Below are 52,624 nucleotides of genomic sequence, written 5' to 3' on the forward strand. Positions count from 1 at the left end.
TTTTCCTCTGGTGCTTTCTCTTTCAGTCCATGAGTTTCAGCAAAAGACTTAATGCCATCCGCCCCCATGTTGATACCCGCCTCTAGGCTATTTACTAGCTTGGTAGGGTCAACAAAGGCTTGCAGTTGGTCACCACTGAACTCACCAATGACCTCCAACATCTCTTTGAGAATCGCCACGCCATCAACAGCTTCACCATTACGCGAAACAATGTGACCTGACGCGGTGTAATCCACGCCAAAAATATCCGCCAGCGTGGTCTCTGCACCCACGCCAGCGAACTGACCTAATAGCTTATTCTTAAGCTGACGAGGCAAATCTTCTGGCGTGTAGGTGAAGGTTGTTTTGGCCTGACCCGTGGCAGAGAACTGCTGTGTCATGAGGCCAAATAGTGAACCTAGGTTGGTATCCAAAATAGACTGGATGTTGTCACCAAACATGAAGTTCCAGTTACCTGTCGTCACTTGGATATCCGCACCTTGACCACCCACGGCAAAGTTAAACGCAAGCTTCTCATTGGCTTGACGCAGCTTATCTGCACGGCTGAGCTTGCTGGTGTCATTGTTACCGTTGCCGCTTAGCCATTGGTTGTACTGCTTGTTCAGAGCTGCTTCTGCATCGTGCTTCAGGCCACGGCTACTACGCTCATTCTGCGAGTCCAGTTCAACCAAGCTGGTGTAATCAACACTGCTGCTCTGATCCAAACCAGACATATCTTTGACGAACTTCTTCGCACCAGACAATGTCCATTGCTGTTCTTGAGCCGCGAGCCAATCTTTGCCCTCACCCGAAGTGGCAATGCTTTGTAGCACACCCGAAATACGAGCGGCACCGTCAAACGGGTTGACCAATGGCGGAGTCGGAATTGACTTATCCATCATCACAATCAGATCATTGCTTCGACCTTTGTTGAAGCTAACGTTGCGATTACCGATGAACATTTGCGCACCTTCTAGTGCCTGATAACCACCAATATCGAAGCTGTGCTTGCTCTCACCATTACCGATGTGAATCATGACGTTATTGTCACCAAAGGCCAACGACTTAAAGCCACCCGTGCCGACTTTGATACCCACATTCGATGTGCCCCAGTTCACTGCTGTAAACTCACCGTCACCCACGTTGACTTGAATATTACCTGAGTAGCTGAGCTTGTTGTTTGCAGAAGAAGATGAGGTCTCTGTCTCCGCTTTGCGTTTTTCTGGCGCATCAAACACATCGTTGTTGTCACCAATCGCACCACGAGCTGGCTCGTCAACGTCGCTGATACCAATGCGAGATAAATCGATGTCGCCTTCCGCAATACCATTGCGAATACGCTCATCCTTGGCAACAACGTCACCTTGCTCGTTCCAGCTTAGCGACACTTTGTTGCTTTCGGCCTTTTGAACCCAATTGCCATTCGCATCCTTGGTATGCTTACGCCCCGTTTCGTCTACAGCCAGTTCAGAACTGCGTACAGAGACATCAAGACGAAGACCATTCGCATCCATCGCATTGATAAACTGATGACCAAAGCCTTTTTGCTTGTCGTCACTCACCAAAGAGCAGCCAACAATACTGATATGATCAGGCTTGCTGCTGACATTTTCCGCTTGATTAAACGACTGCTGGAACTTGGCCAGTTTCACTGCCAACTCATCGGCACTGTAGCCACTTAAACGCGTGTTGTTACTTTCTGAGTCATCACGACCATGACCCACTAACTGCCAGCGTAGCTTTCCATCCAGTTTAGACGGATCGCCATACACCACGCGATAATTCCCGTCAGAATCGAGCTGCACCACCACACTGCTTTCTGGGTGCTTACCCGCAAGGTTCGCAGCCGCTTTTGCAGCAACAGCATCGTTCTCCATTTGCACGATGATTTGACCATCAAAACGGGTTTCGCCACCGTCTGCTGTCGGAGTCACGACAACACGTTCCCAATCATTCACATTTTGATTGTGAAGCGCGGTATTTGCGCCACTCAAACTGTCCTTGAACGTGATCTTCGGTTTGTTAGCAACATCATCGTAGACAACACGTAGACTCACATCGTCTTGTTCAACTGTGAACTGGTTCGAGTCACTGACTTTAAGCGCAGGAAGATCGAGGCGGTGCGTGATACCAGGAACGAACCCTTCAATCCCTTTGTGAGACTGCAAATGCGCTTTACCGTAAATAGCAACGAACTTTTCGCCATCAGGCAGATTTTGCAATACTTCCACCGCAATGTTGTTCGCAGCACCAGCACGGTACATCAAACCATGTTCTGTTCCCTGAACGTTTGGACGTGCGGAGCTGTTGGCATCCAGCGCGACAATGCGCATACCGTTAGCACGTGCGTTTTCAAACAGAGCGACATCGAGATGCTTTGTTTTCAGCATTGCGCTTAGTTCACTCGACATCACACCCGTAGCTAGGTAGCGATCAATCAGCGGTTGCGCAAGGTCTGAGCGTAAATGCTCAAGGCCAATAACAGTGACTCCCTGCTTTTTCAGTGCATCCATCTGTTCATTAACAAAGCGCAGGCCGTTAACGTCGCTGCCATGCACTTCACCAATCAAGAGGCCTTTACGATCATCCAGAAGAACCGAAAGCTGCTCGTCAACACCCGTTGCGCTAGCAAGCTTATTCGTCAGTTCATCGTAGCCTTTACCAGAGTAACGACGATCCCAAGCGTCAACGTCCGTCTCATGGCTACTGCGGTAGATACCTTCAATTTGATCCATTCGGTCGGAATCAAGTTGAGATAGGTAGCTTTGATCTGCAAATTTCTTCAGCAGTATCATTTCAGCTGAATCACCAGAAATCGGATCCGCTTTCTTCGCCGCTTCTTTCAGGAAGTAGAATGCCATTTGCACCGATTCCACACCCGTCAAATCCTGAAGTTCTTGATAGCTATAGCCAAGATGAACTGTTTTAGTGGATTCATCCAACGTCGCTTTACTCAACAACCCGTTCGACTGAGACGTTTCTAGCCACTGTTTGAAATCAGCGTAATGCTCACTTAGATCTACGTGGTACTTCGCATCAAAACCAAGATCACTTGGCGTTTCGCCTTTGTAACCATGCTTCGGTGCCAAGTATGGGTCTTCATTGGCCCAACGAACCATCATATCCGTCAAACCTACGTGTTTACCGTTGGCTTCTTCAATCGCGACCATAAAGATACGAGCGGCAAGCTCCGGTCTTGTTTGTGCGATTGCATCAATACCCGCTTGGGCAATTTGCATCTTACCGATAAACAACGCACTGGTGACCTGCTCTTTCAACTGCGTTAGCGCTTGATTCCGCCCCGAAGTTGGATGTTCAGCGATGTAGGCATTAATCTTCTTATTAAGCTCAAAGCTCGCTGCGATTTGATCGCGGCCTTTAGCCTGATGCACAAGGTCGAGTTGATCGAGAATACCTTGGTAGGATGCGCCAATCGGTTTAGCAAAAACTTTTGCTCTTTCTTTCAGCTCTTGCACCGTAAAGATTTGCGCTAAATCAACCACGACCTTGGTTTTATCACCCAATGCTTCGAGATCGCTCGCGACTCCACCCGTAGGCTTTTTAATCGGTGTCGCGTCAAACACTGGCAGCTCAAGAATTCCCTGCATGGTGGTCTTATCACCAAAGGTTGGCTTGTAGCTTGCTAATGTGTTGCCATCCATTACCACCACACGGTTGAAGATCGGCTCCCCTGCGGCGTTTTTACCCAATTCGTAGCGTTGAGCCATGTCCAGATCGGACTTGCCGAAGAAACGCGTTAGGTAGGCGCTAAACTTCTCTGCTGATGAGAACTCTACGATGCCAGCATTTGGATCATAGAAGCCGTAAACCCGCTCGTCACCAGAGCCTTTCGCCCAAGCCGCCATTGCGTGTTTCGGTGCATCAAGTTCCAACAACACAGGTTTACCGTTAGCTGATGCATCCGTGATTTTCTCAACCACACCGTTTACGGTCAGCGCTTGCTTGTCTTCCAGCTTTTCCTGCCACACTTTCATCGACGTATCATGCATTGGGTTCTTCGCATGAATGGCCGCCAAGCTGCTGAGCAACTTGCTTGCATTGGCTTTTTCACTGTCTGAGTAAAGCGTTGGATTGCTCAGCACCGCTGCCGCTGAGTACATCTTCTCCAGCAGTTGTCTTGCCACACCAACTTGACCATCGTTTTCCAGCTGTTTCGCAACCAAAACGAGTTTAGAAAGTGGATCACAACGTCCACCAAAACCGTCATTCGCTAGATTCAACAGCATTAACTGTGGCGCGAGTTGTTCAGTTGCTTTCGCATCCACAACACCAGCCGAGGCAATCTCACGGAACAATCGGTTGTACTTCTCAGACTTGTTCTGGAACGTCACTTTCAGTGCACGACTTTCAATTTCCCAAGCAAGCGCACCTTTTTGCTCTGCACTCCAGTTGCCTTTAACAAACAAATCCACCAGTTGCTTGATGCTCATATCTGAGCGGAAGCCGTCAACGATTTCCTTCGCATGGTCGTTTTTGTAACCATTTAGGAAATCTTTAGTAGTGCGAATGTCTTTCGATTTACCCGGTACGCTCGTATCTGGTTTCAGCGCGTCGCCATAGCGTTTAAAGTCTTTCTCTAGCCCTTTCAGCACTTCGCCCGCTTCTACCGCTGCTTGCTCTGCATTGAACAGACCGGAGACAATTTGATCCGCGTACTGACCCATCAAGCGGTTGCTCGCTTCGTGGCCATAGAAGGTTTGTTCACCCGTGACGTTGTAGCCAGCAATCGCGAGTTTAGCTCGTAGCTTCTCGCCTTCTTCGCCTAAGCCTTCGTTGTCCGTTAGCAGCAGAATCGGCGTCTCTTTTGGCAAGCCTTTTAGGTTCTTCTCCACTGAGAACTGGCCGTTAACCGCTTTCGCGATAGCCCCCACAATGCCCGCTGGATTCGCCACTTCATGAGCGGTGATCGCTTTGGTCATACTTGGCATAGGACGATCAAGCAATAAGCCAGAAACCGTTTGACCATTTTGCACAGCATAACGTGCTAAATCTGCAGCAATCGGACCACCCATTGAGTAGCCATGAATGATGATGTTGCTCGGGTCAATGCCCTTGTCATTCACTAAGTACTTGAACATGGTGCGCGCGTCTTGGTACAAGCCTTTTTCACTTGGTCCGCCGTCACTTTCACCATAGCCACGCAGGTTGACTGCGAGCATGTCGATACCTTGTTTCTGATAGTGGCTGCGAATCGCACTCGCTTGTTCTTCAGAAGAAGAACCAGAACCGTGCAGGAACAATACGACTTTGCCGCTGGTCGCGCTTGTTTCACCTTCACTTGAGGCAGTTCCCTGATGGTAATATCCCGTTAAACGGCCTGCTTCTCCTTGCAGGGTGATTTTCTGCGATTCGCCTTTTTCCACCGCATGATCAAGTAGGGTTTGTGTGATTTCGCCAATCTTACGGCGAGCTTCTTTATCGCCATACAACTCGTTATTGAGGAAGCGAGTCAATGGGCTCAGAGATTCTTTATCGCGCGGTGGCGTACCATCATTTTCGATGGCGACGGTTTCTTTCTGCTTCTCGTTGCCTGATAGAGCATCAAGGACATCGCTTACTTGATGACTTTGCTTCTTAGCCACGATTTCTAACTGGGCCTCTTGTAACGCTTGACCAAAGTTGAAAAGCTCGGTCGGCGTCCAAACACCAAACTTAGGCAGCCATGTGTGACCAATGAGTTTATCTGCCCCACCCGCTTTCAACACTTTAGCGACCGTGCTAGAGCAGTTTTTGGTGAGCAGTTGATAACGCGCATCCGGGTCGTTACTTAGACGATGCCATTCTGCCTGCATTGCCGCAGTATCAAGCCCTTCTAAGTTAATGCGGAATACACGGCCTTGATCCGCTTCGCTTGCTTTGAACGCTTTAATCTCCTCTAGCGCTCTTTCAGCAAACTGACGAACCACATTAGCGATGCGTTTTTCCACTAGGGCAGGATCACCACTTGCTTGAGCTTGTTTCTGTAGCTCTTCAGCAAAACGGTTTGCTACATCCATCATGTCGTAACTGGTGTCATTCCACTGTTCAACGAATGGTTGGAATACATGTGCTGGAATGCCTGTCGTTTCAAGTATATCCGGGTTGCCCAGTAGCACACTCGCATAACCTTCAGAAGCGTCTTTGTACGAGGCATCAATACCTTTAGCGGCATTGAGTTTTTCGATAAAACGTTTCAGCTTAGTTTCGCCATCATTCAAACCAAAACGGTCGTTTTCTTCCGATGCCATATCATGCTCAAGTGTGTCATTTTGATGAGCTGGTTGGCTAAAGTCGCTCCAACGCAATTTAAGATCAGGCTGATCTTCTGTTGCAACGTTGAAGATATTACGGATATTGGATGACTTGCTACCTAGTGGCCACCAACTCACATAATTCTGCTTGTTGAAATCAGCCGCGGCTTGACCTTCAAGCTGCGTGCGACCTTGGCCAATTTGCAATGCGGCGTGACCTAGTGTGCTGTGATCACTCGGCTTCCAGATGTACATGGTCGCGCTCACTGGCGACATGTGCTGTTCAATCGCTTGGTGTACTTTGTTTAACCCAGCAATATCAATACCTTTACCATCTTTTGCAAGATCGTTTGCAGAAAGCCCTGCGAAGATCGTATCGGCAACAGCTTGACCATATTCATGACTTACGGCTGCTTTTACTTTTTCAAGTACAGCATCGCTACCGCCTAGCTGATCAATATTGGCAAGATTGCCTTTGCCCTTAGTGACGAAATCGCCATTTCCATCCAGATACAGATGTTTACTCTCCTTCAAGTTGGCGTTATCAAGCTGGTCATACAGACGGCTAAAGTTATCGTGAGCTTTGATGCTTTGCTCAGAGGCTACAAGAACCGAGACTTCCTCTAAACGTACATTCACTTGGTTTAACAGTGAACTCATAGCCTCAACGCGGCCAGAATCGGGGTGGCCGAGTAGGTAGCCTTCAACCTGTTTGCGCAGGTTCACCAGTTTTTCTACGGACTCCAAATTATAATCTGCATAATCAATCGCACCGTGCCCTAGATCCTTTGCGGCTTTGAATAGAAGAGGGATAGTATGATAATCAGCCAGTGCATCAATCACTTGTTGGTAGCTTTCACCACGAATTTTACCGCTCACATGAGCAGCATCAAGTAGCTCAGTCACAGACATCAGTTCTACGTTGGTGTTGTACGTCCAAGCACCGTCTTCTTTTTGTGCCAAAATTCGCGTGCGGCCATCGTGATGCGAGAGCACCTTGTTATCGACTAAGAATAGCTCATCTGGCATCTGCTCGAAGTTGTCGAAGTTTGCCAAGATAAAGCGCTCAATGGATTTTTGTTGAGCTGCATCTTCAGGATTATCAAGAAGAATAGTCTTTCTCTTTCCATCGGTTCCCGGCCACGATCGAACTTCAAAACCTTTATCGCCTTCTTGCACCAAGAGATTGCGCTCAGTACGAAGTGAATAGAATGGTAGAGATTCACGCAACATGCTATCGATCGCGCTTAGCTTCACATCCAGTTCAACCAGCGTATCGGCCTTGTAACCATCTGGATTGTCGGCCAAAAGATCAGCTTGTTTTTCGTGACTCAACGCATCAAAGCGTACTTTAACGGCAACACCAGCATCAGTTAGCCTGCGCCCAATATCTTCGACAGGAATATCTTTGTATGCTGAGACTGGCTTATCCAGCAGTCGGATTTCACCCACTAATCCTTCGCGTTGCAATTGACGCAGCGCAGGAAGTTCAACATTCCAGAAATAGTTGCCAAGACGCATGCCACCTTGGGCAATAACATAAACATCATTTTGTGCGCCCGTTGCATAGACTGAACTCCAAAAACCCGTATTACTGAACGTTGCTGCATCAATTGACGATTTCAATTGATTTTGCTCAGCGTTATCTGGGTCGAGGAACATGCCCCCCCAACGCATCAATTGCTTGTTTAGGTCGATTGCAAACGCATTGCCCTTAACATCAATGTCGTAAACTACCTTTTTGCCATCAGCCTGCGCATTGTCGAGTACGTTTCGGTATTCCTTAAAGTTTCTACCAGACCAGAACGAAACAATGCTTTTCTCACCGTGTGGCGCTTCAAAACTATAACCATAGCTCTCAAGCTTGGTGAGAAATTCGACGCGCTTGTCCCAGTCATAATCGAGCGTCGCTTCAACAAACAAAGTGGCTAATGCTTGCGCTTGATCTTTCGGTACTTGGTTGTCGGTGTGTTCGATGTAGCCACCAACAAATTGAATCATGCGCTCCTTGGCTTCATCAGAGACATCGGCATCGACGCGATCAAAACCTGGGACTGGTACATACTTGTCTGTCGCCGCGTCATTATCGGTGTCTAGCCAGCGATAAAGATTCGCCACTTTTTCTGCGCGAGCAGCCACAAGCGATTCTGCAGAGTCATGCGAAGCTTCGCCTAAGCTTTCAAGGTTCACCCCCGAAATGTGAATCTCTTTTCGGCTCACATCCTGAGAGGCCGTTGTTGGCACAACAATGCTGTCGGCGTTTGTCTCAGTGAACATCGAAGTGACAGAACTACCCGTATTTTTCGCTCGAATTCCTGCGTTAATTTGCAGGCGGTTGACTGCATTGGTCGCACCTTCTAAGGCTTCTAGCTCTTGCTCGCTCAAGCCCTCGCTAAAGCGGCCATCAGCGTTTGTTTGACTGTCAGCGTTGATATGGCGGCCCGCAACACCAGCGGCTTCGACGCTATGTGCTTGACCCGCAAGGCCGCTGCCCGCAACACCTTGACGATCAGGGCGATCGCTTTCATTTTGCTTAGCCCCTTTCGCATCATTCTGCACTTGGTTGGCTTTATGTTCCGCGTTCATCGCATCGCGATCACCACGCGATTGCGCGTCGTTTGCTGCGCTGTGTGCGTCAGATTCGGCTTGTTTCGCATCGTTGCTTTTCGTTAAAGCATCAGCTTTACGTTTTTCAGCATCAATTTTAGCATCAGCAATGTCTTGCTCTGCACCCGCCAGGTTTTGCTCACCTTTTGCGACGCCTGCTTCCGATTGTGCAACCGAATCTTTGACTTTGTTTTGATTGTCCGCGTGCGTCTGTTTCGCGGCAGCAATCTGCTCACCAGAAACCTGTTTTGCGTTGTCCAATTGGGTTTGAACACCATCAAGCAAGCCACCGGCAAAATCGTTGCGCCATTGGTCGCCCGACTCACCCGTATGCGTGGCTTTGTCATCGAGCACATCGAGACCTTGTGCCAGTTCGGTCAACTCAGCCGTCACGGCTTCCGACTCTTCTTTCACTGCATCGCGTTGAGCTTGACCATTATTTTCCAAGGCTTGTTGGTCGGTAGATTCCAGCTGGCTTTGCGAACCTGCGACAGCATCGAGCTGTTTCTGCTTTTCTTGTTCTAGACGCTGGCGATCCGCTTCTGCGCGCTCTTTATCTGATAGGGCATTCTGCGACGCTTGATTTTGCGTTGCATGCTCACTCACCGCATTAGTTTGCTGTGGCGTTTCTGATTTCGCCACTACGTTATCTAAGATATAGCCCAACCCATCATCGTGGCCTGTGCCTTTGAATTCGATACGGTTACTGCCAGCATGAGCGGTCAGTTTTAAGGTTTTTTGCTGCCAAGCAGATTCGTCACCAGACGATGAGAAAACCACTTCGCCGTTCCAGAGAACGTCAATGCCTTCGTTATTAGAAATGCCTGCACGTTTTGCAAAATCAAAGCTCACAGCAATGACCTCGCCTTCCGTCAGGTTCTGAATATCTTGGTAGATAGTCGTGCTTTGATCTGTTGCCAATTCAGACACATTGTTACCGTGCCCATCCCGCTCCAAACCATATGAACTTGCAGAAACATAAGCTTCGACACCATGCGTAGAACTCCAACCGAAATCACTCTGCTCAAAATCGCCATTAACAATGAGATTTGGCCCTTGAACTTGGTCCGAAGAGTCGTCAACGCTGAGCGCATTTTGCATTTGATTGAGATCAGGTGCGTCTACCTTGGTCACACTACCTGTTAGGCTGTCTCCCAAATCAGAGCCCACTTCTTCAATCGCCTCCATTTGGAAGCCATCCAGCTTGGTGATTTCAGGTGTCGCAATCGCACCACGGCCTTTATGCGTGCCGGATGATGATGCTTCATCGCCTTGCACTAAGTAGTTGATTGCTTGGCTACCACCTACACCAAGTACGGTTTGCTTGATGTTATCAAACAGGGCGGAGAGCTTGTTGCTGCTGGTGTTGCTCGACGCGACCGCCAAACTGTAGAAATCACCATTACCGATTTTGATCGCCACGTTGTTTTGAGCGTAAGAAGCATTAACCCCTAAACCATCACCAACATGAATATTAGCGTTGGCTTTACCTTTCATGACCGCGACGTTCAAACCATCGCCGATTTTGGTATTGACGTTGTATTGGCCCCAAGCAACATTGACCGAAATACCATCACCAACCACGGTGTTAATATTGGCATCCCCATAAGCGGCGGTGACGTTTAGGCCATCTCCCACTCGAGTCGTTACGTTCGCTTTACCTTTCGCGGCGGTCACCTGCATACCATCACCGACTTTGGTGACGATGTTGCCCTTACTCCAAAGTGCGTTAAAGCTATCGCCATCACCCACTTGAGTCACAATGTTGGCTTCACCTTTGGCTAGCACAACATTTTGGCCATTACCCACTTTGGTGATAACGTTGGCTTTGCCCCAAGCGCCGGTATAATCATCACCATCACCCACATGGGTAATGATATTGGCTTGACCTTGCACGACAGAGACTTCTTGACCATCGCCCACTTTGCTGATGACGTTGGCTTCGCCTTTGGCAAAATTATAGCGATCACCGTCGCCCACTTGGGTAAACACGTTTGCTTGACCCCAAGCCACGTTAACACCCAAACCATCACCGACTTTGGTAATGATGTTTGCCTTGCCCTTGGCAATACCAATGGTCGTGCCATCTCCGACATGGGTCATCACGTTGCCGATATCGGAAATCAACAACCCTACCGTGGTGCCTTCGCCCACTTTTGTGAGGATATTGCCTTTACCCGCCAATACAGCGGCGGTGGTTGCATCACCGACATGAGTCACGATGTTGGCTTTCGCCGCGGCCACAACACCCATGAAATCATCACCCACTTTGGTGACGATATTGGCTTCGCCCAGTGCTAACACGCCCGTTAGACCATCGCCGACATGCGTCATGATGTTCGCTTTACCGAACATCGCCGCCAGCGTTGTGCCGTTGCCGACTTTGGTCATCACGTTCACTTCGCCCGCAAATATTCCTAAGCTAGTTCCATCGCCGACATGGGTCATGATGTTCGCTTTGCCGACCATCAGCGCCGCCGTGAGATCATTGCCCACTTTGGTCATGATATTGGCTTGGCCGATCATCGCCGCAAACGTGCTGCCGCTACCTACATGGGTAAAGATATTAGCGTTACCCACCATAGCCGCAAGTGTGGTTCCATTACCGACTTTAGTTGCTATGTTGCCTTTGGCTAACATAAGCGCCACCGACATGCCATCACCGATATGGGTGAAGACGTTAGCTTCGGCCACCATCAACGCGAGAGCATCACCGTTGCCCACTTTGGTAAAGACGTTACCAAGGCCGCCCATCAGTGCCCAAGCATTCCCTTCGCCCACATGGGTAAAGATATTGCCTGCACCAATCATGACTGCAATGGATGTTCCATCGCCCACTTTAGTGAAGATGTTGCCTGCGGCGCCCATTACACCAAGGGTTTGGCCATCACCAACATGCGTTAGCACGTTGCCAACACCAAGCATAATGCCTGTCGTGTCGCCATTCCCGACTTTCGTTAGGATGTTCGCGCCGCCTACCATGACACCAGTTGTGGTGCCATCACCGACATGGGTGAGTACGTTAGCGCCTCCGCCCATCACCGCAAGGGTGTTGCCTTTGCCTTTTTTGGTGAAAATGTTTGCGCCGCCGAGTGCCACCGCCGTGGTATTCGATAATTGATCATCACTGCTGATATGAGTAATCACGTTCACACCACCCAGCATGCCCGCCGTGACTTCACCATCACCCATTTTGGTCAGTACGTTTGCGCCACCAGCCAGTACCGAAGCCACATCGCCTTGACCGACTTGCGTCATGACATTGAAACCGCCAGCCGCTAGCCATAGTGCATCACCACTACCGATTTGCGTGTGCGTGTTATAGCCGCCCAGTAGAGTAACTCGACTATTGCCTTGGCCTTTCTGTACCGAGATGTTGCCGTAAGCCAATAAGCGAGCCAGATAGTCACCATTACCGACACGAACTAGCACGTTCAACGCACCACCCGCGTAAACATCCATCTTGCCTTGCTGACTTTGGTGCACTAATACGTTTGCCAAACCTGCGCCGCGGAAGGTGAGATCCCCTTCTTCGCCATTTTTGACAATCACGTTAGCCGCGCCAGCACCGTTAAATTCAGTGTTACCAAACTGAGAGCTATGCAGGATCACGTTGGCAAGACCGCCACCGTTAAAGTAAACATGACCACGTGTTACGTTGGATTTAATAACGTTACCGCCACCGACACCATTGAAATGAATATCGCCAGAGCTTTCACCGCTATCGCTTACGGGTTTGAATAAGGTTTGATCCGTGTATTCGTCGATATCAGCCACTGTTTCGCTGGTACTTCTTACCGCGTTAACGCTGTAATGCAAGTCGCTGAGCGAGTAACCCCCTTTGCCCATTGCGTGATATCCATACGCAGACGAAATATCTTGGTTAGCTAAATTGGCCGTGTGATCACCTTCTTTATACCAAGAGCGAGCTTGATATTTCAGCGCGCCAGTTTCGGCATCGTTAGCCAGTTCAACCACAACGATTTTCGTGTAAGGTCCCAGCACCTTAGCGTAAACATAAGTGTTGGGTTTGCGGTTTGATTTCACCGCTTTGACATCAACCTTAGTGCCATCAGCAAAAATGGCGTGACCACCCATTTTTGCATCCGACAATGACACATCTTTCGCATCAATCACCGCACCATTGGCGTAAGTCACCCACTCATATTCAGTCAAGCTTTTCTCAACCGCATGAACAGTGACAGATTGTTGATGTTCAACTTTGAGATCAGATAACGTGTAAGCACCATTGATATTAACGGCTGTGAAACCACCGTTGTTGGAAATATCTTGATTCGCTAAGTTGTTTAAATGGTTACCCTCTTTATACCAAGCCGAAGAGTAATATCTCAGTTCTCCGGTTTGAGGATCATTACGCAACTGTACTTTGTTAATTTTGGTATACGAGGAGTCTGCGAAAGCAAAAAGATAAGTATTAGGCTCGTTAGCTGATTTTACTGCCGTGACTTGATGATTTTGTCCTATCCATGAACCACTCATCACCGCCTTAGTTAATACAACTTTATCAGCCTTGGCATTGGCCATTCCTTCTTTCGCAAAGTCATCCCAAGAACCTTTACGAGTAATGGTGTTATAAGCACCGCCGCCCGAGAAGTGAATATCACCATGTGCCACATCAGAGTAAAGGCTGTTGTAACCACCCACACCTTCGAAGCGAATATTACCGCGTGTTTCGGTATACACATCGTCCGCATTGTGCGTACGCTCAATTCGGTTGGATGCCCCGGCACCCTCTAGGGTAATATCCCCAACCTTGCCTTTGCGAACCAAATGGTTATCCGCACCAGCTCCACTAAAGTGCAGGTTACCGCTTTCAACACGTGAGCTAATACTGTTAGCAACCCCCGCGCCGACAAAACGCACATCACCTTGAGATCCTTGATACTGGTTAAACCAAGTACGATCGATTTTATTGCCCGCACCTGCACCTTCGAAACTCAAGTTTCCATGATTGGTTTCATGCCAGATAGCGTTGTAGCCACCAGCACCTTGGAAAGAAACATGGCCTGATGACCCTTGACGCTTAATGTGGTTGTAAGCCGCAGCACCTGCGTAGCTGATGTTGCCATGCTGGCCGTCATGACCAATGTCTACACCACCAGCAGCACCTGAAAATGAGAGATTACCGTCTCCGTTTTTCTTGATATCAGCATAACCCGCAGCGCCTCGAACGCTCAGGTTCCCCGTTGTATCTTCAACTTTTAGATAGCCGGCCCCCGCCGATACCGTATCGTTACCTGAACCGGTATATACCGTGGCTCCGATCGACCCCAGATGAATATGATCATCTCCGCCATAAGCATGAATTTCGCCGCCAAAACCGATGGCAACAATGTCGTTATTTCCATCGTCGGCGGAATAATTTCCGGTGAAGAAGTATTCGACACTTCTCCAAAATGGTTTTCCCATAGACTGTGGCTCTTATTATTATTTAAATAGAAAACCACTGTACCTTACGGATACAGCGGTCGTTTTGCGTGTCGATTTTGCCGCGGACAGTACACACTTTTTGCCCTTTCCACGGCAAAAAAACACGCTGTCGTAAGTCATTGACGATTTGACGTCCGTGACCAAAAGGAGCAAGCATTTCAGGAATGTAGATATGATCACCAGAGCGCCAGTCAGCGGCTTCGATTTCTCGTTCACCGGACAATAGCAACTCTCTCACTTGCTCAGACAAAAACGCCCAATTACAAAATGCAATTGGACGTCCTTGTTCATCTTCGTAATAGCAAAACTGATTTAACTCAAATGATGGCATAATCCGTTGCTGCCATTCACTGATAAGATACCGCTGATGCAGAGGAGAATATTGGCTGAGCAGAAGAATCCCACCCATCATTTTCTGCATCATTGCACGATCCAGTTTTGCCGCGTGATGTTGAATCAACATACGCTAAGCCACCTTTTATTTTTTCGTGCGTGTCACGCGTTTTTTAGCAGGCTCAATACCACTCTCGCTCTCTTGAGGTACTTCACTCGGTGATGGTAGAAAACCTGCGGCAATTAATTTTTCTAACTCTTCGTTCATACGAGGATCTTCAAGCATATTCTTAACCATCGAAACCATATACATAAAACCAGAAGCAGGCATATGAATCACTTCTTTTAGCTCTAAGTCCGTATCACTTTCCGCCATAATACCGTTTGCCATGTTGGATTGATTCTGTCCAACAAAATAGAGAGAGAAAACACCTTTGTTATAATTAACACTCGATACTGTTTGGACAAATTTCTCAGACATAAATAAATCACCTCATAATTTAAAAAGAAAATAAAAAAAGATTAAAGCCACTTATAAAAAAGTAGCGATAACCCAAAAATGATTTTTAATGTTATACAGCATTTCAATGGCATGCAACCATACAATAACGCTAAGTCATGAATAAATTAACAAAACCAAAATATTACCGAATACAAGCAACTGATAATTAAAACCTTTAAAAACCGCAATTAACTAATCAGACCAGATAATATTTGAGCATCTATTGATATTAATGATATGATCCGCCCCCTTTCTTTTTCTGGCCCTTGAAGAATCAAATATATGACTGATTTAAATGAAAAAAAAGCCATGCTACATTGCTTATCAGTCTACTTACCGCTGATCGGAATTCGTGAGATAAAATTAGACATCTCTAATGAAACGCCATCCAATGCAATTGATTCAATAATAAAAGATTTAAAAGGAAGAAATTATTTAGTCACTGCTAATAAAGTGAAGTCTTTTACTGGAATTACTAAAATAAAGAAACCGATTATTTTATTTAACAAAAATAATCACCCATTTATTTTGGCTAAAGTTGAACAGGATAAATGTTTAATTCACCCATGTGATTCAGATGCCCCAAAAGTAGTAGATGCAAGCTATTTAAAACAGAATTGGAATGGAAAAACGCTAGATATCAAAAAAAAGCAATCCTCTTTTGATATTCGTTGGTTCTTACCTGAATTATCGCAACATAAACATTTAATCGCTGAGATTGTTTTATTCTCTTTCGTACTGCAAGTTATTGCACTTATTACACCGCTATTTTTCCAAGTCGTGATGGACAAAGTATTAGTGCATCAAGCCCACTCGACACTCGATGTTTTAGTGTTCGTCTTAGTTATTTCTGGAATAGCTGAGGTATTGCTACGCGGTTTACGCGAATATCAATATGCTCATACCGCTAACCGCATTGATATTAAGCTTGGCATTAAATTGGTTCACCATCTGTTTGGTTTGCCGCTGCTGTTTTTCAAATCAAGGCAAGTTGGGGCGATTGTGACTCGAGTAAGAGAGCTCGATACCATACGCGAGTTCATCACAGGTTCGATGTTTACCCTTACGATTGATCTCGTTTTTCTCGTGATCTTTTTCTATGTGATGAGCTTACTTTCTGGCGGGCTAACCTTATTGGTATTGGCCACACTGCCGTGTTATCTCTTTTTGGCTTGGTGGCTAACCCCAAGGCTGCAACAAGCGATTGAACAACAATTTACCCATATGGCGCACAACACTTCGTTTCTAACTGAAACCGTCGCGGGGAGTGATACCATTAAAAGCTTAGCGACTGAACCTCGCTTTATTCGACGTTGGGATACTCAAACCGAACAGATGATATCGAGCAACTATGTGGTTCAGCAGTGGAATAACCGCTCTAGCCACGCAGTGCAGTTCATCCAAAAAATAGCGAGCGTCTTTCTACTATGGATTGGTGCATCCGAAGTGCTCGCGTTACAAATGACCATAGGTCAACTGATCGCTTTTAACATGCTCGCCAGTCATGTTGCACAAACTCTTGCCCGGCTCGTCGAGCTGTGGGGGCAATTTATACAAGCGCAAATTGCAGTCGATAAACTTTCCGACCTACTCAATTTGCCCACCGAGCAGCAGCAAGCCAGCCATCCTCTACAGCTGCAAGGTGCGATCACTCTCAATCAGGTGAGTTTCCGTTATCAACCCGATTTACCGCTGACCATCAATCAGCTTTCACTCAATATCCAAGCGGGTGAGAAAATTGGTGTGGTCGGTGGCTCGGGGTCGGGAAAAAGCACCTTGGCTCGGCTTTTACTCAAGCTGTACAGCCCTGAATCAGGCCAAATCATGTTCGATAACACCCCACTCAAACAGATCGGTGTTCATGAATTGCGTCGCCAGTTGGGGGTGGTATCACAAGAGAACTTTCTCTTTAGTAAAAGTGTTAGTGACAACATTGCCCATTCAAAGCCACAAGCCTGTTTGGATGAGATTGTGCAAGCAGCAAAATTAGCGGGCGCTCATGATTTTATTTTAAAGCTGCCACTGGGTTACGACACGATTTTAGCTGAAGGGGGGCAGTCACTTTCAGGCGGACAACGACAACGTTTAGCCATTGCCCGCACACTGCTTGCAGACCCTAAGATTTTGATTCTTGATGAAGCCACCAGCGCTTTAGATGACGAATCACAAGCCATCATTCAAACCAATATGGAGCAAATTGCCGCCGGGCGTACCGTTATTACCATTGCACACCGCCTCTCTACGGTAAGAGAGTGTGACCGGATTATCGTGCTGGAAAAAGGCGAGATTACAGAGCAAGGCACGCATCTACAACTTCTCGCAGAGCAAGGCAAATATTTCCAGTTGTGGCAACTGCAACGAGCATTAAAACAAGAGGATGAGCGAGTATGATCTCTCAGTTAAAGAAGCTTCGCTCTAAGCGCCCGAAAACGAACGGCTATTTTGAGTTTTTACCCGGCCATCTTGCTCTACAGCAGAGCCCACCCTCTCCGTTTGCTCGCATCACCGCCATCACGCTAAGTGTAGGGTTACTGCTCACCTTACTTTGGACCTATTGGGGGAAATTGGATATCCAAGCGACCGCAAACGGGCGGCTGTTAGTCCCTGGGCGCTCGCAAGTGATTCAGTCTTACGAACAAAGCCGAGTAGCACAAATCCATATAGCAGACGGCGAACGTGTCGAAAAAGGGATGCCCTTACTGACTCTGGACACGTTAGGCGTTAGCCAAGATATTGAACGTTTGCGTCATCAAATACGCTATCAAACCCATGAATTTCTCAAGTATCAAGCGTTGCGTGGTAAGGCTGATCTAGCTCAACATCCCCTGTATTTGGCATTGGCACCTTCGGCGCAGCAAGAGGTCATTGACAGCTTTGATACTGAAAAGAACGAATTCACATCGGTGTTGGAAAACTTGCGTGCTGAAATGCAGGTCAATCTTGCTTCCCAGTCCTCACTTGAGGTCGATATCAGAGGCTTAAAGCAGTTAGTGAGTAATATTACTCAGCGCCTTGATGCTCAAAAAAAGCTCAAACAACAGCGTTTGATCGGTCAAGTGCAGTATCTGGAGCAGGAAAAAGAGTTATTAGAATCCGAACGAGCGTTAGCCCAGCAAACATCACAACAGCACGTGCTGCAAAAGCAATATCTCAACCTAGAAGAGCGTTTAAAAGCGCTGCGTGCGCAAAAAGCCAGAGAGTGGCAAGACAAAAGTCAGCAAGCACACCTACAACTCTCAGCGCTGCAACATGAACTGGACAAAGTACGCGAACATGAAGGATTACAAGTGGTTCGCTCTCCTGTCACTGGCACTGTACAGCAATTGAGTGTTCACACCCTTGGGGCAGTCTTACAACCAGCACAAAATTTGATGATTATTGTGCCTGACGATTCGGTACAAGTCGCCGAAGTTAAAATTCTCAATAAAGACATTGGCTTTATTTATGCTGGCCAACCCGTGACGTTGAAAATTGATGCCTTTCCCTATACGCGTTACGGCACCTTATCGGCAACATTGGTCCACGTTTCTAGAGACTCGACAATGGATGAGCAACTTGGGTTGGTTTTTCCCGCTCAAGTGCAATTGTTAAACCACACAATTGAGGTCGATGGTGCCTCTGTTGCCTTATTGCCCGGTATGTCTGTCGTGGCTGAGATTAAAACCGACCAACGTCGGATCATCGATTATCTACTCAGCCCAATCCGAGAATATCAAGCTGAAGCATTGCGAGAAAAATAGAGTGGATACCTTAACCAACACCGTCTCAACGGTTCATGATCAAGAAAGCCATGGCGCATTAGCGGCCCTCTCGTTTGCCAGCCTTTCATTTGATAAGAAAGTCACGCCATCACAACTGATTCATACACTAGGCGTTGCCGAAAATGAGCTCAGTGCTCTCGACATTCAGCGAGCCGCTCAATCTATTGGTATGAAAAGCCGAATGATCACCGTCAGAGGAAGCGAGCCGATCCCGCTACCTGCATTGGTCAAAATCCGTCAGCAATGGCATGTCATTCATGCGCTAAACGAGTATGGTTGGACCTTGTACGATCCCATTAAACAGCGCTATTTCGAGTTTCCGTTGGCGCAAGGATCGTCAAGTTCCTGTTATGAGGTCTTATTACTGATTGAGCAGAGTATAGAGCCAAGCGATGTCGCTTTTGGCCTCCGCTGGTTTATGCCTTCGGTACTTCGTCAGTCAAAACAGCTACGTGATGTGTTTCTGTATTCGATTGTGCTGCAACTGTTTGCCCTGTTTGGTCCCAAACTTTTTGAAACCGTTATTGATAAGGTTCTTGTGGGGCGAAGTTTGTCGAGTTTGCACGTTTTAGCGCTGGCTATGCTTGCGCTAGCCATTGCTGAACCTCTTTACAGTTATTTGCGCAATACGGTTTTTGGTCATCTTTCTAGTCAAGTCAATGCAGAGCTATCGGGGCGATTGTATCGGCATTTGATTAATCTTCCATTAAGTTATTTCAAGCAGCGTCAAACGGGGCAAATCATCGCCCGCGTACGGGAAATGGGGCAAATACGTCAGTTTTTGACGGGCTCAACCTTAATGCTGCTCTTGGATCTCATTTTTATCACCCTCTTTATTGGTGTGATGTTTCATTATGCGCCAGCGCTCACCGGGCTGATTATCGGTTCATTAGTGATTTATTTTCTGCTGTGGTTAGGTATTGGACCTTGGGTTCGTCACAAGGTAACGACAGAGTATGACGCAGAAGCAGAGACAACCACCTTCCTGACTGAATCTATAACGGGTATAGAAACAATCAAGACAACCGCAACGGAAGCTCGATTTTTAGAACGGTGGCAGCAAATACTCAGTCGACAAATTGAATGCGCGTTTTCAGCCCAAAAAGCCAGTTTAATTGCTGGGCAATTGATTGCCTTAGTGCAGAAAATAGCCGCTGCCATTTTACTTTGGTGGGGAGTCAATTTAGTGCTCAATGGGCAGCTCACCCCCGGTGAATTGGTCGCCTTCAATATGCTAGCAGGGCATGTTACTCAACCCGTTTTGCGACTTGCGCAAGTGTGGCAAGATTTCCAGCACACCTTAGTAGCCTTGCGTCGCGTAGGCGACATTCTTAACGAACCGGCTGAAAATAGTAAAGATGGCCTTGCTTCCATCCCTTCTGTTCAAGGAGGCATTGAGTTTAAAAATGTTCGCTTCCGTTATCATATCGATGCACCGGAAGTCTTAGCGAATCTCTCGTTGACCATCGCTCCGGGGCAATTTATTGGTATTACTGGGCCTTCCGGATCTGGCAAAAGTACATTAACGAAACTGCTACAGCGTCTTTATGTACCTTTGCATGGGCAAGTCTTGGTCGATGGTATGGATCTCGCCATTGCAGATCCGGTCTCGTTAAGGCGCAGCATGAGTGTGGTGCTGCAAGAAAGCATGCTATTTGCAGGCAGCGTTGCCGACAATATTCGTCTTTGTAAACCCGATGCAAGCGATGCAGAGCTGATAAACGTTGCAAAGCTTGCTGGTGCGCTAAGCTTTATTGAAGCGCTGCCACAAGGGTTTGAACAACAAGTAGGAGAAAGAGGTGCCAACTTATCTGGCGGGCAACGTCAACGCATTGCACTGGCTCGCGCATTGTTAGTTAACCCAAAAATCTTACTGCTTGATGAAGCGACTTCAGCGCTCGATTATCAGTCAGAGGCGGCCATCATGAGCAATATGGAAACCATTTGCCATGATCGAACGGTGATCAGTATTGCACATCGGTTATCGACGATTCGTCATGCCGATAACATTATCGTCATCGAAGATGGGCAAGTGGCCGAGCAAGGTACTCACGAAGCGTTGCTCGCACGTGCAGGACTTTACGCACGCTTATGGAAACAGCAAGTCAGTGGTTAACTTTCTCTCCTTCAAATGGGTTAGGTATAAAAAATCTCCCCAGAAATTACTGGGTCTTAAACTTACTCACTAAATTATTCAGATCATCAGCTGAACTCGCGAGATTTTGTGAGTTCAGTAGAGCTCGGCTCGATACAACCACACGCCATAGATATTTTGCACTCTCGCGATATGCTTGCCTTGCTCAAGAAGTATCAATGACTTGCTTAAATAACTCACCGATCGGTTCATTTACCAGCACAATAGAAAGATTGATAACCATTTGTTCTAAATCATGCTGATTTTGTCTTTGGATTAACCTACGTTAAAAGATATGGTTGCGTTTCATCGCTTTTATTCCCCTTTTACCTAGCATTATCGACTACATCGCTCATCGGCGATCAACGTAATCATGGGTACACAACTTTTAAGGTGTCGCATCATGTCAGTTGCAGCCATTGCCGCACTCGCAGTATTTATTGGCATTCTGTTTTTTCTCTTCGGACAGCAGAAAAAGTCTCACACTCTTTCACGCTTAGTGCTACTTGGGTTAATCCTAGGCAGCGCATTTGGCCTTGCTCTACAAGTAGTTTTTGGTGAAGGACATGTGGCTATCAAGGAAACATTAGGCTGGGTCAACGTCGTCGGTAACGGCTATGTTGGTTTGCTAAAAATGGTGATTATGCCTTTGGTGCTGGTGTCGATGATCGCTGCGGTTGTGAAGCTCGATAAAGGTGGCTCGCTCGGTAAAATCTCTGGCCTGACCATTTCTATCTTACTGCTGACGACCGCTGTCTCGGCATTGATCGGTATTTTTGTCACCCAAGCTTTTGGTTTAACAGCAGACGGCCTCGTTGAAGGCAGCCGTGAAACGGCGCGTATTGCTGTACTAGAAAGCCGCGCCGCTACTGTGAGTGATTTAACTATTCCTCAAATGCTATTAAGCTTTATTCCGACCAATCCTTTTGCCGACTTAACCGGTGCTCGCTCAACCTCGATCATCGCTGTGGTTATTTTTGGCGTACTAACGGGTATTGCGGCGCGTAAAGTAATGTCAGAGAAAGCCGAGCTAGAAACGCCAATCCGCACCTTTGTCGAAGCGATACAGTCGATTGTTATGCGCCTCGTGAAAATGGTGATGGCACTAACCCCTTACGGTATTGCGGCGTTGATGGCGAAAGTTGTCGCTACATCAAGCGCGGGCGATATTCTGAGTTTGCTCGGTTTTATTGTCGCCTCTTATGTCGCCATTGCATTGATGTTTGTGGTGCACGGTATATTGGTTTCTTTTGTAGGCGTTAGCCCTAAAGAGTATTTCCAAAAAATTTGGCCAGTGTTGACCTTCGCGTTCACCTCACGTAGCTCAGCGGCAACCATTCCTCTTAATGTAGAAGCGCAAATCACTAAGCTGAACGTACCACCAGCAATTGCCAACCTATCGGCTTCATTCGGTGCCACTATTGGTCAAAACGGCTGTGCTGGTATTTACCCAGCCATGCTCGCTGTGATGGTTGCTCCTACCGTCGGTATTAATCCAATGGACGTGCACTTTATTTTGTCGCTAGTGGCTATTATCGCAATCAGCTCATTTGGTATTGCCGGCGTCGGTGGCGGTGCCACTTTTGCAGCCTTAATCGTGCTACCAGCGATGGGCCTACCAGTGACGATTGCAGCACTGCTTATCTCCATTGAACCCTTGATTGATATGGCCCGCACCGCGTTGAACGTTTCAGGCTCAATGACGGCAGGTACCATTACCAGCCGATTACTGAACGGTAAACAGGTACAAGTTCAAGAACAGCAAGCCTAGAAAGTATCGAACGTTCTCGTTTTTCTCCAAGCCGGTGCCAATGCGCCGGCTTTTTCATTTCAAATCCTCATCAGAACATGCTTCGCACATTGCTATGTCACACGGGCAATGGTCTAATAAACCTTAAATTTCAGCGACTGGATACTATCGAATGCGACAAGAGCACCCGCCTACTTTCTTTTTCCTCGACTATGAGACGTGGGGAGTCAACCCTGCGAAAGATCGTCCGAGCCAATTTGCGGGCGTTCGCACCGATATGGATTTTAATATTATTGGCGAACCACTGGTTATCTATTGTCAACCACCAGCGGACTATTTGCCTTCTCCAGAAGCGGCGCTTATTACGGGTATCACACCACAAAAAGCGGTGGCCCAAGGCTTGCCAGAGCCTGAATTTATCGCCAAAATTCATCAACAACTCGCCACACCCAACACCACCAGTCTTGGTTACAACAGCATTCGTTTTGATGATGAAGTAACGCGTTACACTTGCTATCGTAATTTCATTGATCCGTATGCTTGGAGCTGGCAAAACGGCAATTCACGCTGGGATTTACTTGATGTGATGCGCGCCTGCCATGCGCTACGCCCAGAAGGCATCAACTGGCCCGAAAATGACGAAGGCTTTACCAGTTTTAAGTTGGAGCATCTCTCGGTTGCCAATGGCATCGAACACGCAAATGCCCACGATGCTATGGCCGATGTTATCGCCACCATTGAGCTGGCCAAAAAAGTAAAAGCCGCCCAACCCAAGTTGTTTGATTACTTTTTTAACATGCGCCATAAACGCAAACTCAATGATCTGATTGATATCGTCAACATGACACCTTTAATGCACGTATCGGGTATGTTAGGCCGAGAATGCCAATACACCAGTTGGATCGTGCCGATTGCTTGGCATCCCACCAATCAAAATGCGGTTATTGTGGTGGACCTTGCCAAAAACCCTCAACCCCTGATCGATTTAAGCAGCGAAGAACTGCATCAACGTCTATATACCAAACGCGAAGAGTTGGCAGAAGATGAGTTGCCAGTGCCCATCAAATTAGTGCATCTCAATAAATGCCCTATCCTTGCGCCGGCCAAAACATTAACGGCCGAAAATGCAGACCATATCGGGGTCGATAGAAACCTGTGCCTTGAACACTTAGCGCTCATCAAGCAGTATCCAGAGATTAGAGAAAAGCTGATTGGCCTCTACACAATTGAGCGAGAATATAAGCACAGTGACGATGTCGATACTCAACTCTACGACGGTTTCTTCTCTCCGGCCGACAAAGCGGCGATGGAGATCATTCGCCAAGCTGACCCTGTCAACCTCGCCGCATTAGACATTAGTTTTAGCGATAAGCGCATCGAACCCTTGCTGTTTCGCTACCGCGCTCGCCATTACCCATTGACATTAAGTGACGAAGAGCAAAGACGTTGGGCAACCCACTGTCGTGATTATTTCGAAAGCCACCTTGAAGAGTACATGCTCAATTTAGAGAACTTAGTTCACACCCACAGCAGTGACGAAAAGAAAATGGCTATTTTAAAATCCGTTTACCGTTATGTCGAAGACATCGCGAGTTAATGTACGAGGTTTTCGCGCTGTCAGGTTTCAAACCAACACGCTGCGATTCCATTTCCGAAAATAGTTTAGGCACAACAAGGCACCGACTTTTATTGTGAATACCATTGCAAAATATTTGGTCTCTATGGGGCTGATTTTCCTTTGCCTGATGGCAGGTATCAATCTTCAACATTGGCTTGGCATCACCATTCCGGGCAGTATTATCGGAATGCTAATTCTGTTTAGTTTATTGGCAAGTGGGCTCGTGCCTGTCGAATGGGTAAAACCCAGTGCCAGTCTTTTTATCCGTTATATGGTCATTTTATTTGTCCCTATCAGTGTCGGATTAATCGAGCATTTTGATTTATTGATGAGTAACGCCATCCCGATTCTTGCCAGCGCGGTGGGCGGTACGCTGATCGTATTAGTTTGTCTGGGTTTAGGGCTGGATCGTTTTTTGAAAAAGGGGAATAAGTGATGTGGTTATTGCTCACGATTGCGGTCTTTTTCCTGACACGTTGGATCAGCAAAAAATGCAAAACGGCCATAATGAATCCGTTACTGCTCAGCCTTGTGATCATCATTCCTATCTTGCTATTTTTTAACATCCCTTATGCCAGTTACTATGCTGATAACCAGTGGCTTAGCTTTCTGTTGCAACCGGCCGTGGTGGCGCTGGCTTATCCTCTCTATGAACAACTGCCTCAGATCCGCTCAAATTGGCGCATCATTGCCCTCGCCTGCGGGGTGGGCAGTGCTATGTCAATGCTCACAGCCAGCTTAATTGCTGTTTATCTTCAAACGGATATACATTTAATCGCCAGCCTACTGGGTAAATCAGTTACCACACCGATTGCGATGGAAGTTTCCAGTAACCTCGGTGGGGAGCCAGCCATTGCCGCCGTTTTAGTGGTCATTGTAGGGCTGTTTGGCGCGATTCTCGCCTACCCTATCTATAACCTTCTCAACATCACGCATCCCATTGCTAAAGGCTTAACCATGGGCACCGTATCTCATGCGCTGGGCACAGCAACCTGCGCTGAAAAAGATCCACGTGACGCAGCATTTAGTTCACTTGCATTAGTCGTGTGCGGCGTAATCACATCGATACTTGCTCCAAGTTTTTTTGCTTTTTCAATGTGGTTGTCCACGCTATAGAGTGCCAACAGAAATCAAAGATACGTCTACTCATGGGTTTTGATTGTAGACGTGTCTCACTTTAAGGCTGACTGTAATCGATTTCATGTGTGACCTCACTCTAAATGTGAAAACCAAAATTACGTTACATTAAATTACGTGATTTAAATCTCAGTAAAATTTCATTCTTCGCCTAGAATATTCCTCAATACATAGATAAGGACTCATTATGAAAAGCCGTATTGAACAGGCGCTAGCGGATACGCCAAAACCCGTTGCAGAATTTTTGTCGTCTATTCTGCTATCAGACGATTTTGACGCAACCCTATCACCAGAACAGTTCAACCAACTGCTTTCTCTTTCTGGCTTAGACGATGCGGAATTGCGCGTTGCACTGCTGCCTTTTGCGGCCGCCTATGCTTATGTACCGCTTTCAAACTTTTACGTGGGAGCCATCGTCAGAGGTTTATCGGGCCGTTTGTACTTTGGTGCGAATATGGAGTTTTCCGGTGCACAGTTAGGACAAACCGTACACGCCGAGCAGTGTGCCATCAGCCATGCGTGGATGAAAGGTGAACAAGGCGTTGCTGACATTACCATCAACTTCAGCCCTTGTGGGCACTGCCGTCAGTTTATGAATGAGCTTACGACCGCAGACTCGCTTGCCATTCAGCTACCACAGCGTGATGAGAAGTCACTGCAAGAGTACCTACCAGAATCATTTGGTCCTGCCGATTTAGGTGTTGATTCTGGTCTAATGGCAGACGCTAACCACGGCAAAACAACTACCGAAGATGACCCACTCATTGGCTTAGCTCTTAATGGCCTAAACCGCAGTTACGCACCCTATACCAACAATCTCAGTGGTGTTGCCCTGCAAATTGAGAATGGTAAAACCTACGTCGGTGCGTATGCTGAAAATGCCGCATTCAACCCAAGCTTACCACCACTGCAAGTGGCTCTTGTTCAGTTAATGATGGATGGCCAACGCTTTGATAATATTGTCGCAGCCGCATTAGTTGAGATGTCTGATGGCAGTATTAGCCATTTAGCCGATACTCAAGCCACCTTGGAAGTAATTAGCCCAGACATTCCTCTTTCCTATCTTGTGGTTTAGGCGCTCTAGTGAAAAATCCCCAGCGCATGGGGATTTTTGCCTTTTGATGGCGCAGGTTTTACCGCATATCCTTTCCGCCCAACAAATTATCGAACACCTCTTGTTTACTCATCGGCTTGTAAAAATAGAAGCCTTGGATCTCATCAATATTCCAGACTTTGAGTTTGCGCAGTTGCGAAGCAGTTTCAACCCCTTCAGCCACGGTAGTTAAGCCTAGCTCTTGCGACATATTGATAATACTGCGCACCAAGGTTTTGGCTTTGTCATTGGATTCCAATGTGGAAATATAAGACTGGTCTAACTTCACTATATCTAATGGAAAATCACACAATGTACTAAACGAGGAATACCCCGTACCAAAATCATCAAGCGCCAACTGTATACCGAGTTTTTTTATCGCATCCATGCGTTTGATCGTCTCTTCTTCAGCCCCCAACAACATACTTTCCGTCAATTCGAGCACTAATTGTCCCGGTTCAATTTGATATTTTTCAATCAATACTGATAAGTACCCGACCAATTTTTTACTGTAGAAATGCGGGCTAGAAAGATTGACGTGAATACTTAGCCGTTTACCCAACGAAAATTGCGACTGCGTTTGCAATTCGTTAATAAATTGGCAAGCTTGGCCTAGTATCTGCTCTCCCAATTCAATGATCACTTTACGTTGCTCAACCAAAGGGATAAATACGGCTGGCGAAACCATACCAAGTTGAGGGTGTTCCCAGCGAGCAAGAGCTTCAAAGCCAATGATTTCGGCACTGTCTGCACGAACAATCGGCTGATAGTAAGCAATAATATGGCCATCTTTCACAGCTGAGATGAGATCTCGATTGATCGCTAACGACTTCTGGGCATGAACAAACAATTCTTGTGTCACTGAAACAACCAGGCTGGCTCCAGCTTTCTCTGTTTGTTGAATGGCATAAAAACCACTTTGAACCAAAGTTTCAAAAGAATCGATAGCCAATTGTGAATCAATCACAGCACCTTCCACTCTCAAATCGAGTTCCAAGCCGCCAATGTCAGTCTTCCTCTTGTAACTATCGATAAGCTTAGTGCCTCTGTGAATCAAAAAAGAGGTTCCCCCGTTACCCAACTCACACACCATAAATTCATATTCACTAATTCGTCCCATTATGGACGTGTTGAAACGGTTTCTAAGCGTAGCCGAAAAATGTTTAACGGCCATATCGTAAGCACTATGTCCGTACACTTCTGAAATTTCTTTTAGTCTTTTAACCCGTAGGTAGAGCACGGAAAACCCACCACATTCGGTCGGATTGTCAATCAAAGGCTGGACTTGGCTCATCATCGTTGGACGATTAAGTAAACCTGACACTGGGTCACAATGGGTAAGGTCGTAAATAAGCTGCTCTTGCTGCTTTTGCTCGCTGATATCAGTAATCGATAGCATGATAGAGCGATGCCCACGTTGTTCTATCAATGTAGCTTCGATAAGACACTCTAAACGCTGCTGACCCTTTGTAACAACATGTCCCTCAAATTCACGCATCCCTTGTTCTATATTTTGGTAGAGTAATTCACTGCTGCACACTACATCATTTTGTATAATACAAAACTCATCTAAAACCTTTCCAACCAACTCATCTCTAGAATAAGAAAGCATATCCAACAAGGCTTGATTCACATCGACAATGAAGCGATCAACCACCAGCAACATTCCGAGATTTTGGCTTTGATAGAGTGCATCAAATTTCTGTAACGTCTCTTTAAGCCTATCTTCCGCCAAGGAGGATGAGGCAGCAAGTGAACGGACAAGTTCGGTAATTCGTTCAAACTCATCTTGTTTATCACTCGATTGTGAAGAGAATGCACTCTCTTCAATCAGCTGATTGATCCCACGCTCAAAATTCTCAAACCGTTTGGCTACCTTGCTGCGAAACAGAGCAAAAGTAGCCACGGCGACAAAGCCGGCCGCAATGATGATCGTCAAAATCAAATAATAAAAAGTTTCGTTCCCTTTTTGATAGTAAAGCCGCTGAGCACAGGTTTTTAGATAGCCAATAGGTTGCCCTGTCATATCACTGAGTAAGGTGTAATGCGTGATATTATTTTGATCTCTTTCAATACCTTCTTGATTATGACTAACAGGTAAAATCACAGGAGCATCGGTAACTACAATATCATTTTTAGCGGTTAGTAGGTTCTGATACTGAGAAGGGAAACGGCGGGTTAAGTGCTGTCCCCATAGCATCCACCCCACAACACCAGCCGTACCTTCACTGTTACGCACCGGAGTTAGGCTCACCACCCATACACTATTTTCCACACGGATGAGGCCAGAGCGGCTGGTTTTATCCTCATCAAGTGTATGATGCATCTGAATTAAATGGTCGCTCACACCTTGTGAGCGTATCAACTGTTCCACTAACGAACAGTTTGTGCCAGGCTCAATATCCCGACATAAGTATTCAACCAATTGCGAAGATTCGGTGATGAAAGCCAAGACGTCTAAACCTAAAGTATCGAGGGAATCAGGATACAAGTTGCGCTCAGCAAATTGAGTGTCGCCATTCAACAGCAACTGATAAGTTTCATCCCAATAAGCCCAATCATAAGAACGCTTTTCTTGCTGTACTAAAAGATCTTGAATGACCGACTGAGCTTGATTGCTATCTCGATGAATCTCAATTGATTCAAGTTCATTCAAACTATATAAAAAAAAGTGGCGAGTAATAAATAAGCTGCTAAGAATGATCCCAACCAACCCGACAGAAAACAACAGAGCAGTTTTCGTGTGTAGAGTAATAAAACGCAAACGTAAGAAAGTTTTCATAGCCATAGGTGTCTTTTTCTTAGTCAATCTCACATAAACTTTAGACTGAAATTACTTCATATTCTTAACGCAGTTTCTCGAATGCTGTTTACTGCACATTAATTGCTATTTCAGCCTTAATTTTGTACAGATATGAGTTCGTTTACTGCGTATTACACAAACCACTCTATCGGCAGAACGAACAGGAAATCACTCATCTCTCATCACAAAGGCAAACGTTTGCTTTTATTCTTAATTTTAGTATGATTTTGGCTGTTTTCGCTATTACCTATTGCTTGAATGTAAGGATTCACTATGTTTGGTACTGCTACACGTGAAAATGCCACCCGCGTTTTACTGCTTGGTTCCGGAGAATTGGGCAAAGAGGTGGCAATTGAATGCCAACGCCTTGGTTTAGAAGTGATTGCCTGTGATCGCTACGCCAACGCTCCAGCAATGCAGGTGGCGCATCGTAGCCACGTATTGGATATGCTCGATGGCGATGCGCTACAAGCCATTATCGAACTCGAAAAACCAGACTACGTGGTGCCAGAAATTGAAGCAATTGCCACTCATAAGCTGGTTGAACTGGAAGCGCAAGGCTTAAACGTTGTCCCCACTGCAACGGCCACTCAATTGACGATGAACCGTGAAGGCATTCGCCGTTTAGCCGCAGAAACTCTTGCCTTACCTACCTCTCCTTATCAGTTTGCTGATGACTATAATGATTTTGTACTGGCGATTGAGCATGTCGGTATGCCTTGCGTAGTTAAGCCTGTGATGAGTTCATCAGGTAAAGGCCAAAGTGTGATTAAGACGCAAGAGGATATTAGCCGCGCTTGGGCATACGCTCAAGAAGGTGGCCGCAGTGGAGCTGGGAGAGTGATCGTCGAAGGCTTTATCGATTTCGACTACGAAATTACTCTCTTGACGATTCGAGCAGTGGATGGTGTCCATTTCTGCGCTCCCATTGGCCATCGACAAGAGGAAGGGGATTATCGCGAATCATGGCAACCACAAGTGATGTCGGCTAACGCAATTAAAGCCGCTGAATATGTAGCAGAACAAGTGGTTAATGCACTCGGTGGTTACGGCTTATTTGGGGTTGAACTGTTTGTAAAAGGCGATAATGTTATCTTCAATGAAGTATCCCCTCGCCCACATGATACGGGAATGGTCACCCTTATTTCGCAAGAGCTGTCTGAATTTGCGCTACACGTGCGCGCGTTCACGGGTATGCCAATCAACAGTATTACCCAATATGGGCCATCGGCATCTGCGGTTATTTTAGGTCAAGGCACCTCCACTAACCTTAGATTTGATGGAATAAATGAAGCACTGTCTATCCCACACACTCAACTTCGTCTGTTTGGTAAACCAGACATTGATGGACGCCGTCGGCTTGGGGTTGCTCTGGCGAAAGATAAAGAACTCAAACAGGCTTTGCACAACGCAATTCAATGTGCCAAAAGCGTGCAAGTGATTCTGTAAAAACGCAAAGCGAGCCACTAGGCTCGCTTTCATTTTCTTCACCAACAATACTCGCTGCAGAGCCTTACTCTTTAATCAGTTCACTGACTGTACCAACCACACTGTCCGCGGCTTTTCTCATTTCATCAATCAGCTTTTGCGTCTCTTCTAGTTTGCTGTTACATGCCGTGACTTGGCCTTGAATTGCCCCCATCATAGAGGTAGAACTGTTGGTCAGTTCGCTATTGAGCTTAACAATATTACCAATTTCATCGGTCGCTTTGGTGGTATTGGAGGCTAATGAGCGCACCTCATCAGCAACCACCGCAAAACCCCGGCCATACTCCCCGGCACGTGCAGCCTCGATAGCGGCATTGAGCGCCAGCAAATTAGTCTGTTCTGCTATGCCTGTAATGGTGGTTACAATTTTGGTGATTTGCTGCGACTGGTTGGCCAGTTGCATCATCGATGTATTCGCCTTAGTAATCGCGTTATCAATCTCTTTAGCAATGGAAGCGGCTTCGGCTAGCGTTCCCGTCCCGAGTTGAGCAATATGTACCGTTTCTTGTGAGGTGTGATGCGCCACTTCTGCTGCATCTTTAATCGCCCGAGCTTGTTGTACTCGTTGCGTGACATCGGTTGCAAACTTAGTCACACCAATCACTTTATGCTTTTCGTTAAAGATGGGGTTATAAGTCGCTTCTAACCAAATTTCATCACCATGTTTTGTAAAACGTTTAAATAATCCCGTTTTAAAATGACCACTGGCGAGCGACGCCCAAAAATTTGGGTTCTTTTTATAAAATTCATCATCACAAAATAATCGGTGGTGTTTACCAACGATTTCTTGCAATTTGTACCCAACACAGGACAGAAAGTTTGGATTCGCGTCTACAACCGTCCCATCGGGAGTGAAAGAAATCACAGCCATTGACTTATCGACAGCTTCAAATACGGCCACTTGTCTATCCAATTTCTCTTTTGCAGCAGTTACATCACTGGCAATCTTCACCACCTTAACCACTTTTCCTTGCTCATCTTTTACTGGGATGTACGTAGCTTCAATCCACACTTTATTATGGCTTTTAGTTAAACGGCAAAACGTACCCGCATGAGTTTTACCTTGCGCTAAATTTTGCCAAAGTTGACTATATTGAGGCGCATTAACAAATTCACTTTCACAGAACATTCGATGATGCTGGCCCACCACTTCCGATAATGAATAACCCAACACTTGTAAGAATGAGGAGCTGGCAGTCAGAATATGTCCTTGTGGATCAAACTCAATATAAGCCATCGTGCGTTTTATTGAATCAACCACCAGTTCATCACTGCTCTTTTTAGACTGTTGATTGCTGTTTGGCTTCCGACTAAACAAACCCATAGTTTTTCCTTAGTATTAGAGCGGCTGATATAGACGTAATGGCTTGCTCTCATCAAACGCCTAAAACCTACCTATTTATTGTTGTATAAGATGTATAAATAAACGATTTAAGCATAGTCTGTTACTTCTCAATTAACCACACGACTTCAGCAAAACGGCTCAATCCTCGTTGACTGATCTTAGGGTGATTTTCATCAGCATCGTCACGAAACAGACACGTCACTTTGCAGTCAGTGAATAACGACTCAACTTCATTTTTGGCGACACAGAATGGAGGGCCCATCATTTCACTTTGAACGTAATCCAGCGTCACAAGCAGCACCCTTCCGCCCTCTTTTAAGAGTGAAAGCAAGCGAGTAACGTACTCCTTTCGCATTTCAGGGGGCAGCGCAACTAACGCCGCTCGGTCGTAGATAAGCTCAACCGCTTTTAGCGGCGCACTAAGGACATCTCCGGTATAAATCATCAGTTCATCAAACTGATACAGTTCATGCGCTCCATTTAAACGAGTGACCGTTGGCGTATAAAAATGCTCGGCAAAAAAGGAACGAACGGCAATTTCACTCAGCTCTACACCCTGAACCTGTTCATGCTGGGAAGCGAGCCATATCAAATCTTCACTTTTTCCGCACAATGGTACAAATACACTTTCATTTCGTTGAGGTGAGAGTTGAGGCCAATATTCGATCAACAATGGGTTCACATCTTCTAAGTGAAATCCTATTTGGTTGGATGCCCATTTCTTGTGCCAAAACTCGGGATCTTTCATTATCTTCGTACTCTACGATTAAAATCTACAGCCAGACAAAGTACATGCTACTGACTAATAAGTGAATCCCCAACGGGTTAAACAAACAGCACAAAGACAGATAAAGATGTTCATATTTGGTTCATCCTCATTAGATACACTTGGTAACACATCAAATTGAACAGATAGCCTGGCGAGGCGTCTGAAGATAAGACCTGTGATAAAGCGCAAAATTATAGATTAATTGTTCCACGAGCTATTGAGTTGACTTTGTTTAGCCCAAGATCTCATAGCAAGCGACTCTGGTTATCACGTGTTTAGGTCTATTTTGGTTTCACCTTTTACCTAGACTAAGTTAAGGAGAATGAATGAGCCTATTTTTACGTACTACGGCACTGATGCTTTTAGTACTAAGCAGAGCCCCTGCCTTTGCAGCCGTTCCGTTCAATTCAGAAAGTGATGCCAAAGTTGGTGAATCGAAAAATCAACTCTCATCTAAACTGTTCAAGCATAGTTTAAGCGGTTTATATGGCATCCAGTCCACCAACAACCAGCCTTTGCAACCCTACAACGACTTTGAAATTCTCTACAGTAAAGCTCACCAAGCTCAACGTGAACTTGAAACATTGTGCAGAAGTACTGCTTTACTGACATCAACAGAGGCTCACTTTTCTGGCGTGAAATCACGTGACCGAGCATTAAGTAAAATAGAACATGAATTAGGTGGACGAGCTGATAGGATCACAGATTTAGCCAGAACAACTCTTGTGGCAAATGATGTGCCAAGCTTAGTCGAGGCTTATGAAGTATTAAGCCGAGAAGCCAGCATCGTAAAAGTAAAGAACCGCTTTAAATCGCCTGCCGCATCAGGCTATCGTGATTTAAACTTACTGGTTCAACTTCCTAAAACCAATGTTATTGCAGAAGTACAATTACATCTTAAAGCCATTGCCGATGTGAAAAATGGCCCCGAGCATCGTTTCTATGAACAGATCCAGAAGTTTGAACGTGTCGCCGCATTAGAGAAGCGAGCGTTACATGATATTGAAAAGGCGCAAATTAACCAGTTTCGTCGCCAATCTATCGAGCTCTACCAAAACGCCTGGCAGCCGTATATCACCACTCATATTCAAGCAGCCTAATACGTTCAGAACCCTTAACTCACTTTAAACAGAAAAAAGACCACGCATAGCGTGGTCTATTGCTCGGTCTATTTTTCGACATTAATGTTCTCGACTCGGGCTTTTAATTTCTGCCCTGGGCGGAACGTTACGACACGTCGAGCGGAGATAGGAATATCCTCACCTGTTTTTGGGTTTCGACCCGGACGCTCGTTTTTGTCTCGTAGATCAAAATTACCAAAACCAGATAGTTTTACCTGTTCGCCACTTTCAAGCGCCTTGCGAATCTCTTCGAAAAACACTTCAACCGTTTCCTTGGCATCCCGTTTACTGTATCCAAGCTTTTCAAACAGGTTTTCAGCCAATTCGGCCTTTGTGAGCGCCATAAAACTTCCCTCAAAGCTATGTTAAACCTTGCTGCTTCTAAGCAGCGCCAAAGCATTTTCGCTTAGCCAATCAATAAGATATCGGCTTTACCTGAAAAGTGTATGCCAAGCTTCTGATTTTCGCCAACTTTTTTATTCGCAACAATATTAATAGTTTCATCAAAATAAGCGCATATACTGGCTGCATTTATACAATTAGACGTCGAAGATTGAGAAAAAACACTGACAATTTAGTTAGTTATATTATAACGGCCAACATTTTTAGAGTTTCATACTATTTTGAATGGATATCGATTTCTGATAAAAAAATTTATAACCTGTTAAATCATAGACTTGTTTAACACTAACTTGTCACTAAATTGCATATAAAAAAGCAGGCCCAACTTGAACCTGCTCAAATATACTTAGGCTACTTTCTGAATTAGTCGCGCAGGGCTGCACCAAACTGTGCCGCTACTGAAGTCACAATCGATTCAACAGCGCTTGCAATATCGGCTTCTTCTAAAGTACGTTCAGTCGATTGAAGCATCAACGCAATCGCTAAACTCTTCTTGCCCTCTTCAACCCCTTTGCCTACATAAACGTCAAACAGCTTCGCCTCTTTTAGAAGCTCACCACCAGCGTTACGACATGCATCGACAATATCACCTGAAGCAATGGCGCCATCAACAACCAGTGCTATATCACGGCGGTTCGCTGGGAACTTAGACAGTGATGCAGCTTCTGGAATTACACGAGTGTTCACAGCTGACCATTCAAGTTCAAATACGATGGTGCGGCCATTCAAGCCAAACTTACGCTCAAGCTCTGGATGAACAGTGCCTATCACCCCAATAATCTCACCATCGACAACGATGGCGGCCGATTGCCCAGGGTGCAGCGCTGGGTGTGCAACAGAAGTAAAACTGTAAGCTTTGCCGTTGGCGGTTAAATCAAGAATGGCTTCCAAGTCACCTTTTAGATCGAAGAAATCAACCGTTGCGGTGTCCATGTTCCAGTGCTCTTCACCACGAGTACCGGATATTACCCCCGCGAGCATAGGTTCTTGGCGCATACCGTTCTCTGCCGAAGCATCAGGAATAAAACGCAAACCATATTCAAACAAACGAACGCGTGGCTGCTGGCGTTTCTGGTTATGAACCACGGTATTTAATAAACCTTGGATCAAGCCCAAACGCATCGCCGACATATCAGCAGAAATAGGATTAGGCAGAATGAGTGGTTCAACATCTGGAACAATCAGTTTCTGCTGCTCTGGTTCAACGAAGCTGTAGGTGATCGCTTCATGGTAACCACGGTCAACTAACAAATGACGAACACGCTTAAGTGGCAAGTTTGCTTCTTGGTGGTCATTCATGCTCAATGCTGCAACGGGAGCTTGATTAGGGATATTGTTGTAACCGTAAATACGGCCAATTTCCTCAATCAAATCTTGCTCAATCGCGATATCAAAACGCCACGTTGGCGCGGTAGCAACCCAACTTTCTGCGCAACTCTCAACACTCATACCTAAACGTTTTAGGATTTCAACCACATCAGCATCCGCAATGTGATGACCAAGCAAACTGTCCAGTTTAGTGCGACGAAGTGTGACTTGATTTGGTTTAGGTAAATCCGTTTCAGACTCAACACTAACCACAGGTGCAACTTCACCGCCACAAATATCAACCAGCAGCTGAGTCGCTCGTTCCATCGCACTGGCTTGCAACGCGTAGTCAACACCGCGCTCAAAACGCATGGATGAATCAGTATGTAGGCCATAGCTACGAGCACGACCGCGGATATGGTCTGGTGCAAAGAAAGCACACTCAAGCAGTACATCTTGGGTTTCTGAGCTAACGCCTGAACCTTCACCACCAAAAATGCCCGCAATGGCTAATGCTTTATTGTGATCGGCAACAACCAGCGTATCGACATTCAACTTAGCTTCTGTACCATCGAGTAGCGTAAGTTTTTCATCCTGCTCGGCCATACGAACAACAATACCGCCTTCGATCTTGGCAAGATCAAAGGCATGCATCGGTTGGCCTTGTTCAAGCAAGATATAGTTAGTGATATCAACCACTGGATCAATTGAACGTAGACCACAACGGCGTAACTTCTCTTGCATCCAAAGCGGTGTTTGGGCTTGAACATTAATGTTTTTAACCACGCGACCAAGATAACGCGGACAAGCGGCCGGTACTTTCACTTCAATAGAGACTTTATCTTCAATTGAATTAGGAATAGCGATGACCGATGGCTCAGTGACATCAATGCGGTTCAATACACCGACTTCACGAGCAAGGCCACGAATACTAAAGCAATCTGCGCGGTTCGCGGTCAAATCGACATCAATAGTCACATCATCTAAGCTTAGGAATTCGCGGAAATCAGTACCAACGATGGCATCTTCTGCAAGCTCCATAATGCCAGCGGATTCAACATCAATCCCTAGCTCACTGAATGAACAAAGCATGCCGTGAGAAGGTTGACCACGTAATTTTGCTTTTTTAATCTTGAAATCGCCGGGCAGTACAGCACCAACAGTCGCTACCGCCACTTTTAAGCCTTGGCGGCAGTTTGCTGCACCACAAACGATATCAAGCAGTTCTTCCTCACCCACGTCAACTTTCGTTACACGCAGTTTGTCGGCATCTGGATGTTGACCACATTCCACAACGTGACCCACTTTGACGCCAGTAAATTCACCGGCGACAGCAAGAACGTCATCGACTTCCAAGCCTGCCATTGTAATTTGATGTGTAAGTTCGTCAGTCGTAACCGCAGGGTTAACCCACTCACGAAGCCATGATTCGCTGAATTTCATTGTGTTTACCCTTGAATTACTTGAATTGTTTGAGGAAGCGCAGATCGTTCTCAAAGAACGCGCGTAGGTCGTTGACGCCATAACGAAGCATCGTTAAACGCTCAACACCCATACCAAATGCAAAGCCAGAATATTTTTCAGGGTCAATACCAACACTGCGCAAAACGTTCGGGTGAACCATGCCACAGCCTAGAACTTCAAGCCATTTACCATTTTTACCCTTCACATCTACTTCCGCAGAAGGTTCTGTAAATGGGAAATAAGAAGGACGGAAACGCACTTCAACTTCTTCTTCAAAGAAGTTACATAAGAAATCGTTCAAAATACCTTTAAGCTGAGCAAAATTGACGTGCTCATCAACCAACATGCCTTCAACCTGGTGGAACATTGGTGTGTGTGTTTGGTCGTAGTCATTACGATATACGCGGCCCGGCGCAATAAAACGAAACGGCGGTTGACCATTTTCCATAGTGCGAATTTGCACACCTGACGTGTGTGTACGCAACATTAAATCTGGATTAAAGAAGAAGGTATCGTGATCAGTACGTGCTGGGTGATCGGCAGCGATATTCAACGCATCAAAGTTGTGGAAGGCGTCTTCAATTTCAGGGCCAGATTCAACATGAAAACCAAGCTCACCAAAGAACTGCTCAATGCGTTCAACTGTGCGAGTCACTGGGTGTAAGCCACCATTTTCAATGCGGCGTCCAGGCAAAGTAACGTCAATCGTTTCAGCCGCTAGTTTGGCTTCTAACTCTGCTCGCTGCAAAGCATCTTTACGCGTAGCAATGGCGTGTTGCACTGTCTCTTTCGCAACGTTGATCTCTTGACCTGCAGCGCGACGTTCTTCGGGTGGCAATTTACCTAGGCTCTGTAGCTGAGTGGTTAACTCACCTTTTTTACCCAAGTACTGAACACGCACTTCATCAAGTGCGACTAGCGAATCGGCAGCATTAATCGCTGCGGTCGCATTAGCAATAATCTCTTCTAGATGTTGCATCGTTTCCTCATCTACCTGTAGGTAGTGTCCGTATAGGATGTTTTTGTATTTTTCAGATAGCTGCACATAGTATCGAAAGCCACCTCTAAAGCCAAATTGAAATGATACTGAGGCTTGCTCTTGAACAAAAAAACGGCATTATTTTTGCCGCTCTCTTGATATTACCTCCCTCCCCCCAAACAATAATAAAAACATGACTATTTTTAAGAAGAAACGATGAACATCACGATAACACCAATCAAACCACAAGATGATCCGGACATTTGTAAAATTATCCAATCTGTAGGTGCTGAATTTGGAGCCATCGGTGAGGGTTTTGGCCCATCTGATGCTGAAGTGGAAAACATGAGTCAACATTATAATACGCAAGAGAGAAGCAGCCTTTATCTGGTAGCCAAACGTGACGGCATCATTGTCGGTGGAGCAGGTATTGCAGCCTTTCATCATAGCCAACGGATCTGTGAGCTAAAAAAACTCTTCTTATTACCAGAAAGTCGCGGTTTCGGGCTAGGAAAAATGCTCAGTGAAGCATGCCTATCGTTTGCTCAAAATGCAGGTTATCAATCTTGCTATTTGGATACGTTATCTAGTATGACATCCGCCATTCAGTTATATGAAAAGCTCGGATTTATACATTTGGATCGACCAATGGACGGCACTGAGCACAACGGCTGCGATGTGTGGATGCTTAAACAGCTGTAAATCATCGCATCTGCTTATACAAAAAATGCCTACCGAACGGTAGGCATCAAAAGCAGTTGAGATTTAATGCTTAAGTTTTAAAACTTAGAAGAAGTATTTTAGACGGATACGCATGCCTAGATCTTTGTTTTCTGTGTCGTCTACTTTCGAGTAGTAAGTACCTAGATAAACAGAGAAATCTTCCACATCCATCACATTAGCAAATTGGTAAGAAGCATAAGTGGTATTTACCTTCTCGCTAGTACCTTTATCAACATCACCATAGACATGACCTAGACCAAAGCCTTTAAACAGTAAGTTAGCACCGATGGTCGTATCTTCTTGTTTAGTTTTGTCGAAATCACGGAACGCATAGTTCACGTTGATAGAAAGATCGTTAGTAGAATAGTTAACTGTCGCGCCATAACCAAGGAAATCATTCGCAGCATCTTTATCATCTGCAGTCAGATTGGCTTCTAAACCAGCAGCAACACGAACTGAGTCAACGATTTGGTACGCAACAACTGGGCGTACGAACACAGCATTTTTATCCGCTGTAGTCGCATTCTTCTCAAATTTGGTAGAGAGTTCAAAGTAAAGATTATCCGCTGTCTTACTAAAACCGACTTGGCCGTTATCGCCACGACCACGAGCCGCATTCGCTCGATACGGTTCTGCTGTTGCGTATTCAAGCATAGTATCTTGACCAACAGGGAATAGATCAAATGCTTCATAACGACCTACTCTCAATTCCCAGTTATTTGCTTGACCAAATGCAATCCACGCATCATCAAGCTCAACATCACCCGTTGTTTTAAGTAAAGGTTGTGCTTGTGCTTTGATATAACGGTCACCACTCACACTGCGCTCACCAGCGATTTGAACCAAAAGACGACCGTCTTGATTTAGCTCTTGCTTGTCAGTGGCATTTTTATCACGAAGGTTGATATCGAACTCAACATCACCGCCGATTGAGAAAACACCTTGTTCACCTTCAACACTGATACCTGCGTTTGCTTGTAGTGCGGCTGAAATTAGAATTGCGGCAAGAGAAAGTTTACCAGAGGTAGCAAAATTCATTTTTTATACTCCATCGACCTTATGGTCATCATTATCATTATGTTGGTGCTTGACACCTTGAATCTCATCCTGAGATATAGGTAATAAAATTAATGAGTTAAGTTCAGATTCACCGGGGGAAGTAGCACGCTACTTTGGTAATCATGAATAACTCAATCTCTTTATTACTCAGCAACCACTGCTTATGTATTCCCTTAACGTTGCTGACGGGGATGGAGTTTACATTCACCAAATCAATGTAAAAATAGATCAATGTCACATTAGGAACCGTTCCCATGAATGGGTTATTGATAAGTTTATATAAATCACGCTTTTGCAAATAATTCACACCATAAATTAAATGTTGGCACGAAAATTATGTGAAGTAGGCCGAAATTTCACATCACAAAATAATAACAACTCAAGATAAAGGTTGCTTTATCAAATTATTAACATTCTAGAATTGGGGATGGAGAGTAAAAACGATGCGAGATTTGACCATAAATTGAAGCACTGCTGTTTGATGGTGATGGCGTTGCTTAAAATATTTCAATTTCACGTCCGAAACCGTCAACGAATATAGTGAACGTAGGGGGGGGGATTTACCCAATTTCTGCTAGGGCTTTAATTTGGAGCGACACACGAGGTTCGCTTTCTTTTGAACTAAAAGCGTGACCTCAACCTTGGCAAGGTTGCTCTAAAACGATATCGTTGGTTGTGAACTGGCTGGTGAGATAGAGATGAAAAAGCCCCAGCATTTCTGCTAGGGCTTTAATTTGGAGCGACACACGAGGTTCGAACTCGTGACCTCAACCTTGGCAAGGTTGCGCTCTACCAACTGAGCTAGTGTCGCATACTGCATAAGCAGTAAAAAGATGGTGCCCCGGGCCGGACTTGAACCGGCACGACTCGAAAGTCGAGGGATTTTAAATCCCTTGTGTCTACCAATTTCACCACCAGGGCACGCAATTCTACATTGCGATGCTGTTTACAAAATTTAGTAACACCATCTTTAGATACTGAACGTTAAGTTCAACACCTCAAAATTTGGAGCGACACACGAGGTTCGAACTCGTGACCTCAACCTTGGCAAGGTTGCGCTCTACCAACTGAGCTAGTGTCGCAATGGAGGCGCGTCCCGGAGTCGAACCGAGGTCCACGGATTTGCAATCCGCTGCATAGCCCCTCTGCCAACGCGCCCCTGTAACATCAAGGGGTTGGGTTGTTTCTTCCGTTCCTCTCAAGTACGGGATGCATTCTACGCATTCGATTCGATGAGTCAATATTATTTTTTTAGTTTTTAAATCGTTTGGCTATTTTACATTCAAAAAGGACAGATTTAGTTAATTTGATAGCAAAATTCACCACCTTTTACACGAGATAACTGTGCTTTAACTAAAGCAATAATGCATGTTGTGAAAGGGATTGTAGAAATTGGAGGAACAAAAAACGGGCCTAAGCCCGTTTCTTAATGATGTTCTGCATTGAGGAGGTCGTCTTTAGCTGCCGCCAAGTATTGAACCATTGACCAATAGGTCAAAATAGTGGCGATGTATAACGCTGCATAGCCGACCCACACCATCCAATCATCATAACGCCAAATCAGTACCCACAATGCAAACATTTGGGTGAGCGTCTTAACCTTCCCAACCCATGAAACGGCCACACTGGCTCGTTTACCAATTTCCGCCATCCATTCTCGCAACGCAGAAATGATGATTTCACGGGCAATCATTGTCACGGCTGGAATCGTTATCCAGAGACTGTGGTAATGGTCGGTGATCAAGATAAGAGCCGTCGCAACGAGCACTTTATCCGCTACTGGGTCGATAAAAGCACCAAAGCGAGAGGTTTGCCCAAGTTTTCGCGCAAGCATGCCATCTAACCAATCGGTAAAACCCGCTATCCAAAACACCATTGCCGCAGCAAAAGGGCCCCAGCCGTAAGGCAGATAGAAAACAACGACAAATACTGGGATAAGGAAAAGTCGTAATAAAGACAAAATATTAGGAATATTCAAACGCATATTTATAGGCTCTTATCGATTGCGCGGTTATGTTGCGTTATTTTTCTTATTGTTTCAATGCTTGATAAATGTTTTCAGCTAAAGAATGGCTAATACCGGGCACTTTGGCGATTTCTTCAACAGTGGCTCTTTTTAGCTCTTGCAGCCCTCCCATATATTTCAGCAGTGCTTGCCGGCGTTTAGGCCCAACCCCTTCTATGCCTTCCAATGTACTGGTACGCCGTGTTTTACCTCGTTTGGCTCTATGCCCAGCAATGGCGTGATTATGACTTTCATCGCGAATATGCTGAATCAAATGCAAAGCTGGCGCATCACTTGGCAGGTTAAATTCATTGCCATCGGTTGTAATCAACGTTTCTAGCCCCGGTTTGCGGGTAACGCCTTTGGCGATACCAATCATCACCGGTCTTTTCGGCCAATCTTGCCAATGGCTAGAGATGATCTGCAAAGCTCGATTCAATTGCCCTTTACCACCATCAATGAAAATGACATCGGGGATTTTTTCCACGTCAAGCTGCTTGGAATACCGCTTATCTAACACTTGTCCCATTGCAGCGTAATCATCCCCACCAGTAATTCCCGTGATGTTATAACGGCGGTATTCTGGTTTAACAGGCCCTTCTTGGTTAAATACCACGCATGAGGCGATCGTGCTCTCTCCCATGGTGTGCGAAATATCAAAACACTCCATACGCTCTATGCTATCCAACCCTAAAACAGCTTGAAGTGCTTTAAAACGCTGGTTGATCGTCATTCTATGGTTAATTTTAGCCGTTATTGCGCTCAATGCATTGGTATTAGCCAATTTTAAATATTGAGCACGCACACCTGTTGGGCTGATGTGGAAAGAAACTTTACGCCCGACCAGGGTCTGTAATGCTTCTTGCAGCGGCTTTTCATCCTCTAGCAGACCCGCATTTAAGATCACTCGACTTGGGATCGTACGCGCTTCATTGTGACTTAAATAATACTGTCCTAAAAAGCCATCAAACACCTCTTCTTGAGTCGTGTTAGCCGGAATTTTAGGAAAATGGCTACGACTACCCAATATTTTACCTTGGCGGATCATCAAAATATGGATGCAAGCGATGCCATTTTCTTGGGCAAATCCCAATATATCCATGTCATCCATCGTCTCTTCAGAAACAAACTGTTGTTCTTGGACTCTTCGAATGGCTTGGATCTGGTCTCTAAATTTAGCGGCATTTTCAAACTGCAGTGCTTGGCTGGCTTGTTCCATTTTTTGCACCAATGTTTCAAGTACTTGGTTATCTTTGCCTTGCAAAAACAATCGAACATAATTAACCAATTCAGCATACTCTTCATCCGCAATGATATGACTCACACAAGGTGCAGCGCAGCGGCCAATTTGATACATCAGGCAAGGACGAGTCCGGTTGCTATAGACGGTATCTTCACATTGTCTTACCGGAAATATTTTTTGGATGAGGTGTAACGACTCTCGAACCGCACCAGAATCAGGGTATGGACCAAAATACTCACCTTTGCGCTTTTTCGCGCCACGGTGCAACGACAAACGAGGGTGCTTATGCCCACTAATAAAAATATACGGGTAAGATTTATCATCTCGCAGCAGCACATTGTATTTAGGCAAATATTGCTTGATGTAATTGTGTTCAAGGATCAACGCTTCCGTTTCAGTGTGAGTAACGGTGACATCAATTTTATCGATATGGCTGACTAACGCGCGCGTTTTCTCACTGTCGATTGTTTTTCGAAAGTAACTAGAAAGGCGTTTTTTGAGGTCTTTGGCTTTGCCAACATAGATGATATCAGCCTCGGCGTTATACATTCGATAAACGCCGGGCTGATGGGTAACGGTTTTAAGAAAAGCGACCGAGTCGAACAAAGAAATCACTAAAGCGTCTCTGTGTCTAACATTCCGTGTCGAATAGCTAAATGGGTCAGTTCAACATCACCGCTGATCGCTAACTTACTAAACAGTCGATAGCGATAGCTATTTACTGTTTTGGGGCTAAGACTAAGTTGCTCGGAAATATCCGTCACTTTTTGCCCTTTGGTAATCATCATCATAATCTGCAGCTCTCTTTCCGAGAGATCAGCAAATGGATTGTCAGAAGCTGGCGAGAATTGGCTTAATGCCATTTGCTGTGCGATTTCAGGCGAGATATAACGCTGCCCGCTATTCACAATGCGAATCGCGTTGACCATTTCATCTGGGCCTGCACCTTTGGTTAAATAACCCGCGGCTCCAGCTTGCATCACTTTGGTCGGAAATGGATTTTCCGTATGAACCGTTAACACGATGATTTTCACATCTGGATTAAAGCGCAGAATTTTTTTTGTCGCTTCCAAACCGCCGATACCAGGCATGTTCATATCCATTAAAACAACGTCGACATGATTACTGCGACACCATTTTACTGCTTCTTCACCGCTGTCAGCTTCCCCTACTACGTTCATTCCACGGACGTCTTCAATAATACGTCGTATCCCTGTGCGAACCAGCTCGTGATCATCTACAAGGAAAACACTTATCAAACTTGTATCTCCACACTCATCTATTGGCTCTGCACCCACTGAATCGTGGATAGCAGCATCGCAGCCCACATTAATTAGCTCACAATTGGAAATTAACTCACAATCGGGTAATTAACTTAACATTAGTTTTTACTCACACTGAATATGTGCTCAAACCCCAAATTTGGCAAGTACTTATTTGTTCGGCTAATCATCCAATGAGAATCCATTAACAAATCAAAAGCTTAATTATATTAGCAGAGATGCCGCACGACTTTTACATGATTTTTTGACAAATTTGAACCTAAACATAAAAATGCAACCAGCCTCATAAAAATACAAAACCAAAACAAATCATAAAGTTAAAATGCATACACCATACCAATTAACGGTTATTTGATCTCCATCGCCCGCTTACTCACCTCACTGAAATTCGTTATTTACCTCGTAGCTCTGATATGATGCCCTCCCCCAAGGTTACGACTATTTGGATTTATTACGCTTGGTTATTCAACACGGTTTTTTACTTACTCGCCATGCAAGAGACCTTCATGGCTCGACTCATATTGAGTTGTGGTTGAGTACGCCTCAAGGTCCAACCCAACTGATTATCCGTGGTGAAAAACCCGTTTTCTTCATACCACAGAAAGATGTGCCACAAGCGCAAAAATTAGCGTTAGAGCGGCAGCTCTCTATCGAATTAAAGACATTGGATTTGGAAGATTTTGAACATACCCTCCTAGCGGGTTGTTATTGTCAAACGATTCAAACGCATGCTGAGTTTTCGGCACTACTAAAGCAACATCATATTCTGACGTTAGAAGATGATATTAAGCTTGCCGACCGCTTTCTTATGGAGCGTTTTCTTAAAGGCAGCATTGAATTCACTGGACGGCTTACCCAGACGTTTTCCCACTCAAAAATAGAACAGGCGAAATGTCGACCGGGCAACTATCTTCCTCATCTGAAAGTGGTTTCGCTGGATTTAGAGTGTTCTGAAAAAGGCATTCTCTACTCGATTGGTTTTGATAGCCCAATGGACAGCCGCGTAATCATGATTGGTGAGCCTGAGCCTTGCGATACCCCGATTCAATGGGTGAAAGACGAATACGCATTGCTCAACACTCTCATCGATTGGTTCACTGAGTTCGACCCTGATGTAGTAATTGGCTGGAGCGTTTATCTGAACCTGCATATTTAACGATCTTTTATTGACCAATTCTTAACCACCTGCTTAAGTCAACATAACACTACATCGTATAAATGAATGCAGAGATTATGTGGAAAAAGATCAAAGTCACGGGGATTCGAAGTGCAATTGGTATTATCGATACCTATTTTGTAGTTCGTGATGACATACCATTTGGAACTGAAGAACACTTCCACGTTCCTGCCTCCCTATATCTTCTTCTAGGATCAGCAAATGGTGTGAAGTTAAGCACACAAAAAGATCGCGCGAGTGACTTAGTTCTCTTTTTTAATACCCTTGAATTCCCCAATGATCCACGGCAATTTCCTTTAGATTGGAAGCTGTTAACTGGTAATGACCAAGCAGGCTATTTAGGTTACCTAAGAACTGAACGAGAGAATAGCGAACCAACTATTCTAAGGGCAATTTCGTCAATACGTCCATTTTATCTATTCGCTCGTGACACGTTACCGATCCTAGATTCACACACAGCATACTCTTTCCCATATCTTAAATACCGATCCCGTAAAAGTATAATTTCAAACACTCTCACCCCAAGAAGGATCAAGTCACAATATATAGATCGGCTACTTTTCGAGGTCATTGAGGCAAATATAACTGGAAAAAGTAAATTCACTCGAATTCGGAATCTCATTGGAATACGCCTAGGGAGAAACAGTGGTTTAAGAGCGCATGAAGTCACGCTAGCAGGAAATTTTAGCACTGGTGAGTTGCGTACTAATATTGCTGAGATGCGTGCTCGTGGTGAATCTTCAATAGAGATCGATATTATCTCTGAAAAAGGAAATAAAGAGCGACCAATCGTTATCAAGAAAAACGACGTAGCATTAATTGAGCGCTTTCTAAATGGTCCTCGTCGAAAGCTGCCTGAGGGAGAGCTCTTATGCCGTTCGGATGGACTCCCTTTTTCTAGCGACAGCACTCCTGCGACAAAATGGTTCAAAGACACACTAAAAAAAGCAATGCCAACATTACTATCCAAATATTACGATTTCTGCTCAAATTCTGACCGAAAGTTCATAATTGCTAAGAAATCGCTCAGGGAGTTGAGCTTCCATTCTGGAAGACATAGCTATGCAACTGATCTTGTAAGTGAAGCCTATGAGGCAGGAACCGACCCGAATGAACTTCTTTTGATTCGCCTTGGGCATGTTAACAAATCAACTTTATCGGTCTATATAACCGTCGAAGCCATTCTGGTAGGTAGAGAGACTAATAAATCAGAGCTCGATATATCAACACAGGATAAGTAATGAAAGATAAAAACAAAAATTGGTTGTCTGACTATGCTCCTGCTGAAATAGCCCCATTAAATAGCGATCCAACGACGGCACGGATCTCTATTCTTAGTTCGCATAGCCGCATAGAAGATAAAGTAACAAGAGTTGAAAATCTGACAATTCCTCCGAAGCTTATTAACGATCCTTTATGTTTAGCGTTAATTTCCTATTGTAAATCTGAAGACTTTTTAAGCCAATCACCAAATACACGTAAAAATAAATATGATCATTTCAGTAATTTATTTCTTTTTCTTGATAAGCACTATGGTGAGCAGCGTATGTCTGATGTGACAGGCATTCATCCAGACTATATCAGCTACAGAAAAAAAAAGGGACAAAATATAAGTTCTTGTATTTCTACAATTAACGTAGCACTTAAGTGGTACATAGAACAAAAAAATAATGATCCAGAGCATATAGCAAGAGTTAAAGCTACACAAACTAGAATACCCAAAATTTCACGCAACCCTAGTAAGCCAAGACCTGCACTGTCTGACCTCATTGAGTCAATAGAATATGATGATGTAATATTAATTAAATCACTCAGAGATTTTTCTGTTGTCATGCTAAAAGTAATGAGCGAACAGAGGGATTATTTACTATCATTCCCAGAAATAATTGAAGCTAAATCATCACTGCCTAAATTAAGTAAAGACGTACGAGAATTAATTGAACGAGGAGTTAATAGCTCATATAAAGTATCATTTGACTTAACACAAAAGTATATTAAGCCAATATGGGATGCAATATCATCATCAAATGACGGTTTACTGATAGAACGTATGCTATTAAATTGTAGTTACACTCGCTCATACATACAAAACCGTGAAGACCCCATAACTCAGGAAGAGCAGAAAGAATTTCTAGAGCAACATTTAAATAGTGATGGTTCACTGAGGTCTAATAGTAGTGACTATTTTTACAAAGTAGCGAAAAAGAGGAACATTGTAAGCGCCGCGAAGCTTTCTAACCTTTCTTATGAATCATTATCCCAACCTACGAAAGTAGAAGAAGTATTAATATCCTTACTCCTAGCAAGTGAACGAATACAACCGTCGGGGCAGTTTGAACTATCCATAGACAATTATTACATCACAGGTGACAGTGGTTCGTGGGATTTTAGCAAAAAACGCTCTATTGCAAAGGAGCATCCTTCAAGGCTCTATACTATAAATTCTTTAGTCCATCATACCTACTTAAAATACATTCAGTTTTGTAGCTCAATAGATTCTCAGAAATTTTCGGTTGGGAGGTCGTTGCAATCAACTCAGGCAAGGTTAACTTTTCGTTGTGGTACTGAGTATGACCCTTATCTTTCTGTAGCTCTCAAAGGTTCTTATTTAAGAAATTGGCTATTTAGAACACATCCCACAACTAAACCATTCATTGATCTTTTAACCAAAATCTGCGAACACAACGATCCTTTATACAATAGCTACGGCAAACATAAAAGAGGAATGAAAAGTATCTCTCTTTCATATGTAGCGCAATCTGTAGCAATTAATTCTAGAAAACGAAATATACGCACAAAACAAAGCGCATATGAGAGATATGGGCAAAGTACTGTAGAGGCGGCACTTGATGCACACACACCAGAGATCAAAAAAAATATCTATATCAACAGAAGTGAAACCATAACAAGAATTAACGAGCGAAAATGGTTTTCTGAGATTGTCAGTGAGGAAATGGTTGCGGATGCGCTTAATATAAAGGCAGTTCTTTCAAACTCAGATACAAATGTAATGTCATTGTCAGAAGCTCGAAAAGTTTTAGGTTTTAAGGGGATCAAGCCTGATTCTGATGAAATCTCTAAGCTAGGCGACTTTATTGATGAATGTGCAGAGACGAACTACAAGACAGGATATTTTGCTGATGTAACCTTAGAATCAAAAAAAATAGTAGTGGAAATTCCTATTACAGCTGCTCTCATGCTTTCTTATCAATCCGAGTTAGAGAAAGAGTTCAAAAAGGATACATACGTTTCGAATCGTAGAAAAGCCTACATGCTATCTCGTTACCTGTATGTCGATGAAATACTCAACGAATTTGAGCCATTGGTTATTGAACAAGGTAAGAAATTGTTGGAACAATTTGCAATTCCCTCACCACCTATATTTGTGGAGAATTTATGATTTTTGATCAACATAGTAAAACAAATCAATTTGATCTCAACGCCTCTACAAATCAATATCGAAACAGTTTTGGAGATCCTCTCTGGTGCCTAGAGGATGAAGATGGAAAAATAAAGGTAGTTGATTTTCTGGAGTGGAAATGTAGCGATGATAAAATTGTTTGGGCACAGTCATTTATCCTCAAACGTGCTGATGGTTACGTTAATGCACAACAAAAAATAGTAATTAGTGATTTGGGAACTTGGAATCCTATAATTAACAAATTACGGGGGTTTTGTGAGTATTGGGAATCTAATAACCCCACCATACCCTTATCTAGATGGACCCAAAAAGATATTATTAAATTTATTAAGGAGGTGATGACATATAGAGATGAGGACGGTAATCAGTGCGTCAAACATCATGGTCAGGAAGAGGGTTATAGGCATATCTTGTACCGTTCATATCAATATTTCACTAGTTCAGCAATCATAGACGGCCTAAGGGTAGTTGTTACTCGACAATTTACGGGTGCTATTCTTGAACCATACCTAAAGCAATCTGGTACGACTTTAGCTACGTGGCTGAAAGGCGGAACTTTTGGAACTATCCCTATCGAAAATGGAATGGTCGTATTGGCTCATGCGTTAAACTTACTAAAGTCGAAACGAGCTAATGCCGCAAGAGCATTCTACAACTTCATGAGGGAAAACCAACCTACAAATCCAACTACGATATTATCTTTAAGGGAAAATCTATTCCCAGAAAACAGAAATTGTCCTCGATCTGGAACATCAAGAGGGCCACGCAAGAAAAATATAAGAAAGCTTAAAGATCTCTTAGAAGAAAAACTCGATGGAGAATCGCCAGACCTATTTACAGAGGGGAATCTGGGTGATTTTGTGGTTCAACTCTACAATGCAGCAAGTTACATATTATTAGTCTTGAGCGGCTTCCGTCTAAGTGAGTGGGTTACCTTTAAGGCGAATGATTTTCAAAAACTGCCTGATGGTACTTGGGAATTTTGCAATGAAATACACAAGACGAACCATTCGATAAAATCACCAAGATATCTTCATAGCATGGCAGTGCTTGCCGTTGACACCCTCATCGAGTGCTCCTATGTTGATAAAGTCTCAGAGAACGCACCTGTATTTATCAGAACTTTCAGGACCCACAGCTTTGTTAGTAAGAACAAAAGAATGCCAAAACTTTCCGAGATATTAGACAAGAAAATTTGGGGAGAACATCCAGATATTACCATTCGATCCGGATTTGATAAGTTTTATAGTGAAACTATCAAGCAACACCCCGAACTGGCCAAAATCCACAATACAACCACGCCCCACCAAGCAAGACACCTTTGGGCAGAATATACCATTCGTCGATTTGATGGTGCAGTCATAGATTTAATTACTGAGCACTTCAGACATCGATATTCCGACAATTTCATTAGATCTTATTACGAAGACGCACTTCGTGAACGTGAACGTGATGATATAGAACTCGCTTATATCGAAGATATTTTACGTCGAATTGGTAGCCGTGATGAATCCTTATCAGGCTTTTATGGTCCTGCGGCAAAACGTGCTCGAAATGAATTAAGAAAAGCTCTTCTTATTTCAACCGACGATTTTGACTTTGTGCTAGCAAGCTTAACTGAGAGTATCATAATTACCGTTGATGAGTGGGGATACTGCTTACTTAGGAAAGATGAAGAGAGTCTGGCAAAATGTTGGAATAAAGACCTAGGCATGATAATGGTTGAAGAATCTCGTTCTTTTGAAATATGCGGTAGCTGCCCACATAGCTGTAACACCAAATTACAGAGAAATGGGATAGAACGCTCTCTAATCGCCCACGAGGAATTTATCAAGGCTTTGCCTGCAGAGCTATCTCGTCTAGCAGACTCAAGCAGAAAACATATTAGAACAGGCGAGATTCGATTAAAGGCGATGGATGATGAGTAGACTTTTAAGGTATGAAAAAAAGAGCAGTTCCTCCCTACATGAACCTGATTGGCTTGCCTCTGCAACTCCACTTCAAAAAATGCTTTATTTAGAAGCAAAAAAACAATTCGATGCCAAAAAAGCCGCAATCGAATCAGGACAAACTTCTGAAGGAAAAGATCGCAAGATAGTTGCTTCGGAAGTTGCATCTGCAGCTAAGTGCGACAAAAGTAATATCAGCAAGCGGAAGAATCCAGATCTTCATAAGTGGATCACAGACCACACCGAGCAATTAATCGCTTTAGCTCAGGTAAAGCGTCAATCTACCGTATCCCGCCGGAAAACAGCAGAGGAGGTTCGGAAGGAAAACCAGTTGATTAAGAACCAAATTAAGACTGATAGAAATCACGATTACGTTGCGATTGCTGAAGCCTTACTTGGTTGCACTCTAATTGAATCTCACAAAAATCTATCTGATGAACTGGCTGAGTTACGACACGAAAACCAAACTCTACAAAATCAAGTTGCTGAATTGCGCGAAACAAATAGACAGTTAATAAAATCCATTAACATCTCAAGTAAGAAACATGGCATATAATATATGTTACGCAAAAAGCATCAGAAAATAGAACTAAAAGAATTGTTTTACTTGTACTAATTCAGACCTGATCTGACAGTTACCCATTTTTCGACTTGGTGCCTGTCAGATTATATCTGGGCTAGATTCTTTTCAGCCCAGATTGATTTCCCATCCTCTAATGTCTCTATTGGCGTTCTGCCACAGCACATTTTTCCTTGATGGGTACGATGATTGTTGTAGTAGTCCATCCATTCGTCCAGATCTTTCTGTAACTCTTCTATTGAACCATACAGTTTCTTTCTGAATGTCACTTGGTAGAACTCATTTAATATGGTCTTGTGGAAGCGCTCGCAGATACCATTTGTCTGTGGCGACATCGCTTTCGTTTTCGTGTGGTCGATATCATTGATGGCAAGATAGAGTTGGTAATCGTGCTGTTCAACACGGCCACAGTATTCAGTACCTCGGTCAGTCACGATCCTGAGCATAGGCAGCTCATGTGCTTCGAAGAACGGGAGCACCTTTGTCATTCAACATATCAGCAGCCGTGATGGGTGTTTTTGTCGTGTAGAGCTTAGCGAAGGCGATTTTGCTGTAGGTATCAACGAACGTCTTCTAATAGATGTGTCCAACACCTTTAAGGTTGCCGACATAAAACGTGTCTTGAGACCCGAGATAGCCTGGGTGCGCTGTTTCAATCTCACCACAAGCCTCGTCATCATGTTTCTTGCGCTCAAAGGCTGCAACTTGCTCGTCCGTTAGAATGATACCGTTCTCAGCGACCTGTTTTTCTAAGGCAATAAGTGCGTATTTCGGTGATTGCGAACGCTTGTTTCGGTTTATTCCGAACACCTTAACCAGCACTTTTTCTCTTTCCCTATTTTTACTCTAAGTGTTCGGATTGCGCCAGTTTTCTCATTGATTCTCCTCC

The 52,624-nt window shown here is 44.8% G+C and carries 28 protein-coding genes, 4 tRNA genes and 2 pseudogenes (1 of these 34 cut by a window edge); 16 read left to right on the top strand and 18 right to left on the bottom strand.

Annotated elements, in window-relative coordinates:
* The 3 genes in view from rtxA to rtxH are tightly spaced (at most 22 nt apart) and all read right to left on the bottom strand, a layout consistent with a single transcriptional unit that may run on beyond the window.
* A protein-coding gene (gene rtxA, locus AACV32_RS14780; RefSeq protein WP_170895356.1) for an MARTX multifunctional-autoprocessing repeats-in-toxin holotoxin RtxA crosses the window boundary here: on the bottom strand, positions 1-14,267 show its 5' portion. 1,366 nt of this gene lie to the left of the window's left edge; 14,267 of the gene's 15,633 nt are visible here — the first part of the coding sequence; its start codon is at positions 14,265-14,267; its stop codon lies beyond the left edge, outside the window.
* 22 nt (positions 14,268-14,289) lie between these two features.
* Entirely contained in the window at positions 14,290-14,751 is a 462-nt protein-coding gene (rtxC, locus tag AACV32_RS14785) for an RTX toxin-activating lysine-acyltransferase RtxC (RefSeq protein ID WP_017044044.1), read from the bottom strand.
* Between the two features lie 15 nt (positions 14,752-14,766).
* Positions 14,767-15,102, bottom strand: a complete 336-nt coding sequence (gene rtxH, locus AACV32_RS14790) for a protein RtxH (RefSeq protein ID WP_017044838.1) — start codon at positions 15,100-15,102, stop codon at positions 14,767-14,769.
* Between the two features lie 303 nt (positions 15,103-15,405).
* Between rtxH and AACV32_RS14795 the strand changes: the two genes are divergently transcribed.
* The 8 genes from AACV32_RS14795 (at position 15,406) to cdd (ending at position 26,598) form a co-directional block, all read left to right on the top strand.
* Complete coding sequence (locus AACV32_RS14795) at positions 15,406-17,514, top strand: peptidase domain-containing ABC transporter (protein WP_170895357.1); 2,109 nt, start codon at positions 15,406-15,408, stop codon at positions 17,512-17,514.
* Positions 17,511-18,863: an HlyD family type I secretion periplasmic adaptor subunit gene (locus AACV32_RS14800; protein ID WP_094150530.1), complete on the top strand. Its 1,353-nt coding sequence runs from the start codon at positions 17,511-17,513 to the stop codon at positions 18,861-18,863. The genes AACV32_RS14795 and AACV32_RS14800 overlap by 4 nt, the downstream gene beginning before the upstream one ends.
* Position 18,864: 1 nt before the next feature.
* Positions 18,865-21,000: a type I secretion system permease/ATPase gene (locus AACV32_RS14805; RefSeq protein WP_170895358.1), complete on the top strand. Its 2,136-nt coding sequence runs from the start codon at positions 18,865-18,867 to the stop codon at positions 20,998-21,000.
* 421 nt (positions 21,001-21,421) lie between these two features.
* Positions 21,422-22,789, top strand: a complete 1,368-nt coding sequence (locus AACV32_RS14810; RefSeq protein WP_170895359.1) for an L-cystine transporter — start codon at positions 21,422-21,424, stop codon at positions 22,787-22,789.
* A 151-nt stretch (positions 22,790-22,940) separates the two neighbouring features.
* Positions 22,941-24,365, top strand: a complete 1,425-nt coding sequence (sbcB, locus tag AACV32_RS14815) for an exodeoxyribonuclease I (protein WP_017047014.1) — start codon at positions 22,941-22,943, stop codon at positions 24,363-24,365.
* A gap of 124 nt (positions 24,366-24,489) precedes the next feature.
* Positions 24,490-24,822, top strand: coding sequence for a CidA/LrgA family protein (locus AACV32_RS14820; RefSeq protein ID WP_033197434.1), 333 nt, complete (start codon positions 24,490-24,492; stop codon positions 24,820-24,822).
* Positions 24,822-25,502: a CidB/LrgB family autolysis modulator gene (locus AACV32_RS14825; protein ID WP_010319624.1), complete on the top strand. Its 681-nt coding sequence runs from the start codon at positions 24,822-24,824 to the stop codon at positions 25,500-25,502. The genes AACV32_RS14820 and AACV32_RS14825 overlap by 1 nt, the downstream gene beginning before the upstream one ends.
* Positions 25,503-25,710: 208 nt before the next feature.
* The gene (gene cdd / locus AACV32_RS14830) at positions 25,711-26,598 is read left to right on the top strand and encodes a cytidine deaminase (RefSeq protein WP_017044051.1); all 888 of its coding nucleotides are present in this window, start codon (positions 25,711-25,713) and stop codon (positions 26,596-26,598) included.
* 58 nt (positions 26,599-26,656) lie between these two features.
* Here cdd and AACV32_RS14835 read toward each other — a convergent pair whose 3' ends face one another.
* Positions 26,657-29,404 (bottom strand): bifunctional diguanylate cyclase/phosphodiesterase, encoded by a 2,748-nt coding sequence (locus AACV32_RS14835; RefSeq protein ID WP_249339501.1) that lies wholly within the window; start codon positions 29,402-29,404, stop codon positions 26,657-26,659.
* A gap of 288 nt (positions 29,405-29,692) precedes the next feature.
* Between AACV32_RS14835 and purT the strand changes: the two genes are divergently transcribed.
* Complete coding sequence (gene purT / locus AACV32_RS14840; RefSeq protein ID WP_017047011.1) at positions 29,693-30,868, top strand: formate-dependent phosphoribosylglycinamide formyltransferase; 1,176 nt, start codon at positions 29,693-29,695, stop codon at positions 30,866-30,868.
* Positions 30,869-30,932: 64 nt separating this feature from the next.
* Here the strand turns inward: purT and AACV32_RS14845 are convergent, their stop codons facing one another.
* Complete coding sequence (locus tag AACV32_RS14845) at positions 30,933-32,231, bottom strand: methyl-accepting chemotaxis protein (RefSeq protein WP_170895361.1); 1,299 nt, start codon at positions 32,229-32,231, stop codon at positions 30,933-30,935.
* 121 nt (positions 32,232-32,352) lie between these two features.
* A complete protein-coding gene (locus AACV32_RS14850) occupies positions 32,353-33,000 on the bottom strand; it encodes a thiopurine S-methyltransferase (RefSeq protein ID WP_170895362.1) in 648 nt (215 codons plus the stop codon).
* Between the two features lie 347 nt (positions 33,001-33,347).
* On the opposite strand from AACV32_RS14850, the gene AACV32_RS14855 reads away from it, so the two are divergent.
* Positions 33,348-34,121: a phosphoribosylglycinamide formyltransferase gene (locus AACV32_RS14855; RefSeq protein ID WP_017044849.1), complete on the top strand. Its 774-nt coding sequence runs from the start codon at positions 33,348-33,350 to the stop codon at positions 34,119-34,121.
* A 68-nt stretch (positions 34,122-34,189) separates the two neighbouring features.
* On the opposite strand, the gene ihfA is transcribed toward AACV32_RS14855, so the two are convergent.
* The 3 genes from ihfA to pheS form a co-directional block, all read right to left on the bottom strand.
* Positions 34,190-34,486, bottom strand: coding sequence for an integration host factor subunit alpha (ihfA, locus tag AACV32_RS14860; protein ID WP_010319630.1), 297 nt, complete (start codon positions 34,484-34,486; stop codon positions 34,190-34,192).
* Between the two features lie 421 nt (positions 34,487-34,907).
* Positions 34,908-37,295: a phenylalanine--tRNA ligase subunit beta gene (pheT, locus tag AACV32_RS14865; protein ID WP_170895363.1), complete on the bottom strand. Its 2,388-nt coding sequence runs from the start codon at positions 37,293-37,295 to the stop codon at positions 34,908-34,910.
* A 16-nt stretch (positions 37,296-37,311) separates the two neighbouring features.
* Positions 37,312-38,295, bottom strand: coding sequence for a phenylalanine--tRNA ligase subunit alpha (gene pheS, locus AACV32_RS14870; RefSeq protein WP_017044058.1), 984 nt, complete (start codon positions 38,293-38,295; stop codon positions 37,312-37,314).
* A gap of 216 nt (positions 38,296-38,511) precedes the next feature.
* On the opposite strand from pheS, the gene AACV32_RS14875 reads away from it, so the two are divergent.
* Complete coding sequence (locus tag AACV32_RS14875) at positions 38,512-38,997, top strand: GNAT family N-acetyltransferase (RefSeq protein WP_170895364.1); 486 nt, start codon at positions 38,512-38,514, stop codon at positions 38,995-38,997.
* Between the two features lie 84 nt (positions 38,998-39,081).
* Here AACV32_RS14875 and AACV32_RS14880 read toward each other — a convergent pair whose 3' ends face one another.
* From AACV32_RS14880 to uvrY, 8 genes are all read right to left on the bottom strand, one after another.
* Positions 39,082-40,056: a carbohydrate porin gene (locus AACV32_RS14880; protein ID WP_017044852.1), complete on the bottom strand. Its 975-nt coding sequence runs from the start codon at positions 40,054-40,056 to the stop codon at positions 39,082-39,084.
* 756 nt (positions 40,057-40,812) lie between these two features.
* Positions 40,813-40,888: transfer RNA gene (locus AACV32_RS14885), tRNA-Gly, on the bottom strand.
* Between the two features lie 23 nt (positions 40,889-40,911).
* Positions 40,912-40,998 (bottom strand) — tRNA-Leu (locus AACV32_RS14890).
* An 85-nt stretch (positions 40,999-41,083) separates the two neighbouring features.
* Positions 41,084-41,159, bottom strand: a tRNA-Gly gene (locus AACV32_RS14895).
* Between the two features lie 2 nt (positions 41,160-41,161).
* Positions 41,162-41,235, bottom strand: a tRNA-Cys gene (locus AACV32_RS14900).
* A 268-nt stretch (positions 41,236-41,503) separates the two neighbouring features.
* Complete coding sequence (gene pgsA / locus AACV32_RS14905; protein WP_017046228.1) at positions 41,504-42,061, bottom strand: CDP-diacylglycerol--glycerol-3-phosphate 3-phosphatidyltransferase; 558 nt, start codon at positions 42,059-42,061, stop codon at positions 41,504-41,506.
* 46 nt (positions 42,062-42,107) lie between these two features.
* The gene (gene uvrC / locus AACV32_RS14910; RefSeq protein WP_017050355.1) at positions 42,108-43,940 is read right to left on the bottom strand and encodes an excinuclease ABC subunit UvrC; all 1,833 of its coding nucleotides are present in this window, start codon (positions 43,938-43,940) and stop codon (positions 42,108-42,110) included.
* Positions 43,940-44,584: a UvrY/SirA/GacA family response regulator transcription factor gene (gene uvrY, locus AACV32_RS14915; RefSeq protein WP_026028128.1), complete on the bottom strand. Its 645-nt coding sequence runs from the start codon at positions 44,582-44,584 to the stop codon at positions 43,940-43,942. Before uvrY ends, uvrC begins: the two co-directional genes overlap by 1 nt.
* 481 nt (positions 44,585-45,065) lie before the next feature.
* Here uvrY and AACV32_RS14920 point away from each other — a divergent pair.
* From AACV32_RS14920 to AACV32_RS14940, 5 genes and pseudogenes are all read left to right on the top strand, one after another.
* A pseudogene (locus tag AACV32_RS14920) lies at positions 45,066-45,743 on the top strand (DNA polymerase II); the annotation flags it as partial.
* 98 nt (positions 45,744-45,841) lie between these two features.
* Positions 45,842-47,026, top strand: a complete 1,185-nt coding sequence (locus tag AACV32_RS14925; RefSeq protein WP_115339878.1) for a site-specific integrase — start codon at positions 45,842-45,844, stop codon at positions 47,024-47,026.
* A complete protein-coding gene (locus AACV32_RS14930; RefSeq protein ID WP_170895365.1) occupies positions 47,026-49,185 on the top strand; it encodes a hypothetical protein in 2,160 nt (719 codons plus the stop codon). Before AACV32_RS14925 ends, AACV32_RS14930 begins: the two co-directional genes overlap by 1 nt.
* Entirely contained in the window at positions 49,182-51,134 is a 1,953-nt protein-coding gene (locus AACV32_RS14935; RefSeq protein WP_170895366.1) for a hypothetical protein, read from the top strand. The genes AACV32_RS14930 and AACV32_RS14935 overlap by 4 nt, the downstream gene beginning before the upstream one ends.
* Positions 51,124-51,711 carry a hypothetical protein gene (locus tag AACV32_RS14940; RefSeq protein WP_198300426.1) on the top strand — a complete coding sequence of 196 codons (588 nt, stop codon included), beginning with the start codon at positions 51,124-51,126 and terminating at the stop codon, positions 51,709-51,711. The genes AACV32_RS14935 and AACV32_RS14940 overlap by 11 nt, the downstream gene beginning before the upstream one ends.
* Positions 51,712-51,821: 110 nt before the next feature.
* Here AACV32_RS14940 and AACV32_RS14945 read toward each other — a convergent pair.
* Positions 51,822-52,506: pseudogene (locus tag AACV32_RS14945) on the bottom strand (integrase core domain-containing protein); the annotation flags it as partial.
* Positions 52,507-52,624 lie beyond the last annotated feature (118 nt).

The organism is Vibrio sp. B7 (assembly GCF_963888765.1).
Taxonomy (GTDB): domain Bacteria; phylum Pseudomonadota; class Gammaproteobacteria; order Enterobacterales; family Vibrionaceae; genus Vibrio; species Vibrio anguillarum.

Excerpts from the sequence above, each read along its gene's own strand:
- AACV32_RS14925 (WP_115339878.1), top strand. The coding sequence starts at position 45,842 with ATGTGGAAAAAGATCAAAGTCACGGGGATTCGAAGTGCAATTGGTATT.
- pheT (WP_170895363.1), bottom strand. The coding sequence starts at position 37,295 with ATGAAATTCAGCGAATCATGGCTTCGTGAGTGGGTTAACCCTGCGGTT.
- rtxH (WP_017044838.1), bottom strand. The coding sequence starts at position 15,102 with ATGTCTGAGAAATTTGTCCAAACAGTATCGAGTGTTAATTATAACAAA.
- AACV32_RS14825 (WP_010319624.1), top strand. The coding sequence starts at position 24,822 with ATGTGGTTATTGCTCACGATTGCGGTCTTTTTCCTGACACGTTGGATC.
- AACV32_RS14835 (WP_249339501.1), bottom strand. The coding sequence starts at position 29,404 with ATGGCTATGAAAACTTTCTTACGTTTGCGTTTTATTACTCTACACACG.
- pgsA (WP_017046228.1), bottom strand. The coding sequence starts at position 42,061 with ATGCGTTTGAATATTCCTAATATTTTGTCTTTATTACGACTTTTCCTT.
- ihfA (WP_010319630.1), bottom strand. The coding sequence starts at position 34,486 with ATGGCGCTCACAAAGGCCGAATTGGCTGAAAACCTGTTTGAAAAGCTT.
- rtxC (WP_017044044.1), bottom strand. The coding sequence starts at position 14,751 with ATGTTGATTCAACATCACGCGGCAAAACTGGATCGTGCAATGATGCAG.
- AACV32_RS14940 (WP_198300426.1), top strand. The coding sequence starts at position 51,124 with ATGATGAGTAGACTTTTAAGGTATGAAAAAAAGAGCAGTTCCTCCCTA.
- AACV32_RS14810 (WP_170895359.1), top strand. The coding sequence starts at position 21,422 with ATGTCAGTTGCAGCCATTGCCGCACTCGCAGTATTTATTGGCATTCTG.
- AACV32_RS14930 (WP_170895365.1), top strand. The coding sequence starts at position 47,026 with ATGAAAGATAAAAACAAAAATTGGTTGTCTGACTATGCTCCTGCTGAA.
- AACV32_RS14800 (WP_094150530.1), top strand. The coding sequence starts at position 17,511 with ATGATCTCTCAGTTAAAGAAGCTTCGCTCTAAGCGCCCGAAAACGAAC.
- AACV32_RS14875 (WP_170895364.1), top strand. The coding sequence starts at position 38,512 with ATGAACATCACGATAACACCAATCAAACCACAAGATGATCCGGACATT.
- pheS (WP_017044058.1), bottom strand. The coding sequence starts at position 38,295 with ATGCAACATCTAGAAGAGATTATTGCTAATGCGACCGCAGCGATTAAT.
- AACV32_RS14820 (WP_033197434.1), top strand. The coding sequence starts at position 24,490 with ATGGGGCTGATTTTCCTTTGCCTGATGGCAGGTATCAATCTTCAACAT.
- purT (WP_017047011.1), top strand. The coding sequence starts at position 29,693 with ATGTTTGGTACTGCTACACGTGAAAATGCCACCCGCGTTTTACTGCTT.
- AACV32_RS14845 (WP_170895361.1), bottom strand. The coding sequence starts at position 32,231 with ATGGGTTTGTTTAGTCGGAAGCCAAACAGCAATCAACAGTCTAAAAAG.
- sbcB (WP_017047014.1), top strand. The coding sequence starts at position 22,941 with ATGCGACAAGAGCACCCGCCTACTTTCTTTTTCCTCGACTATGAGACG.
- AACV32_RS14855 (WP_017044849.1), top strand. The coding sequence starts at position 33,348 with ATGAGCCTATTTTTACGTACTACGGCACTGATGCTTTTAGTACTAAGC.
- AACV32_RS14935 (WP_170895366.1), top strand. The coding sequence starts at position 49,182 with ATGATTTTTGATCAACATAGTAAAACAAATCAATTTGATCTCAACGCC.
- AACV32_RS14795 (WP_170895357.1), top strand. The coding sequence starts at position 15,406 with ATGACTGATTTAAATGAAAAAAAAGCCATGCTACATTGCTTATCAGTC.
- AACV32_RS14850 (WP_170895362.1), bottom strand. The coding sequence starts at position 33,000 with ATGAAAGATCCCGAGTTTTGGCACAAGAAATGGGCATCCAACCAAATA.
- AACV32_RS14880 (WP_017044852.1), bottom strand. The coding sequence starts at position 40,056 with ATGAATTTTGCTACCTCTGGTAAACTTTCTCTTGCCGCAATTCTAATT.
- cdd (WP_017044051.1), top strand. The coding sequence starts at position 25,711 with ATGAAAAGCCGTATTGAACAGGCGCTAGCGGATACGCCAAAACCCGTT.